The organism is Janthinobacterium sp. FT14W (assembly GCF_009208755.1).
GTDB classification, from domain to species: Bacteria; Pseudomonadota; Gammaproteobacteria; order Burkholderiales; family Burkholderiaceae_D; genus Janthinobacterium; species Janthinobacterium violaceinigrum.
The window spans coordinates 55,483-112,028 of record NZ_WFLL01000007.1; the positions used below are offsets into that span (position 1 = coordinate 55,483).

The window sequence follows — 56,546 nt, forward strand, 5'->3', positions numbered from 1 at the left end:
CGAAAAACAGCATGTGCACGAGCACGCGCAGCAGCGGCACCGAACGGGGCGCGGCGCGCGGCAGGGCCAGCAGCAAGGCGGCGCAGACGAGGAAGGCGGGCGTGATCGCCAGCAGATACTGCGCCAGGGAAGTGAGCTCGGCCATCGTTCCGATCGTCCGGTAAAAGGTGCCAACGGGCACGGGCGGCAGCAATTGTATGCGGCGGCCGGCAAAATGGGCAAAAAATCGCCGATTTTCCCGCTCAGTGCGCCACCGGCTTGCGCCAGCCATGCATCAGCCCATGCGCCGCCAGGCCGGCCGCCAGCCCCCACAGCGCGCCGCCCACGCCCAGCAGGGTCACGTTCGCGGCCGTCGCCAGGAAAGTGATCAGCGCCGTTTCGCGCATGCGCACGTCCGCCATGGCCTGCGCCAGGCTGTTGCCGATGGCGCCCAGCAGGGCCAGGCCAGCCAGCGCCGTGATGAAGCTGCGCGGCAAGACCATGAACAGGCTGGCCAGGGTGACGCCGAAGATGCCCACCACGATGTACAGCACGCCGCAGGCCAGCCCCGCGACATAGCGTTTCGACGGGTCCGCATGCGCATCCTTGCCCGTGCAGATGGCCGCCGTGATGGCGGCCACGTTGAACGCATGCGCGCCGAACGGCGCCATGAGGAGCGAACCGAGCCCCGTCACCGTCAGGATGGGATTGGCGCTGACCTGATAGCCGTCGTTGCGCAGCACCAGCATGCCGGGCATGTATTGCCCCGTCAGGGTGATCAGGAACAGGGGCAGCGCCACGCCCAGCAGGGATGCCGCGGAAAAGCGCGGCATCTCGAACACGGGCGCGGCCAGGGCCAGTGCTATGCCTTGGCCATCGATGCGCCCTTGCGCCAGCAGCAGGGCCAGGCCGATCAGCATGATGCCCACCACGGCAAAGCGTGCCGTGAAGCGGCGCAGCAGGGCGTACGACAGCAGCAGCACCGCCACCAGCAGCGGATCGGCGCTGGCGCCGCCAAACGCGTTCACGCCAAACTGCAGCAGGATACCGGCCAGCAAGCCGGCGGCAATGCCGCCCGGTATCAGCCGCACCAGGCGCTCGAAGGCGCCGGACATGCCCAGCAAGATGAAGGCGATGGCGGACACGATATAGGCGCCGATCACCTCCGCATACGGCGTGTGCGGCATCACGGTGGCCAGGAAGGCCACGCCGGGCGTGGACCAGGCCGTGATGACGGGCGCGCGGTAGCGGTAGCTGAGCCAGATGCCCGTCACGCCCACGCCGATGCTCAGCGACCAGACCCAGGACGCCGTCTGCGCCGCGCTGAGCTGGGCCAGCTGGGCCGCCTGGAACACCAGCACGAAAGTGCCGCCATAGTTGACGAGGACGGAAATGAAGGCCGCCGTGATGGGGGCGGCCAGGTCGCGCCAGCGCGCCTGGCGCCTGTCGCCCGTTAGCGCCGAGGATGTGGAGCTGGTCTGCATGCGTATACCCTTCCCTGAGAGTCGAAAGGGGGCATCTTAGTCTTCGGATGGACTGCCCAAGCAGGCCAATTTCCACGTAGTCAACAGACCACTTTGGCGGTCAGCCCAGCGCGCGGGCCAGGCGGACGATGCCGCTGTCGATCTCGTGCGGCGTGAGCGCGGCAAAGCCCAGCAGCCAGCCGCCCCGCTCCGGCGGCCTCGCGTACAGCCGGCTCAGGCCCGGCAGCACGATGCCTGCCTGCGCCGCCAGGCGTATCGTTTCCAGCTCGTCCCTGCCCCCGTGCAGCCGGCACGGCATCTGCAAGCCGCCCGGCGGCAGCTGCGCCGCGACCACGTGCGGCAAGTGCCGCTGCACGGCCTGCGCCATCGCATCGCGGCGCACGGCGTAGACCTTGCGCATGGCGCGCACGTGGGCCGCGAAATGGCCGTCGGCGATGAAACGGGCCAGCGTCAGCTGGTCCAGCTGCGGCGTATGGCCATCGAGGATGCTGCGCGCATGCGTCATCGGCGTGACCAGCGCGGGCGGCAGCACCATGTAGCCGATGCGCAGGCCCGGGTACAGCGACTTGGCGAAGGTGCCCAGGTAAATCGTGCGCTGCTGCGTGTCGAGCCCCTGCACGCAAGCCGTCGGCAAGCCCGCATAGTGGAACTGGCTGTCGTAATCGTCCTCGATGATCCAGCCCCGGCGCTCGGCAGCCCAGGCGGTCAGGGCCAGGCGGCGCTCGAGCGCCAGGGTGGCGCCCGTCGGGTATTGATGCGACGGCGTGACGTACACCGTATTGGCCCCGCTGCGGTCCGCGCGCAGGTGCTCGATGGACAGGCCCTGCGCATCGACGGGCACGGGCACCACGCGCAGCTGCGCCATCTCGAACGCCTTGCGCGCGCCGAAATAGCCGGGGTCCTCCATCAGGATGGGGCCGTGCGCGTCGGCCAGCACCTGAGCGCACAGGTACAGGGCCTGGCGCGTGCTGCTCAGCACCAGCACCTGGCCGGCCGTGGCGCGCGCGCCCCGCTCCAGGTTCACATAGTCGGCGATGGCCTGGCGCAAAGGTTCGGCGCCTTGCGGGTCGCCGTGCAGCAGCACGCCGGCACGGTGCTCGCCGGCCGCCTGGCGCCGCAGGCGCTCCCACACGTCGACGGGAAACGCGCGCGTTTCCGGCAAGCCCGTGGCGAATGCCTTCACGCTCTGCTGGTCGGCCACGCCGCCGCCAGCGAGGATGTGCGCACCGCGCGCGCTGAGCGCCACCGGCTGCGCGGACCCTGGCAGCGATGCCGGCGGCGGCTTGCCCAGCAAGCTGGCGCCTATCGTCTGCGACACGAAACTGCCCGATCCCGCCTGCCGCCGGAGATACCCGTCCAGGCGCAGCTGCGCATACGCCTGCTCCACCGTATCGCGCGACACGCCCAGCGACTGCGCCAGCGCGCGCGTGGCCGGCAGGCGCAGGCCGGGCGCCAGCACGCCATCGAGTATCAGCTGGCGCAGCGCGCGCTGCACCCGCACGCGCAAGTCGAGCGCCGCCAGTGCGGGGGCGGCGAGGCGGATCTTCAGGATCTCGAGTTCGAACTGCGGCGTCATGTCGCCTTCGGCGCGGCACGGGCCGCAGCCACGGCAGCCATGCTGCTGGCCGGGGAAAAGCCATGCTGCTGCAGCACCGCCAGCAGCTGTTCGTCCGCACAGCCCAGGCGCAGGTTTTCCGCCACCCAGTCCTGCCATGCCGCGCCGATCTCCGGCATCGGCTCGGGCGCCAGCGTGAGACCGAGTATGCATGCGGCCAGCAAGCCGTTGATGCGCTTCGTGTCGATCAGGTGCTGCACCACCGCGTGGCCGGAATGGGGAAACGGGTGCAGGGTGCAGCGGTCGTAGGCGGCCAGGCGCTGCGCATGCATGGCGTCGAGGTTCACCGATTCGCTGGCGCTGGCGCCCGCATTGGCCACATCGGGTCGCGTGCCGAACACCAGGTGCAGCTGCGTATCGTCCGTCGCCCTGGCGCGGCACAGGGCCGCCAGGTCGTAATAGCCGGAAGGCGGCGGGTCCTGCGCCAGCGACTCCATCACGGGCAGCCAGCGCAGCTCGTGGTACAGGCGCGCCTGCTGCACGTCGAGGAAGGAGAGCGGCCCGAAGGCGACGATCTGCCGCGCCTCGAGCAGCAAGCCGAACATGACGGCCGCATACGCGCCCATGGACTGGCCGACGGTGCTGACCTGGCTGGGCGCGATGCGGCGTACCAGCTCGCGCAGGGTCTGCGCCGTTTCATCCACGTGATTGCCCAGGCCGGCGATGCGGCGGTGGTACCAGGCATTGCCCGAATCGCGCACGAGGATCTTGTTCAGGTGCTGGCCGCTGGCCTGTTCCAGCTTTCTCAGGCGCCCGTAAAAATCGAAGGCGGGACGCGTCGTCCACGAGACGAAGCCAAAGGCGATCACCAGCGGCGCGCCCGGCACGATGCGGTCGACCAGCACGTCGTCGGCACTGGTGGCGACCAGTCGATTATCCAGCGCTTGCGCTTGCAGCATCGGCCCGGCTCCCGGTCAAGGTTGAAACAGCAGAAAGCATGAGTGTAATGCCAGTACTGGCAAAATGGAAACATTCGCCGCTGCCGTACGCCGGCCGGCGCGAAAAATCTGCTAGTGTGCAGGCATTTCCCCTCACAGGAGCGCCCCATGCTGCATCGCCTGAAATACCTGTCCCTCGCCGCCGCCATCGCCATGGCCGGCGGCTGCGCCACCACGCCCGACAGCGCCGGGCCGGATACCGGCCTGGCGCCGAGCTACAGCCTGACGAATACCTACTGGAAGCTGACGGAACTCGACGGCGCCCCGGTCGTCATGGCGCCGGAGCAGGAACGCGAAGTGCGCATCACGCTCACCGACGATGGCAAGGTCCACGGCTTCACGGGCTGCAACCAGGTCATGGGCGGCTACACGCTGGCCGGCACGGCCCTGCGCTTCACGCAGCTGGCAGGCACGCGCATGGCTTGCCCGCCGCCGTTGATGCAGCTGGAAAGCGCCGTGCTGGCCAATCTGAACAGCGTGACGGGCTACCGTTTCGATGGCGAATACCTGATCCTGCTCAAGGATGGCGCGCCCGTGGCCAAGTACGAATCGGTCTACCTGTGAAATAAAAATCGACTGCCGTTACAATGGCTTCCAGCCCATCTTTTGGAAGGAAGCCATGCCCGCCCTGCCCTCGCCGTCCGCAGTCCCCCCGCCATCGGCCGCCGGCCGCTACCGGGCTTTTCTTTTCGATATGGACGGCACCGTCATCAATTCCATCGCCGCCGCCGAACGCATCTGGGGCACGTGGGCGCAGCGCCAGGGCCTCGACGTGGCGGCCTTTTTACCCACCATCCACGGCGCGCGCTCCGTCGACACCATCGCCAGGCTGCGCCTGCCCGGCGTCGACGCGCAGCGCGAGTCGCAGGGCATCACGGATGCCGAGATCATCGATGTGGAAGGGATCATTGAAATCGCGGGCGCGCTGCGTTTCCTGCAGTCGCTGCCGCCCGCGCAATGGGCCATCGTCACGTCGGCGCCGCGCGCGCTGGCCACGGCCCGCCTGAAGGCGGCCGGCATGCCGATACCTGCCGTCATGGTGACGGCGGAAGACGTCAAGGCGGGCAAGCCCCGGCCCGATTGCTATTTGCTGGCGGCGGAAAAACTGGGCGTGGCGCCCGCCGATTGCCTGGTGTTCGAAGATGCCTCCGTCGGCATCGAGGCGGGCGAAGCGGCCGGCGCGAAAGTCATCGTCGTCACAGCCACCCATGCGCATCCGCTGGCCACGCGCCACCCCGTCATCGACAGCTACGACAGCATCGTCGCAACGGCCGATGGCGACGGCTTCATCGTGCTGTCGGAGCCGGTTGCAGCACCCGCGACAAGATAGCCTGTTCCAGCGCGGCGAAAGCCGCACTGCCGCGCTGGCGGGGGCGCGGCAAGTCCACCTGCAGGTCCAGCGTGATCTGCCCCTCCTCGATCAGCAGCACCCGGTCGGCCAGGGCCACGGCCTCGGCCACATCGTGCGTCACCAGCACGGCCGTAAAACCGCGCGCCAGCCACAGCGACTCGATCAGCTGCTGCATCTCGATGCGCGTGAGGGCGTCGAGCGCGCCAAGCGGTTCGTCGAGCAGCAGCAGTTGCGGCTCGTGCACGAGGGCGCGCGCCAGCGCCACGCGCTGTTTCTGCCCGCCCGACAAGGCTGCCGGCCAGTCGTCGGCCCGTTCGGCCAGCCCCACCGTCCACAGCGAGGCGGCCGCCGCGCCCACGGAACGGGGCAAGCCCAGGGCCACGTTGTCGAGCACCGTCTTCCACGGCAGCAGCCGCGATTCCTGGAACATGATGCGGATATCGGGCGCGCCCACGCCGCTGCCGATGGCGATCTTGCCGCCGTCGATGCTTTCCAGGCCCGCGATCGAGCGCAGCAAGGTGCTCTTGCCGCAGCCGCTGCGCCCCACGATGGCGACGAACTCGCCCGCCTCCAGCTGCAGGTCGACGTCTTTCAGCACGGGGCGGCTGGTGTAGGACTTGCTCAGCTTCGTCAAGGCCAGGGGCACGCCGCGGCGCTGCAGGGGAGCGGCGGGCGCCGTCTTCGCGTGCGGCGGCGCGCCGGCGGGATCGTACTGCACGAAATGGGACAAGAAGTCCGTTTCGATCTGGATGGGGGCGAGCAGCATGGTGTCCTCTTCAATCATTATCGGTAGGCGGGATTCCAGCGCAGGCAGTGGCGCTCCAGCCCCCGCGAGAACAGATCGGCCAGCTTGCCCAGCAAGGCGTACAGCAAAATCCCCACCAGCACCACGTCCGTTTGCAGGAATTCGCGCGCATTCATCGTCATGTAGCCGATGCCGGCCTGCGCGGAGATGGTTTCGGCGACGATCAGCAGCACCCACACAAGGCCCAGCGAAAAGCGCACGCCCACCAGAATGGACGGCATGGCGGCCGGCAGGATCACGTCGCGGTACAAGGGCCAGCCGGACAGGCCGTAGCTTTTCGCCATTTCGATCAAGCCCTGGTCGGCCGAGCGGATGCCGTGGAAGGTGTTCAGGTAGACGGGGAAGAACACGCCGACGGCCAGCAGGAACAATTTGGCCGTCTCGTCGATGCCGAACCACAGGATCACCAGCGGGATCAGGGCCAGCGCGGGGATGTTGCGCACCATTTGCAGGGTCGTGTCGAGCAGGGTTTCCGCATGGCGGAAGCTGCCCGTCAGCAGGCCCAGCAGCAAGCCCAGCCCCGCGCCGACGACGAAACCGACGGTGGCGCGCCACAAGCTCGTTTTCAGGTGCAGCCACAATTCGCCCGACGCGGCCAGGTGCCAGAAGGCCTTCGCCACGGCCCAAGGCTCGGGCAGGATGCGGCTCGACAGCCAGCCCCACTGCGTCGCCAGCTGCCAGGCCAGCAGCAGCGCCACGGGCAAGGCCCACGGCGCCAGCCCATTGCGCCAGGGCGCGGCGCCGGCCCGTTGTATGGAGCTGGCCGCCATCTCAGGCCGCCTTTTTCTGCGGCGCGGCCGGCACGATATTGCTGGCCATGACTTCGCCGAAAGGGCCGCTCAAGGATTGCTCGCCCACGGCCTTGCCCTTGCCCAGCAGCGGGAACACCAGTTCGGCGAAGCGGTACGACTCTTCCAGGTGCGGATAGCCGGAGAAAATGAAGGTATCGATGCCCAGGTCCGCGTATTCCTGCATGCGCGCCACCACCGTCGGGCCGTCGCCCACCAGGGCCGTGCCCGCACCGCCGCGCACCAGGCCCACGCCGGCCCACAGGTTGGGCGACACTTCGAGCTTGTCGCGCCGTCCGCCGTGCAGGGCCGCCATGCGCTGCTGGCCCACGGAATCCATTTTGCCGAAGGCCGCCTGCGCCTTGGCGATGATGTCGTCGTCCAGGTGGCTGATCAGTTCATCGGCCGCGCGCCAGGCCGCCTCGTTGGTTTCGCGCACGATCACGTGCAGGCGGATGCCGAAGCGCACCGTGCGGCCCCGCTTGGCGGCGCGCGCGCGGATGTCGGCGATCTTTTCCGCCACGGCGGCCGGCGGCTCGCCCCACGTCAGGTACACGTCCATCTGCTCGGCCGCCAGTTCATGCGCGGGCTCGGACGAACCGCCGAAATACAGGGGCGGGTACGGTTTCTGCACGGGCGGATACAGGGTTTTCGCGCCCTTCACCTGGATATGCTTGCCCTCGAAATCGTAGCCGGCCGCGCCGCCCTCGCCCGCCAGGGTGGCGCGCCACACCTTGATGAATTCATCGGAGATTTCATAGCGCTTGGCGTGGTCGGCAAACAGGCCGTCCGCTTCCAGTTCGCCCTGGTCGCCGCCCGTGACGACGTTGATCAGCAGGCGCCCGTTCGACAGGCGGTCGAAGGTGGAGGCCATGCGCACGGCCAGGCCCGGCGTGGACAGGCCGGGGCGGATGGCCACGAGGAATTTCAGCTTTTGCGTCACGCTGATCAGGGACGAAGCCACCACCCACGCATCTTCGCAGGAGCGGCCCGTCGGCAGCAGCACGCCGTCGTAGCCCAGGGTATCGGCGGCCACGGCCACCTGGCGCAGGTAATCGGCATCGACGGGGCGCGCGCCCTGCGACGTGCCCAGGTAGCGGCTGTCGCCGTGGGTAGGGATGAACCAGAAGACATTCAATGACATGGTGCGCTTTCCTTTGCTTGTTTATTTTGTGCTGGTGGCCAGCTGGCGCGCCGGCAGCAGCGCGTCCTTGACGACGATCGGTTTCGGTATCAGCTTCAGGCTGGAAAACGCGTCGGCCACCCTTTGCTGCGAGGCGATCACGTCGACCGACACGGGTTTGACGCCATACGCATAGCGCGAGGCGGCCAGCGCCACGACATCCTTGCCCAAGCCCGTCTGCGCGGCGAGAATCGTCGCCACTTCGTCCGGGTTGTTGCGGCCCCAGTCATCGACCTTGGCCACCTCGTCGAGCACGATGCGCAGGATCTCGGGATTTTTTTCCGCATACGTGCGCGAGGCGAGATAAAACTGGTAGTTCGCCACCAGGCCCTTGCCGTCGGCCAGCACGCGGGCGCCCAGCTGCTTTTCCGCGGCCGCCAGGAACGGGTCCCAGATGGCCCAGGCATCCACGCTGCCCCGCTCGAAGGCGGCGCGCGCGTCGGCCGGCGGCAGGAACACGGGCTGGATGTCGGCATACGCGACGCCCGCCTTTTCCAGCGCCTTCAACAGCAGGTAGTGCACGTTCGAGCCCTTGTTCAGGGCGATTTTCCTGCCCTTCAGGTCGGCCAGGGTGCGCAGGCCGGAACCCTTGGGCACGACGATGGCTTCGCTGGCCGGCGACGCCGGCTCATTGCCGACATACACCAGGTTGGCGCCGGCCGCCTGCGCAAAGATGGGGGGCGCCTCGCCCACGGTGCCGAAATCGATGCTGCCCACGTTGAGGCCTTCCAGCAGCACGGGGCCGGCCGGGAACTCCGTCCATTTCACGCCCACGCCCTGCTCGGCCAGGCGTTTTTCCAGGGTGCCGCGCCCCTTGAGCAGGGTCAGGGTGCCGTACTTCTGGTAGCCAATACGCACCTGCGCTTCCCCCTTGGCCTGCGCCTGCGCCGCGGCGGGCATGCCGGCCGTCATCACGCCAGCGGCGGCGGCAAACAGCAAGCCCAAGGTGGTACGGCGCGAGAGTCGTTGTGCGTGGCGGTGTGTCATGGCAGTTCCTTGGTCGGTGAATAATCAGGCGGCTTGAAATCGGGGCGCGTACGGCTGGTCCTGCAGCGAACGGCCGGGCACGGAAGCATCCGCGGCCGCAGCATGCGCTGGCGCCGGAACGGGCGGGCGCTGTCCCTGCAGCACGAACAGGCCGGCGGACAGTTCCTCGATGCCGGCCTGCACGCGCGCGGCGATCGGCGCATCCAGGCTCAGGCCATGCTCTGCGTGCCACTCCAGCTGCTGCGCATTGGCATAAATGCTGGTGAATACCTGCTTGGCGCCCAGCGCGTGCAGCACGGGGCGCAGCGCGTAGTCGAGCGCCAGGGTGTGGGCATGGCCGCCGCCCGTGGCCAGCGGCAGCACCAGCTTGCCCGCCAGGCCATCCTGCGGCAACAGGTCGAGGAAGGCCTTCAGCAAGCCCGTATACGACGCCTTGTAGATGGGCGTGGCGATCACGATGGCGTCGGCGTCGGCCACGGCGCGCACGGCGCGGGCAATCGCCGCGTCGTCGTAGTCGGCCAGCAGCAGGGCGCGCGCCGGCAGGTCGCGCACGTGCAGCCTGGCGTAGTGATGGCCTTGCAGCGCCAGCTGTTCGCCGATATGCGCGAGCAAACGGCTGGAACTCGATGGGAGTTGCGGGCTGCCGCCCAATAACAAGATGCTCATGTGATGTCCGTCCCTGTGCGTGATCGATTGATTTGACTACTCAAGATGCTTGCAGCCTATCGCCATCGGCGGCCCGGCAAAACGAATGCTTTCGCGCTTCGATATGCGTTTTCCGACTATCCGGCACTGACGCCCCGCACGCCATGGCGCAGGCGGCGGCCTGGCTTTTTTCGCATATCCATGTGCGGTTTTCTTCGTGTACGGCGCGCGCCCGGCGGTGCAATATCGACTGCATCGTCTTTCTGGAACTGTCCCCATGTCTAGCGCTTTTCTCCATGCCACCCGCCCCGCCGCACCCGCACCGGAACCCCTGCAGGACGCCATCCGCATTGCCACCACGCTGGCCGCGCGCCTGGCCGAAACGGCCAACGCCCGCGACCAGGCCGGCGGCCATGCGGCCCAGGAGCGCGAGTGGCTGCGCGAGTCAGGCCTGCTGACCTTGTCGATTCCCGTGGAGTTCGGCGGCCAGGGCGCATCGTGGCCCCTCGTGTACCAGGTGATCCGCATCCTGGCGCGGGCCGACAGCGCGCTCGCGCACGTCTTCGGCTTCCACCATTTGCAGCTGGCCGGCCTGCAGCTGTACGGCAGCGCGCAGCAGCAGCGCCGCCTGCTGACACTCACCGTCGACGAGCGCCTGTTCTGGGGCAATGCCTTGAATCCCCTCGACAAGCGGGTCATCGCGGCCGACAGCGACGACGGTTTCACCCTCGACGGCATCAAGAGCTTTTCTTCCGGCTCCGTGGGGTCGGACTGGCTGACCGTCTCGGCCTGGCATGCGCCCACGCAGACGGCGCTGATCGCCGCCCTGCCCACGCGCCAGGCCGGCGTGACCGTGCAGGCGGACTGGGACGCCTTCGGCCAGCGCCAGACGGACAGCGGCAATGTGCATTTCCAGGCCGTCGCCCTGCCGCGCGAACTGGTGCTGCAGCAGCCCGCGCAAGCCGCCACGCCGCAAGCCACCGTGCGCTCGCAGATCGCGCAGCTGATCATGGCGAACCTGTACCTTGGCATCGCCGAAGGCGCGTTCGAGGCGGCGCGCCGTTACACGGACGAGCAGGCGAAGGCCTGGTTTGCCTCGGGCGTGGCCACGGCAACGGACGACCCCTTGCTGCAGCACCGCTACGGCCAGCTCTGGCTGCTGCTGCGTCCCGCGCAAGTGCTGGCCGACGGCGCGGCGCAGGAACTGGAAAAGGTATTCCGCAAAGGCGCGCTGGTGACGGCACGCGAACGGGGTTTGCTGGCCGTTTCCGTGGCCGAAGCCAAATGCCTGGCGCACAAGGCGGGCCTGGAAATCGGCAGCCAGATGTTCGAACTGACGGGCGCCCGCTCCACCTCGGCCCAGTATGGCTTCGACCGCTACTGGCGCAACGTGCGCGTGCACACCCTGCACGACCCCATCGACTACAAGCTGCGCGACCTGGGACGCTTTGCCCTGAACGGCACCGTGCCCGAGCCGACGGCATATTCCTGATTCACCCACCAAGGAGCCACCATGACCATCGCCCGCCGCACCGTACTGCTCACCGCCCTGACCCTCGCCCTGTCCAGCGGTTTTGCCCTCGCCAAGGACCCCAGGGACATCACCATCGGCACCAGCGCCGGGCCGTACGCGGACCAGATCAAGCTGGGCATCAAGCCTATCCTTGAAAAACAGGGCTACAAGGTCAAGCTGGTGGAATTCAACGACTACATCCAGCCCAACTTCGCGCTGGCCGAAGGCTCGCTGGACGCCAACGTCTTCCAGCACATCGTCTACCTGAAGAAGTTCGCGCAGGAGCACAAGCTGGCGCTGACGGACCTGATCACGATACCCACGGCGCCGATCGCCATCTACAGCAAGAAGCACAAGACGCTGGACGACGTGAAGGAAGGCACGACGGTGGGCTTGCCGAACGATCCGACCAACCAGGCGCGCGCGCTGGTGCTGCTCGACCAATTGAAATGGATCAAGCTGCGCGACAATTTCGACCCCGTGCGCGCGTCGGAAAAGGATATCGCCGTCAACACCAAGAAAATCAAGCTGCTGCCGCTGGAAGCGGCGCAGCTGCCACGCTCGCTGGGCGACACCGATTACTCCTTCATCAACGGCAATTACGCGCTGGCGTCCGGGCTGAAGCTGACGGATGCGCTGGTGGCCGAGAAGATCTCGCCCAACTACATCAACCTGGTGGCCGTGCGCACGGCCGACAAGGACAAGCAGTTCGCCAAGGACCTGGCGGCCGCCTACCGCTCGCGCGAATTCCTCGACATCACGAACAGGCACTTTGCCGGCTACTCGAAACCCGACTACCAGCTGGCCTTGCAGACGGCGGCCAAATAAGCCATGGCCAAGACGATACGCTTCAACGCCTTCCAGATGAATACCGTCGGCCATCAGTCGCCGGGCCTGTGGACGCATGCGCGCGACCGCAGCCACCGCTATACCGATCCCGAACACTGGACGGAACTGGCGCGGCTGCTGGAAGCGGGCCTGTTCGACGCGGTTTTTCTCGCCGACGTACTGGGCGTGTATGACGTCTACCGGGGCAGCCTCGATGCGGCCCTGGAACACGGCGTGCAGGTACCGCTGAACGACCCGCTGGCCCTCGTGCCCATCATGGCGCAGGCCACCACGCACCTGGGTTTCGGCGTCACCTGCGCCCTCACCTATGAGCACCCGTACACGTTCGCGCGGCGCATCTCCACGCTCGATCACCTGACGGGCGGGCGCATCGGCTGGAATATCGTCACCGGCTACCTCGATAGCGCGGCGCGCAACCTGGGCTTGAACCAGCAGCTGGGCCACGACGAACGCTACGACCTGGCCGACGAATACCTGGACGTCGTCTACAAGCTGTGGGAAAAGAGCTGGGACGACGACGCCGTCGTCAACGACAAGGCGCGCGGCATCTACGCCGATCCGGCCCGCGTCCATCCGATCAACCATGCCGGGCGCCACTACCAGGTGCCCGGCATCCATTTGTGCGAGCCGTCGCCGCAGCGCACGCCCGTGCTGTACCAGGCGGGCACCTCGCCGCGCGGCACGCGCTTTGCGGCGCGCCATGCGGAAGCCACCTTTGTCAGCGGCCCCAGCAAGACGGTGGTGAAACGCTACGCCGACGACTTGCGCGCCGCCGTGCGGCAAGGCGGGCGCGATGGCGATGCGCTGCTGATCTACGCGCAGGCGCTGGTCATCACGGGCGCCACGGAAGAGGAAGCGCGCGCCAAGCACGCCGGCTACCTGCGCCACGTGAATATCGAGGCGGCGCTGGTACTGCTGTCCGGCTGGACGGGCGTCGATTTCAGCCGCTACCCGCTCGACGCCACCATCGAATACATCGATTCCCCGGCCGGCCGCTCGGCGCTGGCCTCGTTCAGCCAGGCCGACCCGGACCGCAAGTGGACGGTGCGCGAGGCAGCCGAATACATCGGCCTGGGCGGGCGCGGCCCCGTCATCGTCGGCGACGCGCGCCAGGTGGCCGACCAGCTGGAAAGCTGGCTCGATGAAACGGGCATCGACGGTTTCAATCTGGCCTTCGCCGTGGCCCACGACAGCATGGCCGACGTCGTGCACTACATCGTGCCGGAACTGCAGCGGCGCGGCCGCTACCGCACCCGCTACGAGGAAGGCAGCCTGCGCCACAAGGTCTTCGGCCAGGGCCCGCGCCTGCCCGCCAGCCATGCGGGCCGCCAGGTCAGCATCGAATCCGGCAGCGCCACCCTGGCCGCGGCGTGAGTGCCTGACAGCGGGCCAGTGACAAGCCTTGCCATTCATGTTAGCTTGCCATGTTGAAAACACATGGGCAAGCGCGTGCATTCCTTTTTCTCTCCATGCAAACCGGCATTCTTGTTCTCCTGCGCAGCCCTGGCCGCCGGCCTGCTGTGCGGCAGCCAGGCCGCGGCGCACGCCGCCACGCAGGCTGACGCGCCGGCCGAAGCGCCGGCGGAAACCGGCCAGTCCATCCACGTCAACAGCATCCGCAATCCGGAACTGAAGTCGTACCGCGTGATGGCGGCCGGCCTGGACGCCTTCGATGAATACCATGCGCTGGCGCCCGGGGCGCGCGAAGTGCGCTTCAAGCTGGTCGCGAGCAGCCGCGCGCCGGCGGACGCCATGCAGGACCTGGCCTTGCGCATCGCCGGCAACGAAACCTCGATTGCGCTGCCCCTGGCCGCCGACGGCAGTTTCACGCTGCCGCGCAGCGCGCAAGCGGACAGCGAGGACGCAGACCTGGTCACCAACAAGAAAAAGGGCAATTACCGCTGGCAGCCGTCCATACACAGCGACGGCGTGCCGGCCGGCATGCGCCGCCTGGGCGACCTGCGCCTGCAATGCCAGGTGACGATTGCCATCGCCAAGAAAGAGATACCGTTCTGGATACGCACCCTGGTCGGCACCCTGCTGCGCACCACCGACTGGTGCGCTTCCGAGCAGCTCAAGATGCACACCCGCAGCGACCAGGCCATCGCCAGCGCCACCTTGCTCGATGGCGAGCGCCGCATCGCCCTGAAGGTGGAAAAGGAAGGCCGCGCCTTCCTGTCGCCCATCGGCGACACCCGCTACGGGGACGATACCCTGATCGAACTGCTCTACCAGCCGGATGCCGCCGGCGCGCCGCCCGCCGCTCCGTAGGCGTTTGCGTCCGGCCCCGTTCCATGTCAGCATACGCCACCTTGGCAACACGGATAAGGATCGCAATGCCCCCCACTCTTACACGCGCGCTGGCACTGGCGCTGCTGGCAGGCCACGGCGCCCTGGCATTGGCGCAGGCGCCGGCCACGCCGCCGACGCCGGGCTGCGACGTCTGCGCCGCCTGGAATGCGGACCAGCCGCCGTTCCGCATCTTCGGCAATACCTATTATGTGGGCGTGAAGGGCCTCAGTTCCGTGCTCGTCACCTCGCCGCAGGGCCATGTGCTGATCGACGGCGGCTTGCCCGAATCGGCGCCGAAGATCATCGCCAATATCGCCGCGCTGGGCTTGCGCATCGAGGACGTCAAGCTGATACTCAATTCGCACGGCCATATCGACCATGCGGGCGGACTGGCCGAACTGCAGCGGCGCAGCAATGCGCTGGTCGCCGCCAGCCCGTCGGCCGCGCTGGACCTGGCATCGGGCGAAGTGGGGCCGGACGACCCGCAATACCACGCGCTGCCCGCGTACCCGCCCGTGAAGGACATGCGCCTGGCGCGCGACGGCAGCCATTTCAATGTGGGCCCCATTGCGCTGACGGCGCACGCCACGCCGGGCCACACGCCCGGAGGCCTGAGCTGGACCTGGCAATCGTGCGACGGCCCCCGCTGCCTGAACATGGTGTACGCGGACAGCATCAACGCCGTCTCGCGCCCCGGCTTCAGGTTCAGCGCCAGCAGCGAATATCCGAACGCGCTGGCGGATCTGCGCCACAGCTTCGAGACGCTGGAAAAGCTGCCCTGCGACGTGCTCATTTCCGCGCATCCGGAGGCGTCGCAATTATGGGAGCGGCTGGAAGCGAGCGCCACGGCAGGCAGCGACGCCTTTGTCGACCCGCAAGCCTGCCGCGCCTATGTGGCGGCGGCGCGCACCCTGCTCGACTCCCGGCTGGAACAGGAAAAACAGCAGTGAGCTTGTCAATGCGCTTGTCAACCGTGCACGCTGGCGTGGCGCCGATCTGCTACGCTGGCGCCATTCATTTGAAGAAGGAAATGCCATGTTCACACTTGCCAGACTGATCCCCCTCGCCGCCATCGTCGCCATCACCGCCGGCTGCGCGCAAACGCCCGTGCGCAGCGATGCCGCCGCCGCCGCGCCCGGCGCCGCCTCGCCCGCCAAGCCGGCGCCGAAACTGACGGACACGCAGTGGAAACTGAAGGAATTGAAGGGCAAGCCAGTGCTGCGCAAGGCGCCCGAGCAGCGCGAAGTGACCCTGCTGCTGGCCGAAGGCCGCGCCAGTGGCCACAGCGGCTGTAACCAGATGATGGGCGGCTACACCAGCGATGGCGTCAGCACCCTCGCCTTCGGGCAGATGGCCGGCACCATGATGATGTGCCAGCCGCAGGACATGGACCTGGAACGCCTGCTGCTGACCACCCTGGGCGAAGTCAACGGCTACCGCTACGCCGACCAGGAATTGCTGCTGCTGAAGGATGGCGTGCCCGTGGCGCGCTATGAAGCGCTGACGGTGAAGTAAAACCCCCACTCCCGCATGTGAAGAGTGCCAGAAAAACGTTCAGGGCAAGGCGCAGCGCCGCAGGCAGTACGCTAGTACGCCAAGGCGCTGCAACGCCGTCATGGACGTTTTCTCGGCCACTCTTCAGTCATTGCGCATCTGCGCCTGCGATACATTGCTTTCTGGCGGCACGCTCTGCGTCAGCCACACATTCCCCCCGATGGTCGATCCCGCGCCGATGGTGATGCGCCCCAGCACGGTTGCGCCCGCGTATATGACCACGTCGTCCTCGACGATGGGGTGGCGCGGCGTGCCCTTGATCAGGGCGCCGCTGGCATCGGCAGGAAAGCGCTTGGCCCCCAGGGTGACGGCCTGGTACAGGCGCACGCGCTGGCCGATGATGGCCGTCTCGCCGATCACCACGCCCGTGCCATGGTCGATGAAGAAGGACGCGCCGATGTGCGCGCCCGGGTGGATGTCGATGCCCGTCAAGGTGTGCGCGATGTCGGCGATCAGGCGCGCCAGGAACGGCGCGCCCAGCGCGTGCAGCTGGTGCGCCAGGCGGTGGTACAGGATGGCGATGGTGCCCGGATAGCACAGCATGATCTCGGCCACCGAGGTGGCGGCCGGGTCGCCCGCGTAGGCGGCCTGCACGTCCGACACCAGCAGGGCGCGGATATCGGGCAGGCTGGCGGCGAACGCGCGCGTGATGTCGCGCGCCTTTGCCGCCAGCGCCGCATCGTCGCTGGCGGCAGCGTGTTCCTCGCCGGCCGGAACGGAAAACAGCAGGCCCCGCCGCACCTGCTCGCTGAGGCGGTTCAAGGTAGTGTTGAGCGTGTCGCCGACAAAATAATCGATGCTTTCATCCGTCAGATTGGGCCGCCCGTAATGCGTGGGGAACAGGGCGGCCGACAAGCCGTTGACGATGGTGGTGAGCGCCTCGCGCGACGGCAGTTCGCGCACCCTGCCGTTATGGCGGATCTTGTGCTTGTCTTCGCGCGAGCTGCGCAAGGCCTGGATCACGGGCCCCAGGTTCCACTGGGCCGTGTCGTCGGCGGGCGCTGCGGGATAAATGCTGTGCATGGCGTATCACTTCCAGAAAACGGCAAACAGGCCGGGTCGCCCCAGCTTAACGGCGGCGGCAGGCAAAGCAAACGAAGGATTCCAAGGTTTGATATGCGAAAAACGCATATGAACGGCAAACCGCGCCCCGCCAAACCCGATTCCGGGCACTAGCGTAAAATGACGGGCTAACAAAAACACTGTTCAACATGACTAAATTATTAACATGGATTTTGGCGGGCCTAGCGATGGTCGGACCGCTTGCAATTGACACCTATCTGCCGTCTTTCCCCGCCATCGCGCACGACTTCAATGCCAGCCCCCTGCTGGTGCAGCAAACCCTGAGCTTTTTCCTGTTCACGTTCGCTTTCATGATGCTGTTCTACGGCACCCTGTCCGACTCGTTCGGACGCCGTCCCGTGATTCTCGTCTCGCTGGTGCTGTATGTGATCGCCTCCGTGGGCGCCGCGCTGGCGCCGTCGCTGGGCTGGCTGCTGGCCTGGCGCGTCCTGCAGGGGCTGTCGGCGGGCGCCGGCTCCGTGATCGGCCGCGCCATCGTGCAAGACCGCTATTCGGGCGCCGCCGCGCAAAAGATCCTCTCGCACATCATGATGGTGTTCGCGCTGGCGCCCGCCATCGCCCCCGTGCTGGGCGGCTGGCTGCAGGTGAGCCTGGGCTGGCGCTGGATCTTCTGGTTCCTGACGGCCTTCGGCGTGCTGATGTTCGTCGTCGTCTGGCGCGCGCTGCCGGAAAGCTTGCCGAAGGAGCAGCGCCACGCCTTCCACCTGGGCGACATCGCCGTCAATTACTGGAAAGTACTGTGCCACCGCCAGTTCCTGCTGCTGTCGACGGCCATCGGCGCCGCCTTTGGCGGTTTCGCCCTGTACATCGGCTCGGCCGCCTATTTCATCATCAACATCCTGCACCTGCCGGAAACGGCATTCGCCTGGCTGTTCATTCCCCTGATTAGCGGCATGGTGTTCGGCTCGGCCCTGTCGGCGAAGATCGCCCACCGCTACGGCCAGCGCCAGATGATCTGGGCCGGTTTCATCCTGATGCTGGTGGCCGCGCTGGCCAACATCGGCTACAACTACTTCTTTGCCGCCGAAGTGCCATGGGCCGTGCTGCCATTGTTCTTCTACTCGTTCGCCCTGTCGATCGCCATGCCGCCGATGACCCTGATGGCGCTTAACCACTTCCCCAACAACAGCGGCCTGGCGTCGTCGATGCAGTCGTTCATCCAGATGCTGCTGTTCGCGCTGGTGTCGGGCCTGGTGGCGCCGCTGCTGTTCGACAGCGCCTTGAATCTGGCGTATGGGGTGATGGCGGGACTGCTGGTGAGCTTGTTGTGCTGGGTGTTTGCGCAGGGCGGGAAAGCGGAAGCGGTCAAGCAGTAGCTTTTACAGTGGATTTTTCAGGTCGGGAGCACCTGAAAAACGTTCAGGACAAGGCGCCGTGCCGCAGGCAGTACGCTAGTACGGCAAGGCACGGCAACGCAGTCATGGACGTTTTCTCAGGCGCTCCTCAAGGCCACAGCGCAGGCGTCACATCGACATATTGCGCCCCGCCCTGCTCCGGTTCCGCGCCGTCGCGCGTGGCCGGCTGGTTCAGGGAACCGGCCGGCGAACGCAAACTCAATATTTCCTTGCGCGCTTCGACGAAGTCGGCGGAACTGAGGGGATGCTGCTGGTCGGGCCAATGGCTGACGGCCCATTCCTGCAAGGTTTCAAAGCGCCGCCACAGTTCCGCGATGAATGCGCGGCGCGCCTCTTCCCGTGCCGCTTCCAGCTGCTGCGGCGTCTTGTCGACACCTGCTCCCACATTCGCTTGCATGATGCGTCCCTCGCTGATGGATCATGACGCCAAGGTAGGCGACGCAGCGACAATCGTCTGTTCGCCAGCGAACATAGAACTTATTCCGGCATCTTGCGGAAACCCACGGCCAGGCGGTTCCACGTATTGATGGAGCCGATGGCCAGCGTGACGTTGACCATCTCGGCCGGCGTCAATTGTTCCGCCAGCGCCGCGTAGTCTGCGTCGGACGCATGGTTCTGCGGCAGCAGGGTCAGCGCTTCCGTCCAGGCCAGCACGGCCCGCTCGCGCGGCGTGAAGAACGGCGTTTCGCGCCAGACCGACACGGCGTACAAACGGCGCTCCGTTTCGCCCGCCTTGCGCGCATCGCTCGTGTGCATGTCCACGCAGAAAGCGCAGCCATTGATCTGCGAGGCGCGCAGGCGGATCAGCTCGAGCAGCGAGTGTTCCACGCCCAGTTTGGCGATGGCCGCTTCCAGCGCGTACATGGCCTTGACGGCGTCCGGCGAAGCTTGTGTGAAATCGAGTCGTTGCTGTGTCATGATGCATTCCTTGATCAAGTAAAGATGCACTATTGTAGAAGCGCGGGCAGCGCGCGCGGCAGGCCAATCCTGCCGAAAAACGGCAGACCACCAACAGATACCCCATGGAATTACATATCCTGATCGACGGCACGCGCGACCTGGGCGGCCAGCTGTATCGCCAGCTCAGCGAAGCCATCCGCTCGGGCCGCCTGGCCGACGGCCAGCAATTGCCCCCCTCGCGCCTGCTGGCCAGCCAGCTGGGCCTGTCGCGCAAGACCGTGTCCGACGTGTATGACAAGCTCGGCTATGAAAAACTGCTGGTAGGAAAGGTCGGCGTGGGCAGCTTCGTACAGACGCCGCACGCCTCGCCGCAGCGGCGCCACGCCAGCACGCCGCTGGCCAGCGCCCAGCGCATCGCCCGCTGGGAAGCGACGCCCACGCCCTTGCGCCGGGCCAGCCAGGAAACGCCCGCGCGCTACGCCTTCATCGGCGGGCGCGCCACGCCATCGCACTTTCCCCAGGATGAATGGCGTGCCTGCATGCTGCACGCGCTGCGCCAGGGCGGCCAGGCGCGCGGCCGCTACGGCCCCGCGGAAGGCTTGCCCGCCCTGCGCGCGGCGATTGCCCGCCATGCCGCCTTCAGCCGCGGCATCCATTGCACCGACGAACAGGTACTCGTTACCAGCGGCGCGCAGCAGGCTTTGCACCTGCTGGCGCAAACCCTGCTGGAGCCGGGCGACACGGTTGCCGTGGAAGAACCCGGCTACCCCGTGGCGCGCGCCGTGTTCGCCAGCCAGGGCGCGCGCGTGGTGGGTGTCGAGGTGGACGAGGATGGCCTGATGGTGGAGCAGATCCCCGACGGCACGCGTTTGATCTATGTCACGCCCGCGCATCAGTTCCCGCTCGGCATGCCGATGAGCATGGCGCGCCGCCATGCCTTGCTGGAGCGGGCGCACCAGCTGGGCGCCATCGTCATCGAGGACGATTACGACAGCGCCTTCCGCTACGAGGGCCGGCCCGAGGATTCCCTGCAAAGCATGGACCGCTACGGCGTCGTGGCCCACGTGGGCAGCTTTTCCAAGATCATGCTGCCGGAACTGCGGCTGGGCTACGTGGTGCTGCCGCTGGCCATCGTGGCCGCCGTGCAGACGGTGAAATACCTGAGCGATTGCCACACGGCCAGCCTGGGCCAGCATGCGCTGGCCAAGTTCATCCACGATGGCCACCTGCTGCGCCACATACGCCGCTGCCACGATATCTATGCGGGACGGCGCGAGCGGCTGCAGCACTGGTTCAACGGTCCGCTGGCGCCGTGGTTCCGCCTGGTGCCGGCCAGCGCCGGCTTCCACGTGGCGGCCCTGGCGCAGGCACCGCTCGATATCGCCGAATTGCTGCGCCGCGCCCGCCTGGCCGACATCAGCCTGTATGCGCTGTCCAGCTTTTACCATGGCCCCGCCCGCCATGAAGGCCTGTTCCTCGGCTATGGCGCCATCGACAAGCTCGATATCGACACGGCGCTGGCCAAGGTGCTGGCGATCCTGCAAGACATGGCACCCCTGCCCGTCAGCGTGGCTGCCAGCGATAGTGTCCCGTAATCGGATAGCTGAATAAAATATTTTCCTCGCGCGCGCCCGCGCCGATGTTGTGGATGATGAGCGGCACGCCGCCCCACGACTGCTTGTCGCTGACGATGCCGATATGCGTGAGGTTGCGCGGCAAACGCCAGGTGACGATATCGCCCGCGCGGTAAGCGTGCGCTTCCTTACTTGGCGGCAAGCTGGTGCCATGGCGGGCAAAGTAGGTGCCCAGGTTCGGCACGCGGCGGTGGTCGATATTGCGGTCCGGCGCCTTCATCTGCCAGCGTCCCTGCTGCTGGTACACCTGCCACGCCTTGCGCATATCCTCGTGTACCAGCACCTGCAAGTCCTGCCCCAGCTGGCGGTAGGCGCGCACGACCACGTCCGTGCACACGCCCCGCTCGAGCGGCACGTCGCCGCCCGGATACGCGAGGCGTTCATAGCGGGGATCGTACTGCAGGGTCACGCCCACCTGGCTGCGGGCCGCGGCGACGAGGGCTTGCGGGGTGGCAGGGATGGCCGACGCCAGCATGGGCGCCAGGGCAAGCATCAGGATGGAGAACAGTTTGATTGGCATCAACGTCAATGGTCGGATGGAAATGCCAACTTTACCGCAGCGGCAAGGAAAACGGCGGACGCTTAGACCCCGGCCAGCTGGCCCAGGTGGGTGGGGAAATCCACGGCCTGTCCCGCCGCATTGACGGTGTCGAAGTAATCGTGCCAGCCCGTGGCGGCGATGCCGACCAGCAAGGCGTCCAGTGCCGCCTCGTCCGGCAGGCGCCAGACGGCATAGAATTGCTGTGGCGCGCCATGCAGCTTGCCGCCATCGAGCGCACCCATGGCCAGCGCTTCGGCCCCCATGCCGGACAAGGCCGCCATGCCCGCGCCCACCGTGTCGAAATACGCCTGGCGCGCAGCGGCGTCGAGGGCCAGCCAGGCGGGTTTCGGGCTGTACAGTTCCAACAGATAATGCATGGTTTCCTCCAAAAATTTAAGAAAGCGAGCGCTGGGCCCGCTTGCAAATGCGCTGCGTGGCCGCACTGGCACTGTCCTGCAGCCATTGCGCGCACAGGGCACGCACCCAGTCCGGCTGGCTCTTGGCAGCATCGTTGAGCCAGTTGGCCACGGAATCCTGCACGTAGACGGCCGGGTCCGCCCGCAACGCTTGCAACAGGGGCAAGGCCAGCTGCGGCTGCGCTTTTAGCTGGGCAATATGCGCGCACCACACGCCGCGCGGGCGCAGCGCTTCGCAGGCAAAACGGCGCACTCTTTCCGACGGGTCCGCCGTCCATGGGGCCAGCAGCGCGATGGCATCCGCGAGCTCGGCAGCGAGCCGGGGCCGCAGCGCCAGCCAAGCCCACTCGCGCACGCCGAAGTGCCCGTCGTCGGCCAGCGGCCGCATGGCCGCCAGCAGTTGCGGCAAGGTCAAACCGGCTTGAAAGGCGATGGTAAAGCAGACCCAGCCTCGCACCGTGTCGGACGGGTGCGTTTGCAGCGGCGCCAGCTCGGCGTTGGCCTCCAGCAGCAATTGCGCCGCCAGCGCCATGCGCTTCGTGATGCCGGCCGCCGCTTGCGCATGCATCCGATCCAGCCGGGCGGCGCCGATACCGGGCACTGCGGCGGCCAGCAGCACGGCAAAATCGATGGCCAGCCCTTCCGTCAGGGTGGCGCTGGCCACGCTCCCCCCGTTCAGCAGGGCCAGGCGCGCGGGAGCGATGCCGGCGATGCCGCCGCTCATGGCCCGCCCTGCATGTCGCCGCTGTCCGTCTTGCGCCAGGCTTTTTCCAGCAGCGAACTCATTAACTGCATTTCTTGCTGCGTGAAATCGGCAAACAGGCTGGCGATCCATTGCGCATGCTCATCGACCAGGGTCGCGGCCGCCGCTTCGCCCTTGGCGCTCAGGCGCACCAGCAGCTTGCGCCGGTCGAGCTGGTCCGCGTGGCGGGCCAGGAAACCGTCGCGCTCCAGGCCGTCGAGCAAGCCCGTGATGGTGCCGCGCGTCACGCCGGCCCGCTCGGCCAGTTCGTGCGGCGAGAGTCCCTCGGGAATGTCGCGCAGCAGGAACAGCAAGACAAACTTGCCCTCCGACAGGCCGTGCCGGCCCAGTCGCGTGGCGCAATCGCCATCGATGGCGGACGCCAGGCCCAGCACTTCAAAGCACAGGCGCAACTGTCCCATGGCGGCGGGCACGCCCCCGCCGATGGCGCGGCGCTGCACGTCGCCCAGCAGGGCCGTGTATTTCTGTTCGAGTTTTATCATATGGCGCAATATAATATGGCGCCATATTAAATGTCAAATGGAAAACCTCAACGGCTTTCCCATGCGCCTACAAACGTGCCTTGTCCCTCGCCCACGCGACGATGGCTTGCGCATCGATGGCGCCCGGCTGGCGCGCCACTTCCACGCCCTTGCGAAACAGGGCCAGGGTGGGAATGCTGCGGATATTGAAACGGCTGCCCAGGTCCGGCGACGCCTCCGTATTCACCTTGACGACGCGAAACGCCGGTTCCAGGATCTTGGCGGCCTGCACATAGAATGGCGCCATGCTGCGGCAGGGACCGCACCATGGCGCCCAGAAATCCACCAGCACGGGAATGTCGCTGCGTTCGATATGCTTGAGGAAACGGGCGCTGGCCAGGTCCACGGGCTGGCCCATGAATAGCTCCTTCTGGCACTTGCCGCAGGTGGGCTGCTCGCCCAGCCGGGCATGGGGCAGGCGGTTGACGGCGTCGCAATGGGGGCAAACGATGTGCAGGGAATCGGGCGTGGTCGAAGTCATGGCATTCCTGAATGCAAGCAGGTTGAGTCGGCAAACAGGCATTCTACGGCGATTCGCGCACACCCAGGGCAACCGCGCACGATTGACAGTGGATAATTGTTGCCTGGCCATAAATACTGCGTAATATGCATCATTATCGGATTGCCGCCCCCTGCCCGGGACGATGCCGCCAGCCCACGCAAGGAAACCCATGCACATGACCGCTCCCCCGGCGCACGCCGCGCTCGACGCCACCTTGGCCCGCCAGCGCGCCGCCTACCTGGCCCACCCCGTGCCCACGCTTGCCGAACGCAGGCGCGACCTGCAAACCTTGCAGCGTTTCATCCGCGACCACAAGGAAGCGCTGTGCGAGGCGATCAGCGCCGACTACGGCAACCGTTCCCGGCACGAAACCTTGCTGGCGGAGATCTTTCCCGCCATCGACGGCATCGACCACGTCCTGAAACATGTAAAAAAATGGATGCGGCCGCAGCGCCGTGGCGTGGACTGGCGCAATTTCCTCGGCGCCCGCAACCGCGTGATTCCGCAGCCGCTGGGCGTGGTGGGCGTCATCGTGCCGTGGAATTTCCCCGTCAACCTGAGCCTGGTGCCCCTGACCTACATCTTCGCCGCCGGCAACCGCGCCATGGTCAAGATGAGCGAAAACTCGCGCCACCTGGCCCGGCTGCTGATCGACAGGATGCCCGCCTATTTTCCGCCGGAAAAATTGCAGTTTTTTGATGAGACAGGCGGCGTGGGCATCGCTTTTTCGCAACTGCCGTTCGACCACCTGCTGTTTACGGGGTCCGGTCAGACGGGCCGGGCCGTCATGGCGGCGGCCGCGCGCAATCTGTGCCCCGTCACCCTGGAACTGGGCGGCAAGGCGCCGGCCATCGTCTGCGCCGATTTCGACTTGCGCACGGCCGCCGAGCGCATCCTGTTCGTCAAGTTCCTGAACGCGGGGCAAATCTGCACCAGCGTCGACCATGCCTGGCTGCCCGAAGCGGGCATCGCCGCCTTCGTCGAGCATGCGCGCCGGATCGTGCCCACGCGCTACCCGCGGCTGGACACGCCCGACTACACTTCCATCATCGACGAGGCAGCCTTTGAGCGCCTGCTGCAGGCGCTCGACGAAGCGCGCGCACGGGGCGCGCACGTGATTTCGCTGTTGCCGGGCCCTGCGTACGACCGGACCACGCGCAAGATCGCGCCGCACATCGTGCTCGATGCCCCTGAAGACTGTCTGCTGCTGACGCGCGAAATCTTCGGCCCCATCCTGCCGCTGCGCGGCTATGCGAACCTGGATACCGTGATCGACAACATCAATGCGGGACCGCGCCCGCTGGCCATTTATCCGTTCAGCAAGCAGGCAAGCACCGTGCAGTTGCTGATCGACCGCGTGATGTCGGGCGGCGTGTCCGTCAACGACGCCCTGTTCCACGTGGGCCAGCACGATTTGCCGTTCGGCGGCGTGGGCGAATCCGGCATGGGCCACTACCACGGCGTCGAAGGTTTTCACACCTTCAGCAAGCTGCGGCCCGTGTTCTACCAGGCCCGCTTCAGCACGCTAAAACTGCTGTGGCCGCCGTACGGCAAGCTGGCCAGCCGCGTGCTGGCCTTCCTCACGCGTTGAGGGTTTACAGCTGATGCTTTACAGGAACAGCGAGGCGGCGATGGCCCACATCACGAGGGCGATGATGCCGTCGAGCACGCGCCAGGCCATGGGCTTGGCAAACACGGGCGCCAGGTAGCGGGCGCCAAAGCCCAGCAGGAAGAACCACAGGGCCGAAGCCATGATGGCGCCGCCGGCGAAGTAGAAGCGTCCCACGCCTTCATGCTGGCCGCCGATCGAACCGAGCAGGATGACCGTATCGAGGAAGGCGTGCGGGTTCAGCAGGCTGAACGCCAGCGCCGCGCCGATCACGGCCCAGTAGCCTTCGGGCGACTTGGCGGCCGACACCGTCATGGCCGAAGGACGCCAGGCCGACTTGGCTGCGCGCAAGCCATAGGCGATCAGGAAGGTGGCGCCGCCCGCCTTGGCCCACAGCAGGAAATTAGGGTTGTCGGCAATGAAGGTGCCCATGCCGGCCACGCCGGCCGTGATCAGCATGGCGTCGCACACGAGACAGACCAGGATGCAGGTGAGCACGTAGTGGCGCTTCAAGCCCTGTTTGAGCAAGAATGCGTTTTGCGTGCCGATGGCCACGATCAGGCTGGCCCCGAGTCCCATGCCTTTCAAGAAAATTGCGCTATCCATATCGATTCCTTTCTATTGCTTTCCATCACGCGCACGGCCGCCCACGCTCTGCCGCTAGCGGCAAAGGCATCAAAGGTAGGTGGAGGGTGAGGCGGTACCAGCAGGACCGCGCGGCGGAGTGGAGTTGTTACCCTATTTCAACAGTGTAAAGAAAAAGTAAATATAAGTATAATGAATGATTCTAACCATATATAAGAGTTTCTTATGCGCGTCGTCGATTACCGTGGATTGGCCGCCCTCGACGCCGTGATCGGCCTGGGCAGCTTTGAAAAGGCCGCGCAGGCGCTGGCGATCAGCCAGCCGGCCGTGTCGCAGCGCATCCGCACCCTGGAAAACCTGGAAGGCACCCTGCTGATCATCCGCAGCCATCCGCCCCTGCCCACGGAAGCGGGCCAGCGCCTGATCGCCCATTACCGGCAAGTCAAGCTGCTCGAAGCGGCGCTCGACGCCCAGCCCGGCCCCACCACGCAATTGCCGGAGCTGGCCATTGCCGTCAATGCCGACAGCGCCGCCACCTGGATCCCGGAAGCGCTGGGACCGCTGCTGACGCCGCCGTCATGCCTGCTCGATATCCGCCTCGACGACCAGGACCACACCCTGAGCCAGCTGCGCGAAGGACGCGTATTTGCCTGCGTCACCAGCGCCAACGACCTGGTGGCCGGCACCACGGCCACGCCGCTGGGCGGCATGCGCTACCTGTGCGTGGCGTCGCCCGCGTTCGCGCAGCAATGGTTTCCCCAGGGTTTTACTGTAGAGGCCGTCAGCCAGGCGCCCGCCATCACGTTTGGCAGCAAGGATGCGCTGCACGAGCGCTACCTGCAGCACCGCCTCGGCTACACGGGCCGCTATCCGCACCATGTGCTCGGTTCGGCGCGCGACTTCGTGCGCTTCATCGAAGCGGGCTATGCCTATGGCATGGTACCCCTGCTGCAGGCGGAAACGGCGCTGGCGGCCGGCAGGCTGGTCGACGTGGCGGCCGGACAGGCACTCGACGTGCCCCTGACCTGGCATGCCTGGGATATCCAGACGCCCCTCACGCGCACCTTGTCGGATGCCGTCATCGCCACGGCACGCAAGTGGCTGTTACAGGATTAATTGACGCATGCAACCGTTATCTATGCCAAATTGCAACTTCCCCGTGCGCGCCCTGCCCTGCCTGGCCTACACTGCAAACATCATTCATCAGAATCAGGAGCTGGCATGACGATCCTGCGCACTACCTTGCTCGGCTTGCTGGCGGCCATCCCGCTGGCTGCCGGCCTGGCCGCCTGCTCGCCCTTGACGGCCATCAATGCCTTGTCGTCAGGCAGCGCCTCGCAAGTGACGCGGGACCTGGCCTACGGTCCCCTGCCACGGCAAAAACTCGATGTCTACGCCCCCAAAATCCGTACCGGCCCCGTGCCCGTGGTGGTGTTCTTTTATGGCGGCAACTGGACGACGGGCGAACGCGCCGACTACGCCTTCGTGGGCCATGCGCTCGCCGCGCGCGGCTACCTGGCCGTGATCGCCGACTACCGGCTGTATCCGGACGTGCACTACCCCGAAATCTTGCAGGATGCGGCCCGCGCCGTGGCCTGGGCCGCGATGGAGTCCAGCCGCCATGGCGGCGATCCCGCGCGCCTGTTCGTGATGGGCCATAGTGCCGGCGCCTACAATGCGGCGATGGTGGCGCTCGACGCCGGCCTGCTGGCGCGCCACGGCATGCACCCGCACGACTTGCGCGGCTGGATAGGTCTGGCCGGTCCCTATGATTTCTTGCCCATCGAAAACACCACCACCCGGCCCGTCTTCTTTTACCCGGATACGCCCGCCTCTTCGCAGCCCATCCATCATGTGACGGCCGAGGCCCCGCCCGCCCTGCTGATCGCGCCCCTGCCTGGCCGGGACAAGCTGGTCAATCCACAACGCAACACGGGTGGCCTGGCCCAGGCCTTGCGCGCGCAGCAACGGCCCGTGACGGAAACCTATTTCGACAAGGTCAGCCACACCACCCTGGTCGCCTCGCTGGCCAGCCCCTTGCGCATGCTGGCCCCCACGCTCGACGCCGTGAGCGCCTTTATCGATGCCAACAGCAAGGTGGAGACCGCGCTAGTGCCGCAAGGCATGGCCATGCCGGAAGGCCCCGTCGCGCCGCAAAGCGCCGTCCCGGAGCAAAGTCCTGCAACGGTGCAAAATTCTGCAACGGAGCGAAGCTCTGCCACGGCACGAGGTCCTGCAACGGCGCAAGGCACCGCCACCCAGGCTGCGGCGGCGTACAAGGCGCCCCACGACAAAACGCCCGTCCCCTGAAGGACGGGCGCTCTGCCCGGACCAATAGCGCAATGAATGGCAGCACGGAGGCAGCACAAATAGCGCCACCAATAACACCATGCTGCATGACGGCCAGCCGCAGCTCAGGGCTCTCACCCGGGGCTCTATCCCCGGGGCTCTCCTCCCAAGATGAGGATCAGCCGCCAGCAACGGCCCGCTTACTCTTTACGGCTGGCGCTGCTGCTTTTGCTTTGTGCGGAGCCCGCTTGCGATACGCTGCCGCTGACCGAGCTTTCGCTGCCGACCGACTGCTGGCTGCCCTGCTGGCCGGCGCTTTGCAGGCTTTGGCCGTCACGGCTCGCGCCACGCTGCTGGTCGCGGTTGGCACCATTTTGATGATAGGCCTGGAACGGTTCGGCAATGCGCTGCATGGCTTCCTGTTGCTTACGCACGTTTTTCTCCGTTTCTTCCGAAGCCGTGCGGGCCACTTCCTCGGCCAGGGCCTTGGCAGTACGGCTCGTTTCATTCACATGCCGCTCTGCCACGTTGGCCAGTTCGACCTGCGTATCGGCGGCCAGGCGCGATACCTGCTGCTGGTACTTGCGCAGTTGCTCGGCGGCTGGCTGGCCTGCTGCGGCAGCCACCTGGAACACGTCTTCGGCGCGCTCGACCGTCAGCAGGTTCTGGCTGGTGACCGTGCTTTCTTCCAGCAAGCCTTGCGCCAGTTGCATGTTCAGGTCGTTAAAGTGCTGCACCGACTGGAACAGGGACTTCGACAGGCCATTGAAAAAAGCCAGTTGCGCTTCCAGGTGGTTTTTGGCGGCGGGGGTAACACTACGGGAATATGGATACATGGAGTTCCTCATTAGATAGCGGTTGGGTGGACAGAAACAGGTGGCGACGCTATCGGCTGTCGAACCGCTAGGCAGACGGCCGGGCTACGCCACGAAGCGCGAAAAAACATATCCGATTGGTGGAGAGATGCTTTGCAACGCGAGTCCCAAGGCTACGTGAGCTCCGCAGGTGAGGGATGATCTGGATCAAAGGTACGCTAGCCTGCGTAGAAAGTTTTGGCTGGACGGCTTGCCCTTGGCAAACGTCAGTGACGGAAAAGCAAATTTGTGCCAGGCACGCTCAGCGAGTGGCGCCCGTGCCCGGCACGACGGGCTTGTAGCCATGGCTGCGCAGCGAGGCTTCCAGCCAGCGGTTGCCATACCAGCCGCGCGCCAGCAGGTAGCTGAGTTCCGCGCCGGCCATCAGCAGCATCATCGGGCCGATGCGCAGTTCGCTGGCCAGATGGCTGCCAAACCACAGGCAGGCGTCCATGGCCAGCATCAGCAGCAACAGCCACCAGCGGCGCTTGGCCACGGCCCAGAAAGAGCCCAGCAACAGGGCCGGCCAGGAAAATCCCGTTTTCACGTAGGCATAGCGGCCCGCATCGTCGGCAAACAGGGTGGCGCTGTGCTTCATGCTGCTCTCGTCAAGAAATAAATGATGTCAGGACTCGGGGTGGTGGCAGACGGCTTCGACGTTGTGACCATCGGGCCCCAGCACGAAGGCGCCATAGTAATTCGGGTGATAGATGGCGCGGATACCGGGGGCGCCGTTATCCTTGCCGCCCGCTTCCAGCGCGGCCCGGTAAAAAGCGTCCACCTGGGCACGGTTGTCTGCCGTGAAGGCGAGATGCATGCCGGCATGCGGCGCGCCGCCCACGCCGAACCAGAAATCAGGCTTGCCATCCTTGCCCAGGCCGACCCAGCCCTGCACTTCCATCACCACCGACACCCCCAGGGGCGCCAGGGCGGCCGAAAAAAAGGCCTTGCTGGCCTGTGCATCGCTGACATTCAAACCGATGTGATCAAGAATCATGCTGGCGCTCCTTTGGAAGTGATAACAGGCCGCACAGTATGCGCCAATATTGCCTTTTCAGCAAGCAAAACTACAGGTCCGGCGCATAGCGGGCAAGCATCTGTTCCTGCGTTTCCTGCGGCCCGCTGCCGCCCGTCTGGTCCTGAATCATCTGGCCCATCGTCGGCAGGACGCTGCGTTCCACTTGGGCCGCGCTGTCCCACAGGCGCGAACGCATGAGGGCCTTGGCGCAATGCAGATACGCCTCGGCCACGCGCAGGCGCATGACCAGGCGCGGCGGGTTGCGTTCGCCGGCGAAGTGCGCCAGCAGCGCAGGATCGTCGCAGAGGCTGGCTTCTCCATTCACGCGCAAGGTTTCATCGACGCCGGGGATCATGAACAGCAGCCCCGCCCTGCCCGTCTCGGCAATATTGCTGAAGCTGTCGAGGCGGTTATTGCCCTTGGCATCGGGCAGCAGCAAGGTATGGGGATCGGGCACCTGCACGAAACCGGGCGCGCCGCCGCGCGGCGAGGCGTCGAGCTGGCCGCCAGCGCCGCCCGTGGCCAGCACGGCGAACGGCGACAGTCCGATGAAGGCGATGCAATGCGGGTCCAGACGGTCGAGCTGCTTGCTCAGCGCCCGTCCCTGCGCGGGCGGATAATGCGCGCGCAGTTGCTCCAGGGTGATGGCCACGCGCCTGCCTCGCCTAGCGCAGGTTGCCCGTATGCCCCAGCGAATAGCGGCCCGGCTGCGGCCACACGGTCAGGCCGTGCGGTTCCTGGCCGACTTTCACTTTGGACACGTCGCCACTGTTCGTATCGATGCGGTACACCACATCGTCGAAACGGCCGGACAGCCACAGATACTTGCCATCGGCACTCACATTACCCATGTCGGGACTGCCGCCGCCGGGGATCGGCCAGTTCGACACGACTTTTTCGGTGGCGAAATCGATCACGCTGACGCTGCCCTTGCCCTTCGGCTTGCCATGGATGCGGTGCGTGCCGCGGTTGGCCACGTACAATTTCTTGCCGTCACGGCTGGGGTACAAGCCATGCGCGCCCACGCCCGTCTGGATGAAGCCGATTTCCTTCAGGGTGGCGCCATCGACGATGTGCACGCCGTCGGCGTCCATGTCGGCGATAAAGAATTTCTTGCCATCCGGCGAGATGCGTATGTCTTGCGGCATGCCCTTCTTGACGCTGCAGATCTCATTCGCGGGACCGCCCACGGGACCGGACTCGGCAAAACGCTTGGCCGGCATCTGCAATTTCAGGTAGCCGTCGACCTTGCGCCCCACCAGGTCGATCTTGGCAATGGTGCCGTCGAATTCGCAGGTGAACATGGCGTAGCGGCCGTCATTGGAGAAATCGGCATGGTTGATGCCGCCGCACTGGGGCGTGTCGATCGAATACTGCACGGCCATGGTCTTCGGATCGCGGAAATCGAGGCGGTGGCGCGCTTCAGCCACGACGATGGCCGACTTGCCGTCAGGCGTGTAATACATATTGTAGGGATCGTCCACGGGCACTTCCTTGCCCGGCTTGCCGCTCAAGGGGTCGATCGGCGTCAGACTGCCCTTGTCCGTGCGTTCCGCATTGTTCGCCACCCACAGGGTGCGCAAGTCCCACGACGGCACCACGTGCTGCGGGCCGCTGCCGACCTTGAACCTGTCCACCACTTTCAGGCTGTCCTGGTCGATCACGTAGACATCGTTCGAGCGCAGGTTGGGCACGTAGACCCTGCGCAAGTGATCCTTGACGACGGGACTCATATTGCTGCTGGCAATGCTGCCGTACACGTTTTTCGGATCGACCAGCGGCGGCATGCCCGGCAGCGGAGAATACGCGGCCGCCGGAGCAGCGGCGGCAGGTGCCGGCGTGCTGGCGCCGATGACCTGGCTGGCGACGCCCAGGCCGGCCAGTGCGGCAGCCAGGGCGGACAAGGTGACAATGGTGCGTCGTTGAGATTTTTTCATGTGATTTCGCGTCTTTTCGTTGCAAAAGCCGGAAGTTCAGCACTTCCAGCGGAATATCAAATCGGTCGTACTAATTCAGTCGTACGAATTTTCGTCTTACAAATTACTTGCGTTGCAACAGTTGCTTAATGGCAGCCACCGAGGTATCCACCTGCAGCTTGATGCCGATCTGGCCCAGCTCGGCCGTGGCGCGCGTGGCATCGCCGCGCACGCCGTCCGCCACGCCGGGCTTGGGTCCGTGGGCCATGGCCTCGCTGCGCACCAGCGACGGGTCCGTTGCCAGCATCAGCGCCGCGTCCGCCAAGCCCGCGTGCAGGCCGATCTCGGCGCTGCTGTAGCCGCGCTTCTGTAGTTCGGCAATATATTGCGATTGCGTGATGTCATAGTAATCGAGCAAGGCATAGGCGCGCGCTTCCTTGCCGGCGGAAGCCTTGCCCCAGGCGCGGTTCAGTTTGTTGGCCACATTCTGCTCGTTTTTTTGATAGCCGCCATGGTCGCCAAGAAAAATGATGTCGCGGAAACCATGCTGGCGCAAGCTGGCAGCTGTCCCTTCCAGCACGGCTTCGAAGGCGGCTGGCGGAATCGAAATCGTGCCGGCAAAGCGCATGTGGCCGGCCGGCGGGGTAATACTGCCTTCCGGCACGTAGGAAACGACGGGCGCCACGATGGTATTGCCCAGCTTTTGCGCGATCTGGCGCGCCAGCAGGCCGGCGCGCACATTGTGCTTGCCCAGCGCAATATACGGCCCACTCTGCTCCACGCCGCCGATCGGCACCAGCACGGTGGTCGCGCCGTGGTCTATGCGGCTGCGCAACTCGGTGCTGGTCAGTTCTTCCAGCATGACGCTGCCGCCGGCAGGCGCGGCCGCCGTGACGGGTGCTGCAGGAATCAGTAACAACAGGGTCAGGGCAAACAGCGAGCCGGATGGCTTGGACAGACGGGAGGGCGCGCGGGGCACCTGTGGCAGGGGGAACTGCAGAGTCATAAGCAAACATCTTTCCAAGGTCAAAGCGTGACGCCGTGCCCGGCCTTGCCAGGCAAGCTGGCTGCCACGCAGGAATTGTATTCCATCATGACGGGAACGGCACGTTAATTTGCTACGGTGCTTTGCAAGGAATTGACGAGGGGAAACTAAGTACAAAGTGTTGCCCAAAGAAGCAGCAGACATGGGCCTTGCCCGGCATCAGCAACGAGAACGGCGGCAGAAACGCCGCCGCGAGTCGCCCATGCATCGAGCAGGCGATGGTGCTGTAGCTCCTGCACCAAGAAGACTTGTCAGGCAGCATTATTCACGGCTTCGTAGCGTTTCTCCGCATATGCCTTGAGCGACAACATCGTTCTGGGCAACCCTTCCCTGACTTGCCTGGCAACGCCCGGCCCGAACAGAAAGGCCAGCGCGCCCGTAAACCACACGCGATGCACGACTTCCGACCCGCCCTCGACGGCAGCGACCGTGTGCTCGAAGTGGATGCGGAAGAAGGGGATGTAACCCTCGACGGTGAACGAGCGGCCTGCGGTGCGCTCGGTGACCAGCAGCGGAATCCCCATCCCCTTGCTGGGAACGATCCGGCCATGTGTTCCCACGGCGAATGGCCCGTTGAGCCGGGCTTGCTTCGTATCCGGATCCCACAAATGCCATCGGTCAACCTCGCTCCAGATCTGGTCGATGACCGCGGGCGGGACGGCAATGTGGATGTTTTCTTCGATATGCATCAATTGGGGATCTCCATATCATTTTAATGAAAGTAACGGGGACCTTCCATCCGGCGCCGCGCGGTGCCAGGAAATTGGCCAAGGAATAGCATTCATCATGCCGTATCGCCATGATAATTACGCCAATCAAAAGATCTTCTTCCAGCAAAAAACAAACACGCTTGCCATTCTTTTTTCTCGATAGAAAAAATACTTGCTGGGGATGCAGGATACACTGTAATTTGTCTGCCATATCAACATCTGCGGATTGCGCTTGCAATTGCCACCGGCAGAATCAGGGCATGATGACAGCCTGGCTCGAGAGACATAGCCGTGATCCTATTGAATTTTGAGAGATTATGAACGCAGCACATTGGAGGGTTCAGGAGCTAAGCCATTACTTAGCGGATATCGCCTGGTTTAACGCCGAGGGTGCCCGCCGCGCATATGATTTGGCGGGCCTTCATGATTCGAAGACACATCTCGGCCTGGACGCCAATACCGTCAGCGCAATCGAACGGCTCGCATTCGGGAATGACTCGGCCAGCGCCACCAGCTGGCTGCGTGCCCGTGTGCCTGGAAATCAGCAGGTCGTCGTGGTGTTTGGAGAGGATGAATGCTTCCTGTGCAGCAGCGTATTCCTGCTCGAGAATTGGCGCGATATTTTTACCCCCTCACGTGACGACGCAATGATCTATTCGAACGACACGCCGCTTATCCTGTTTTATTGCCATGAGAATGAATTCGAACTGGGGCAGCGGATTGTCTTTGATTAAAAGGCGCGTTCGGCCAGGAGCGGACATGAGTAAGCACCGATAGCAATGACCAGGAAAATTAAAGCAAGATAACAAACGGATCTGGCAAAAAGCCATAGCTCAAGCCGATTAGAAATAAATACTGGCTGCGAGCCCTGCTCTGCCCTGGAGTTTTTTCAACACAATCGGCCAAAAGCGGACGGATCAAATACTTAACGGAGATGAGCATGAAACGACTATTGGCGCTTACTTTTTTTACTTGCATTTCAGCATATGCTCAGGAAGCGCCTTTGCCCGAGACCGAACAATCAGCCATTGAGTATAAATCTGTGTCCGAAGCTTTGGCTGCGCTACGAGCGAAGCCTGGTACTGAAGTAAGCAAGCAAGGTAACTGGATAATTGCAATTGAGCAGGACATGAATGTGATTTGGTCCTTTGCTCCAGAAGGCCATCCAGCTTATCCGGCTCTGGTCAGGCGAGCGATCATTTCTCATGACGGAAGGATATCCGTCAAAATGAATGTGAAGTGTCAAGCTAGCAAGTCCGCTTGCGATAGCTTAGTACGTGAATTTATACAGCTGAACGAAGAAATGCGGGCATCATTTCAATCGAAAGAAAATAAGTGAAATTGGCCGCATCCAAGAGCAGCCGTTCGGCCCCAAAGTTATTTCCAAAACAACTGCCGTTTTAATTATCTGGCGACCATTACGTCTATAAATGCCAATACAAAACGAAGACGTGCAAAATCCATCGGAGCGTCGTGCCTACTGCGTGCGGCCACGGCCAGACCTCGCTCAGCGATTGAAAGCTATCGGCATGGCCGATGCTCTTGACGTTCTTGGCCAACACACAGTGGTAATGACCGAGTCGCTACCATTTGAGGGCAAGCTGGAGGGATATCGAATGCTAATCCTCAAGAAGTCTAAAGAAGCTCTCCTTGAAGACGATCCTTTGTCGGAAATTTCGCAGCGCGAGGCCTTACTTGGCAAAGGCCTCTCTCTCTAACCGAGTCCTTCGACCTCTGGTGGATGGCTGAGGAAGTAGAGACCATGGAGATTATTACAAGCTGGCAGTCTTCGCCGCGCAATGGCCGCCACTGGGCGGTCTGCCAGACGCGCTGAAGTACCGTGATTGAATACTGGATCGTGCCCAACCATGACGTCCGCTACGGGGTGCGGACTCACACGCGTGAAAGGCAGGCAGACTCCCTGACTGCCACGGAACCAGGCGCCGCCGTCCCCTCCAGCCATCCCGGACAACTTGACTGACACCCGCAACAACTACAAAACCTCAACGCTCCCCCATGCGACAGCGCCACCGCCAAAGAAAAACCCCGGCGCACCGGGGCAATTTCCAAGCTTAACCGCGGGCGCCGCGGCCGGGCAGCGCCAGGCGCCGGCTGGCTGAGGCGGAAGCGGGGGCTGGCAAGCCGCCCGCCACTTTCAACGGTTTTGCCTGGGCGTCGCCGCGCAGGCGGAACACGGCCACCACGTCGACCAGCTCGACGGCGCGGTCCTGCAGCGAGGAGGCGGCGGCCGCCGCTTCTTCCACCAGGGCCGCGTTTTGCTGGGTGACCTGGTCCATTTGCGAAATGGCCTGGTTCACCTGTTCGATGCCGGCGCTTTGCTCGTGGCTGGCGTTGGCGATGTCGCCCATGATGTCCGTCACGCGGCGGATGCTGGCAACGATTTCTTCCATCGTGGCGCCCGCCTGGTCGACCAGCGCGCTGCCCGTGTTGACTTTATCCACGGAATCTTCGATCAAGCCCTTGATTTCCTTGGCCGCTGCCGCCGAACGCTGCGCCAGGTTGCGCACTTCGGTGGCCACCACGGCAAAGCCGCGGCCCTGCTCGCCCGCGCGCGCCGCTTCCACGGCCGCATTCAGCGCCAGGATATTGGTTTGGAAGGCAATGCCGTCGATCACGCCGATGATGTCGGCGATCTTCTTCGCCGATTCGTTGATGGAACCCATCGTGCCCACCACTTGCGCCACCACGGCGCCGCCCTTGCGGGCCACGTCCGAGGCGGACACGGCCAGCGAATTCGCCTGGCGCGCATTGTCCGTATTCTGGCGCACGGCCGAGGTCAGCTCTTCCAGGCTGGACGCCGTTTCTTCCAGCGACGATGCCTGCTGCTCCGTGCGCACGGACAGGTCCGCGTTACCGGCGGAAATCTGCGCGGCCGCCACGCTGACCGTATCGGCCGAGGTGCGCACGGTGGCGATCACGCCGACGACACGCTCGAGGAATTTATTGAAGGCGGTGGCCGTGCGGCCCACTTCATCCATGCGCTCGACGGGCATGGCGGCGGACAGGTCCAGCGAGGCGCTGACGCGCTCCAGTGTGTGTTCGATATTGCCCAGGCCGCCGCTGATGGTGCGGTAGATATGCCAGGCCAGCGCGCCCGTCAGGAGCACGGCCACGCCCAGCACGGCCAGCATGGTGTTGAACGCCGTGTCGTAGGCGGCCAGGCTTTCCGCCTTCACGTCATCGACCAGCTTGTTGTTGTAGGCGATATGGTCATCCATGCTCTTTTTCGCGGCCGCGGCCGTGATGGCCAGCGGCGTGCCGGCCAGCAAGGTGGCGCGCACGCCGTCCATGTCGCCCGCGTAGGCGGCGGCAAAGAATGGCGCCAGCGCGCGGCGGTACGCTTCCATGGCGGCCTGGTCGGCGTCCAGCATCTTGCTGTCCGTGGCGTCGTACAGGCGCTCGGCGCGGTAGGTGGCGATGACCTTGTCGAAATTCGCGTTGGCGTCGGCCACGGCCTTGTCCAGCGCCGTCTTGTCGGCCAGGTTCGAGAACACGGACAGGCGGTAGCCGGCCAGGCGCGAATCGGCCAGGAAACCCTTGGCCGCATTCAAGCCCTGAATGCTGGGAATGATGCGGTTTTGCACGGTGTCAAAACGCTCCTGGGCCCGCTGCAGCTGGATGGCGCCACCCGCGCCCAGCAATAGCAGGGCCAGCAAGGCGATGGTGAGGGTCAGAATTAATTGCTTGGTGATATTCATGGTGTTTCACAGTAAAAAGGGTGGCCTGGCGGGGCCAGGCAGGTTGAGTAGCTGCCGATCAGGTGGCCGGGATCGGTTGCTAGGCCGCCAGCGGGGAGGCATCGGGCGTGCGGCGCAGCAAGTCGCCATGCTGGCGGCAAAACGCCAGGCCCGCCTTGTGGCCCACGTCGAACAGCAGCTGCATGTTCGAGCTGGACCAGTCCAGGGTATCGGGCCAGTGCTGCTCCGGGATGCCATCCATCAAGTCAAGCTTGAGCAGGCGCCGCTTGGGCTGGCCCGTGCGCGCGTCCGTGTTGTGCTCGAGTTCAAACAGGCGCAGCTCGCTCTTGGAAATCTTTACCAGCGGCGTGATGATGGAGCGCACCCAGGCGTCGTACAGGTTGCGCGGCTTGCGCAGCAGGCGCTCGTCGCCCAGGATGTCGAGGATGACCAGGGTATCGGCGTCATGGTGCTCGCCCTTGCCTTCGATAAATGGCTCGAAATTGAGCGTATCGAGGGCCGCGCCTTCGATGTAGTCGTCGCCGGCGATGGTCGTGGGTGCATACAGGAAGGGAAACGACAGGGCTGCGCGCACGTGGATAGGTTCGATCTCGTGCTTGCCCCAGATTTGCATGCGATGCTCGCTGAGGTTGTAGGCATTGATGTAGAAATCGGGACGCATGCGGGCCACGCCCGAAAAATCCACGGCTTTTTCCAGGAAGGGCAAGTGCGCGCACAGGCCCAGGCTTTTCGCCGACAGGTCAGACGGCGACAGCGACGACACCATCAGCTTGCCCCAGTCCGACCAGGCCGCGGGCACGCCCGCAAACGTTTGCTTGAACGCCTGGAAAAAAGGATTGTTGGCCGGCGGCTGGAAGGCGTCGCGGAAGGTGCTCGCGTGCATGCCCGGCTTCTGGAACACCTTGTAGTTGATCGGAATCATCTTATAGATGCTGTCGGCCACGCCCGTGTCGGCCCAGCTTTGCAAGGCCTGGCGCGGCGTGGCCTCGTGCGGCGTCGTGTAAAGCAAGCCCATCAACACACCCGCGCCGGAGGCGGAAATGACGTCGAACTCGATGCCCTCGTCGAGGAAAGCGGCCAGGGCGCCAGCGATCAAGGTGGAATTTGGTGCGCCGCCACCAAGCAGCAAACCCGTTTTGCGGGCCCGTTTCGCTGTCGCAGCTGGCGCCGGATTCGGCGGCGTCGTCATCACTGTCTTCATGCACACTCCCTGAACGGAACGGGGTTACCATCCCTTAATTGTTGGTTACTACACGCTTAGTGCGCCTAATCCTGCGCATGTCCCCGCAAGCGCCGAAGCGATGCAATGTTGCAGAAACAGATATGAAATTAACATAAATAAATTCCATATGGCAATTTCGATAATGCATAACCGGTATTCAGGAAGGGCATAAGCTGATGCCGTGCGGCGTAGCGTGATGCGGCGCAGCAAATATAAATCCGGCGGCGTTAGGAATAGTCTCTTTGGGGTAGGAATATTCCGCAACCAGCCGCCAGCGCGGCGGCCAGGCGGTTCAGCGCAATGATGCGGGGTCGGGATGGGGCGGGGAAAAATGCAGGTGGGTACACAAATGGTCAACAAAGACGCGAATCTTGGGCGACAGGTGGCGGCTCGATGGCCACAGCACCCAGAACTTGCTTGAGTACAGCAAGTGCTCGGCCAGCACGGCCTGCAGCTCTCCCCGTCCGATGGCGTCGCGCACGATAAAGTCGGGCAGGTAAGCGAGGCCCACGCCCTGCGTGGCGGCGCCGATCAAGGCTTCGATATTGTTGCAGGTCAAGGCGGTCGGCAAGCGCAGTTCGCTGCCGCTGTCGCCCTCGGTCCGCTGCAGCGCCCACTCCTGCAGTTTCCCCGTGGTGGGAAATTTATAGCGCACGCAGGCGTGCCCTTCCAGCGCGCGCGGCGTGGCGGGCACGCCGTGGCGGGCGAAGTACGCGGGAGAACCCACGATGGCAAAGGCAAACGGCCCCAGTTCGCGCGCCATCAGCCGCGAATCGGTAAGCGTGCCGCTGCGCACGGCCACGTCGACGCCTTCGGCCACCACGTCGACCAGGCGGTCGTTGAAATCGAGGTCGAGTTCGATCTCCGGATACAGGCGCGTAAAGTCCGCCAGCAGGGGCAGGATGATGCGGTAGCCGATCACGGGCAGGCTGACCTTGAGCTTGCCGCGCGGCGCCACGGCCAGGTGCGACAGTTCCGCCTCGGCATCACCGAGGTCGGCCAGGATGCGCTGGCAGCGCTCGTAAAACAGCGCGCCCTCGTTGCTCAGGCTGATGCGCCGCGTGCTGCGGTTGAGCAAGCGCACGCCCAGCTTTTCTTCCAGCCTTGCCACGCTCTTGCCCACGGCCGACGCCGACACGCCGAGCAGGCGTCCGGCCGCCACGTAGCTGCGCGTTTCCGCCGCGCGCACGAAGGCGGCAATGCCGTTCAGATTATCCATGCCATATCGATTAGGGAATATTTGTCCGTTATGAGTGGATTTTCAGCCACTTTTTCATCCATTCCGTCCATATTATCATCGAAATCCCTCTTTCTGGAATCATTCCCATGGATACGAATCACCGTATGAAGCCTGCCTCCCCGGCCCGGCGCGCCTTCGTGCTGGCCGCCGTCTGCCTGGCCGCGCTGTGCATGCCGCTCAGTTTTACGGGGCCGGCCATCGCCATCCCCGCCATCGCCGCCGACCTGCACGGCACGCCGCTGGCGCTGGCATGGATCACGAATGCCTTCATGCTCAGCTTTGGCGGCTGCCTGATGGCGGCCGGCGCCCTGGCCGACCGCTATGGCCGCAAGCGCGTGTTCTTGCTGGGCATGGGCGTGTTTTCCGCCGCCGCGCTGGCCCTGGCGGCCGCGCCCGGCATACTGTGGCTCGACATGCTGCGCGCCGTCCAGGGCCTGGGCTGCGCCATGGCCCTGTCCAGCGGACTGGCGGCCCTGGCGCAGGAATTCGACGGCCCCGCCCGCGCGCGCGCCTTCAGCCTGATCGGCGCCGCCTTCGGCGTGGGCCTCGCGTTCGGCCCCTTCATGGCCGGCATCTTGATTACGCATACGGGCTGGCGCGCCATTTTTGCCGCCACGGCCGCGGCCGGCCTGGCGGCCCTGCTGGGCGCCGCGCGCGCCATGCGCGAATCGCGCGACCCGCAGGCGCAAGGCGTGGACTGGCCAGGCGCCCTGACGTTTACGGGCGCCCTGTCCCTGTTGACGTATGGCTTGCTGCAGGCGCCGCACAGCGGCTGGGACAGCGCCGCCAGCCTGGGTTTATTGGGTGGCGCGGCATTGCTGCTGGCCGTCTTCATCCGCGTGGAGCGGCGCGCCGCGCGGCCCATGCTGGACTTGACCCTGTTCCGCCTGCCCATCTTTGCCGGCGTGCAGCTGCTGGCCGCCGCGCCCGCGTTTTCCTTCGTCGTGCTGCTGGTGCTGCTGCCGGCCCGCTTCATCGGCGTCGAGGGCTATGGCGCTTTCGATGCGGGCCGCATGATGATCGCCCTGTCGGCGCCCATGCTGGTATTGCCCATCCTGGCAGGCATGGCGGCGCAGCGCTTTGCCGCCGCGCACATCTGCGCCAGCGGCCTGCTGCTGGCGGCGGGCGGCTTGCTGTGGCTATCCACGTGCGCGCCGGGCCAGGCGCCCGCTGCTTTCATAGGGCCGCTGCTACTGATCGGCTGCGGCATCAGCCTGCCCTGGGGCTTGATGGATGGCCTGGCCGTCAGCGTCGTGCCCGTCGAGCGGGCCGGCATGGCGGCCGGCATCTTCAATACGACACGCGTGGCGGGCGAAGGCCTGGCGCTGGCCATCGTCAGCGTCCTGCTCAGTTCGCTTACCGTCGCGGCGCTGGGCGGCGCCGGCCTTGCCGGCATCGGCGCGCAACAGGCGGCGCTGGCCGGCCCCTTCCTGGCGCTGGGCGAACTGCAGCAGGCGGGCGCCCTGCTGCCGCACGCCTCAGGCGCCGAACTGGCGCAGGCGTATGGCACGGCATTTCGCCACTTGCTGTACGTGCTGGCCAGCATCACCACCGTCTCGGCCCTGCTGATCCTGACCTTCCTGCGTCATCCGGCCCATGCGGCAACGGACACGGCCGCCCTGCCCGCCTGCAAAGCGCAAAACTGAACCGCACGATTTTCCCGCCGCCCCATCTCCGTCCCCGCCACACCGGGCGGCGCCCACGCGCCGCCGCCCGCCTTTGATGCTTCTCTGCAACACCTCAACAGCTCGGAAAAATTCAGGGAACAAAACGAGTTTACTTATCAAAGCGCTTTGAACTATACTCAAAGCGCTTTGAAACATAGTTAAAGCGCTTTGGTTGTGCAGAGTGATGCGCGCCGATCCCACACCTATAAAAACACTGGAGACACAATGAACAAATTTTTCTTGAAAGCTTTGCCAGCGGCAGTGCTGATGGCCTTAAGCGCGTCGGCCCAGGCCGCCCTGCCGATCGACTTCGGCGGCTACATCCGCTCGGGCTTCGGCACCAGCGGCGAAGGCGGCAAGGAAGCCTGTTTCGGCCTGGCCGGCGCCTCGTCCAAGTATCGTCTGGGCAATGAGTGCGAAACCTACGGCGAGCTGAAGTTCGGCGGCGAAGCATTCAAGGCAGCCAACGGCACCACCTTCCGCATCAATACCCTGGTGGCGTTCTCCGTCAACCAGAACCAGGACTGGGAACAATCGGACCCGTCGTGGCGCGAAATGAACGTGGTGGCCGACAAGATCGGTTCCGGCGCCTTCGCCGAAGCGCGCGCCTGGGTGGGCAAGCGCTACTACGACCGCCAGGACGTGCACATCACCGATTACTACTTCTGGAATAACAGCGGCCCCGGCGCCGGCCTGGAAAACATCGACCTGGGCGCCGCCAAGCTGGCCTACGCCATCGTGCGCACGGCCGACGACGGCGACAGCAAGCGCATGGGCCTGTCCCACGACCTGCGCTTCTCCGGCATCAAGGTCAACCCGGACGGCGAACTGACCCTGGGCCTGCAATTCAACCAGAAACGCAACGCGCAAGGCGCGGCCCCCGTCGCCAGCGGCCACTTGCTGACCATCATGCATACGCAAGGCAACCTGTTGGGCGGCTTCAACAAGGTGGCATTGCAGTTCGGCAAAGGCAGCGCCGCCAACACGGGCGGCTTCAGCCTGGGCGCCGACAAGGACGACAAGGTCACGCGCCTGACGGAACAGATCATGATCCAGCCCAAAGGCGCCTGGTCGGGCATGGGCACCTTCGTCTACGAAGACAAGCAGACGGCAGGCGTGAGCAGCAAGTGGACCTCGATCGGCGCGCGTCCCGTCTACCACTTCACGGACAACTACAGCCTGGCCGTGGAACTGGGCCACGACATCGTCAAGCCGGAAGGCGGCGAGAGCCGCAACCTGACCAAGCTGACGTTTGCCCCGCAATTGTCCGCCGGCAACAGCTTCTGGTCGCGTCCCGTGCTGCGCGCCTTCTACACCTACGCCAAATGGAACAAGGCAGCCCAGTCGGCCGCCGCGGCGGAAACGGCGCTGTCGTCGACGGGCGTGTTCGGCGGCAAGACCAATGGCAGCTCGATGGGCTTCCAGGTGGAAAGCTGGTGGTAATCGCCGGCACCTAAGTAACCCTCGGGAAATTAGCGTGAACTATGACGAACAGAACCGGATGCCATGCAAGGCGCTCACTGCGACGCAGTGCGAGCACTGCCAGCAGCGAGCAACACCGCAGAGCGCCGGTTATGGAAGTCAGAAATCACAATAATTTATTGGGGCTTACTTAAAACGTTGGCAAGCGTCCCCGGACGCTTGCCGGTGGCAGCAACACCGCCCGCTTTTTCAGGGGCAAGTAATATCCGGACCCACCATTTCGCCGCTGCACGCGATGGCCGGCAGCTACACTGTAGTGCTTCAGCAGTATCCTCTTTTAGCGCGGGCGCCCCTGGGTTTGCCCGCGTATTTTTTTGGGCGCCGCCGCCGCTGGCCACTACCCTGATCAATCCGGCATTTATCAGATAAACTACCCTTAATCGCATTGCACTGCACCGCACCGCTCCCGCCCACCGGCAGGACGCCGGCAGCGGCAAGATCCACCCAGGACAGACCCCGACTGCAGCATCCATGAACCTCAAAAATCTCGCCAAAACGCTAGGAATATCCGAAACCACCGTCAGCCGCGCCTTGAATGGCTATCCGGAAGTGAGCGAACGCACACGCGAACGGGTGCTGGCCGCCGCGCAGGCGGCCGGCTACCGCCCCAATCCCATGGCGCGCAGCCTGGCCGTGGGACGCACGAATATCGTCGGCATCATCTACCCGCTGATGCCGAACGACCTGGCCGACCCCATGTTCATCGAGATCGTGGGCGGCATGTCCGAAGCGCTGGAAGCGCAGCAGATGGACATGATGATCGCGCCCGCGTCGGCCGGCAACGAATTCCACACCTATGAACGCATGGTCAAGGGCCGCCGCATCGACGGCCTCGTTGTCGGGCGCACCAAGCCCTTCGACGAGCGCATCGCCTACCTGGCGCAGCAGGGCATGCCGTTTGTCGCCCATGGCCGCACGCAGCTGAACCAGCCGCACGCCTGGTTCGACTACGACAACGAGGCGGGCATGCGCCTGGCCGTCGAGCGCCTGGCGCAGCTGGGCCACCAGCGCATCGGCCTGATCAGCGCCACGCCGGACCTGAATTTCGTGCGCCAGCGCGTCGACAGCTTCCAGCATGCCATGCAGGCGGGCGGCCTGGCCGTCGATCCGGACAACCTGGTCGACAATGCGCACGACCGCCGCGCCGGCTACCAGGCCATGCAGCGCCTGCTGGCCCGCTCGCCCCGCCCCACGGCCGTCATCGTCGACAACCACATGTCGGGCGTGGGCGCCGTGCGCGCCCTGCTCGACGCTGGCATCGCCATCGGCAGCGAGATGTCGCTGATCGTCTGGGGCGTAATGGAAGATTCGCTGGCCGGCCACAACGTCACCACCGTCGTCCAGCCCGACCCGCGCGGCGCCGGCGCAAAGATGATCCGCATGCTGCTGGCCCTGATGGACGGCACGCCCGTCACGGAGCTGCAGGAATTGTGGCCGTGCGAACTGCTGCCGGGCGAATCGGCCGGGCCCGTAATGCACGCATGATTCAGCCTCTCACCGCGCGACCGGCGAAATACCGGGGTCAGTCACCGCGTGAGCGGAATGCGCTCCATTGGGACGCATTCCCCCGGAGGGTCTGACCCCAGCCCTTGCATAGGGCTTCGTCTTCGGCCAGGGGATGCACATCCCCTCCCTGAATCACCCCCATAAAAAAATCGCATGTCTGGCGCGTGTATCGCTTTACTTTTCAAAGCGCTTTGAACTATACTCATTTCATACCCAAAGCGCTTTGAATTTTAAAATAAGACGTTAGCCTACCAACCAGCAACGCTGCCCTGATAGCCACGGCTACAGGCAACTTTTAAGAAATCATTCATGCCGACCATCCAGAACAATCTCGCCCACCTGCCCGCCGACTGGTGGCGCAGCGCCGTCATCTACCAGGTCTATCCACGCAGCTTCCTCGACAGCAATGGCGACGGCATCGGCGACTTGCCTGGCATTACCTCCAAGCTCGATTACATCGCCGCCCTGGGCGCCGACATCGTCTGGATCTCGCCCTTCTTTACGTCGCCGATGAAAGACTTCGGCTACGACGTGGCCGACTTCTGCGACGTCGACCCCATGTTTGGTACTTTGGCCGATTTCGACCGCCTGGTGGCGCGCGCCCATGAACTGGGCTTGAAAGTGATGATCGACCAGGTGCTGTCGCACTCGTCCGACAACCACCCATGGTTCGTGGAAAGCCGCTCCAGCCGCGACAACCCAAAAGCAGACTGGTATGTGTGGGCCGACCAGAAACCCGATGGCACGGCGCCCAACAACTGGCTGTCCGTGTTTGGCGGTTCCGCCTGGCAATGGGAACCGCGCCGCAGCCAGTACTATCTGCACGATTTCCTCGCCAGCCAGCCCGACCTGAATTTCCACAACCCCGCCGTGCAGCAGGCGCAGCTGGACAACCTGCGTTTCTGGCTGGAACGGGGCGTCGATGGCTTCCGCTTCGATTCCTGCAACTTCCCCTACCACGACCAGTTGCTGCGCGACAATCCGCCAGCCGCGCAGCGCGACGCCAGCAGCGTATCGGCCATCAATCCCTACGGCATGCAAGCGCACGTGTACGACAAGACACAACCGGAAAACATCGCCTACCTGCAACGCGTGCGCGCCGTACTTGACGAATATCAAGCCATTTCCATCGGTGAAGTGGGCGACGACAATGCGCTGGCCACCATGGCCGCCTACACGACGGGCGGCGACAAGCTGCACATGGCTTACAGCTTCAACTTGCTGACGGCGGAGTTTTCGGCCGCCCACATCCGCACGCAGGTGGAAGAATTCGAAGCCAAAGTGACGGACGGCTGGGCTTCCTGGTCCGTGGGCAACCACGACAGCGTGCGCGTCATGACGCGCTGGGGCGGCGACCATCCGTCGCCGTCGCTGGCCAAGGTGGTGCTGGCCGTGCAGGCGGCGCTGAAAGGCACGCCGTGCCTGTACCAGGGCGACGAGCTGGCCCTGACGGAAGCGGACATTCCTTTCGAGGCATTGCAAGACCCGTACGGCATCCCGTTCTGGCCCCAGTTCAAGGGCCGCGACGGCTGCCGCACGCCGATGCCATGGGTGGCCGATGCGCCGCACGGCGGCTTCAGCACTGCCAAACCCTGGTTGCCCGTGCCGCCCGAGCACCTGGCGCGCGCCGTCGACGTGGAAGAGCGCGATAGCGCCTCGCCGCTGCAGTTTGCGCAGAACATCCTCGCCTGGCGCCGCACCCTGCCGCAACTGCTGCGCGGCGAGATCGTCTTCTTCGACGCGCCGGAACCCGTGCTGGCCCTGCGCCGCGACTTGCCCGGACAGCCATCCGTGCTGGCCGCCTTCAACCTGGGCACGCAAGCCCTCACGTTCGCCTGGCCTGAGGCGGCACCAGCGGCCGACCTGGCCGGTCACGGTTTGCCGGGCAGCAAGGATGGCCAGCAGATCAGCCTGCCCCCGCATGGCGGCTGGTTCGGCACCCTGGCGTAAATCGCCGGCTTTGGCGGCCATGCCGCCAATTACAATAACGAGCCCCGCGCATCAGCGGGGCCGAACAACAGAGTATCAGTGCTCGGCAAAATCGTGGCGAGCGGATGAAAGTTGTGGCTGAGAAGCGCAGCTGTGTGTAGGCACAGTGAGCATCACCAGCCGCAAATTCGACGCGCAGTAGATTGGGCCAGGCACATTCAGCGAGAATGAGGACGACAGACATGGCTGGACTGAAGTTAACAGGCCTGAAAAAGGCGTATGGCGACGTGCAAACCCTGCACGGCATCGACCTGGAGATCGCCGACGGCGAATTCATGGTGTTCGTGGGACCATCGGGTTGCGGCAAATCGACCTTGCTGCGCAGCATCTGCGGCCTGGAAGAGATCAGCGGCGGCGATTTATTCATCGGCAAGACGCGCATGAACGACGTGCCGCCCGCCAAGCGCGGCATCGCCATGGTATTCCAGAGCTACGCGCTGTATCCGCACATGAGCGTGGCGCAAAACATGGCCTTCGGCCTGAAACTGGCCGGCATGAGCAAGGTGCAGATCGCCGACGCCGTGCAGCGCGCCGCACAGATCCTGCGCATTGAACCCTTGCTCGAACGCAAACCCAAGGACTTGTCGGGCGGCCAGCGCCAGCGCGTGGCCATCGGCCGCGCCATCGTGCGCAAACCCGACGTCTTCCTGTTCGACGAACCGCTGTCCAACCTGGACGCCTCGCTGCGCGTGCAGATGCGCATCGAACTGGCGAATCTGCACCGCGAATTGCGCTCGACCATGATTTACGTCACGCATGACCAGGTCGAAGCGATGACCCTGGCCGACCGCATCGTCGTGCTCAACGCGGGCCGCATCGAGCAGGTGGGCGCGCCTTTGGCCCTGTACCACCATCCCGCCAACCTGTTTGTGGCCGGCTTCCTCGGTTCGCCCCGCATGAACTTCCTCAAAGGCAAGATCCACGGCTACACGGATGGCGTGGCCACCATCGCCACCAATGCGGGCGGCCTGCTGCAGGCAGCGCTGACGCAGCCGCTGGCCAACGGCACCCCCGTCACCATCGGCGCGCGCCCCGAGCACGTGCAAGCGTGCGCGCCCGGTGCCGCGGCCGCCATCACGGCCACCGTGCAAGCGGTGGAAAAACTGGGCGACATCAGCTATCTGTATGTGCAGGTGCCAGGCGGCGACGAGCCGCTGGTCGTGCGCGCCGATGCCGATACGGACTGGGCCATTGGCCAATCCGTGGCACTGCAGGTGGCGCCCGCCCGCGTCCACGTGTTCGACGAGCACGGCCAGACGCGTACATGATTTCAACTTTAAGGGGCCAGGCGCTACAGGCGCCGCCTGGCCTGGTTGCATCGTTTCAGCCTTGATATTCAACATAAACTTAGCATAAAAAAAGATACTGGAGATCGACATGTCCTACACGAACCCAAAACGCAGCTTCATCAAAACCACCCTGCTCGCCGCCGCCCTGGCCGGCATCGGCAACCTGGCCGCCGTCAGCATGGCGAACGCGGCCGAAGCAGGCACCCTGCTGATCTGGATCAATGGCGACAAGGGCTACAAGGGCCTGGCCAAGGTCGGCGAGGAATTCACCAGGAAGACGGGCATCAAGGTCGTCGTCGAGCATCCGGAAGATGCGCCGAACAAATTCCAGCAAGCGGCCGCCGCCGGCAAGGGTCCGGACATCTGGATCTGGCCGCATGACCGCATCGGCACCTGGATCGACGCCGGCTTGCTGCAACCATTGACACCAAGCAAGGAAGCACGCGCCGCCATCCTGCCGCTGGCGTGGAATGCCTTCACCGTGGGCGGCAAGACCTGGGGCTACCCGATCTCCATCGAAGCCGTGGCCCTCGTCTACAACAAGGACCTGGTGCCGAATCCGCCCAAGACCTTCGAGGAAATCGCCGCGCTGGACAAGAAACTGTCTGGCCAGGGCAAGAAAGCCATCCTGTGGGATTACACGAATACCTATTTCACGTGGCCTTTGCTGGGCGCGGGCGGCGGCTTCCCGTTTGAAGTCAAGGCCGACGGCCGCTACGATGCAGCGAAAACGGGCGTGAACAATGCCGGTTCGCAAGCGGGCGTGAATGCGCTGATGACCCTGATCAACAGCGGCGCCATGCCGAAGGGCGCCGGCTACGCCGAGATGGAAGCGGGCTTCAACCAGGGCAAGATCGCCATGATGATCAACGGCCCATGGTCGTGGGACAATGCGCGCAAATCGAAGATCAATTTCGGCGTGGCAACGATCCCTACCGTGGCAGGCAAGACGGCCACGCCATTCGTGGGCGTGCTGGGCGCCATGATTTCGAAAGCCAGCCCGAACAAGGACCTGGCGACGGAATTCCTGGAAAACCAGATGCTGCAGATCAACGGCCTGAAAACCATCAACGCCGACGTCCCGCTGGGCACGCCGGCAAACAAGGTGCTGTTCGCGGAACTGAAAGCCAACCCGAACATCCAGGCCACGATGGAAAGCGCGCAGGCGGGCCGCCCGATGCCGAACAATCCGGAAATGGGCCGCTTCTGGTCGTCGATGCAATCGGCGCTGGAAAACATCACGCAAGGCCGCCAGACGACCAAGGATGGCCTCGATGCGGCGGCGAAGCGGATTACGACAGCGAATTAAGCAGGTCAAGGCGTAGGTCGGATTAGGCCCGAAGGGCCGTAATCCGACACCAGCAGCCAACAATACTGTCGGATTACGCGCAAGCGCTAATCCGACCTACGTGTCACATCCGGCATTTCGTTGTATCCATCTTCACAGGTATCCCATCGTGCGCAAGTTTATCGGCCCTACGGTATTGACCATCAGCATGGCGCTGGGTCTGTATCTGCTCTTCATGTTGTACATTTCCGGCCAGACCATGCTGGCTGCCGTCTTCCTCGGCTTGCTGACCCTGACGACGTTTGTCTTCACGTCGCCGCGCGCCTATGCCTACCGTTATCTGTTTCCCGGCATCACGGCGGTGATCGTCTTCGTGCTGCTGCCGATGGTGTACACGGTGTCGATCGGCTTTACCAATTTCAGTTCGCGCAACCTGCTCACCTACGAGCGGGCCACGCAATACCTGCTGGATGAAACGCAGCGCGTGGAAAGCGCCGGCTATGCGATGACCGTGCATGCCGACAACAAGGAATACCGCCTGCGCCTGGAAAGCCCGGACACGGGCGAAGTGCTGCTGACGCAGCCGCTGGCCCTCAAGCGCGCCGTGCCCCTGACCGTGGAGGTGGCGCCCATCGATCCCGTGCAGGCGCCCGTGCTGGCCCCGCCGCTGCCCATCAAGGACATCATCGGCCTGCAAAAGGATTTGAAGCTGCTCACCCTGGTCATGCCGAACAGGATCGAGCTGCGCATGGTGGGCTTGCGCGAATTCGGCCCCGTCGCGCATGTCTACAAGCAGTTGCCGGACAAAACCCTGAAGAAGATCGCCACGGGCGAACTCGTGACACCGAATTTCAAGACGGGTTTTTATGAAATGCCGGACGGCACGAAACTGGAGCCGGGCTTCAAGGTCAACGTGGGTTTCGCCAACTTCGTGAAGATTTTCTCCGATGAAGCGTTCCGCGGCCCGTTCCTGCGCATTTTCGTCTGGACCATCGTTTTCGCCCTGATCAGCGTGGCCACCACGACGGGCCTGGGCATGGTGCTGGCCGTGCTGCTGAACTGGGATGCGCTGCGCTTCCGCGGCCTGTACCGCACCCTGCTGTTCCTGCCGTACGCCGTGCCGGGTTTTATCTCCATCCTGGTCTTCAAGGGCTTGTTCAACAATAACTTTGGCGAAATCAACCTCGTGCTCGACGCCCTGTTCGGCATCAAGCCTGCCTGGTTCTCGGACACCACCCTGGCCAAGGCCATGATTTTGATCGTCAACACCTGGCTGGGCTATCCCTACATGATGGTGGTGTGCATGGGCTTGATCAAGGCGATTCCGTCCGACCTGTACGAAGCGTCGGCCCTGGCCGGTGCGGGACCGCTGACGAATTTCTTCAAGATCACCCTGCCCCTGATCATCAAGCCGCTCACGCCGCTGATGGTGGCCAGCCTGGGCTTTAATTTCAATAATTTCGTGCTGATCAGCTTGCTGACGGGCGGGCGTCCCGATTTCCTCGACACGACCTTACCGGCCGGCACGACGGACTTGCTCGTGTCCTACACCTACCGCATCGCGTTCGAGGATTCCGGCCAGAACTTTGGCCTGGCTGCCGCCATCTCGACCCTGATCTTCTTCCTCGTGGCCGCGATTTCGCTGGTCAACATGCGCCTGACGCGCATGAACAAAGCATAAAGGACCGACCATGGCTATCGTTGTCGACCGTTCCAACCGCTGGCGCATCCTGGCGGCCCACGTCGCCGTGATCGCGCTGATCGCGCTGGTGATGTTTCCCTTCCTGATGATCTTGTCGATCTCTTTACGGCCCGGCAACTTCGCCTCGGGCAGCCTGATTCCGCCCGAGATCAGCTTCGAACACTGGCGTCTGGCGCTGGGCATGTCCTACCAGGCGCCCAACGGCACCCTCGTCGAGCCGGACTTCCCCGTGCTGCTGTGGCTGTGGAATTCCATCAAGGTGGCCAGCATGAGCGCCACCGTCACCGTGCTGCTGTCGACCACCTGCGCGTATGCGTTCGCGCGCATGCAGTTCCGCTTCAAGTCGCAGACCCTGTCCGCGCTGATGCTGCTGCAGATGTTTCCCGCCGTGCTGGCCCTGGTGGCCATCTACGCCATCTTCGATGTGCTGGGCAGCTACGTGCCGTGGCTGGGCATCGACCACCACGGCAGCCTGGTGCTGGCCTACACGGGCGGTATCGCCCTGCATATCTGGACCATCAAGGGCTACTATCAGACCATTCCCGTCGAAATCGAGGAAGCGGCCAAGGTCGATGGCGCCACGCAGTGGCAGGCGTTCGTCTACGTGCTGCTGCCGATGACGGTGCCCATCCTGATGGTGGTGTTCCTGCTGTCGTTCATCGGCGCCATCATCGAATACCCGATCGCTTCCGTGCTGCTGCATGAGCAGAACAACCTGACCCTGGCCGTCGGCTCGAAACTGTTCCTGTACGAGCAAAAATACCTGTGGGGCGACTTCGCCGCGGCAGCCATTTTGTCCGGCCTGCCCATCACGGCCGTGTTCCTGCTGGCGCAGAAGTGGATGATCTCCGGCCTGACGGCCGGCGGCGTGAAAGGCTGACCATGCGCAGCGCCCTGACTGCGCTGGCCGCCCTGTTACTCAGCGCTTCGGCGCAGGCAGGGAGCTTCGCAGAGAACCCCATCGTCTATTTTGCCGTGACGGACCGTTTCGCCAACGGCAATCCCGGCAACGATCACAGTTACGGCCGCGCCGCCGACCCGCAAGGCGGCGATGTCGGCAGCTTCCACGGCGGCGACATCGCCGGCATCACGCAGCAGCTCAAGGCCGGCTATTTCCGCGACCTGGGCGTCAACGCCCTGTGGATTACGGCGCCGTACGAACAGATCCACGGCTGGGTGGTGGGCGGCAAGCAGCAATTCCAGCACTACGCCTACCACGGCTACTGGGCGCTCGACTACACCACCATGGATGCCAACATGGGCACGCGCGAAGAGCTGGGCGAGATGATCGATATCGCCCACGCGCAAGGCATCCGCGTGCTGTTCGACGTGGTGCTGAACCACCCGGGCTACGCGGACCTGCGCACCCTGGCGCAGTACAAGGTGCCCGTGCTGTGGCCAGGCCACGAAACAGCCACCTTGCGCGACTATCATAGCTACATCGACTACAACAACTTCGAATTCAAGCAATGGTGGGGCCCGGACTGGGTGCGCGCGGGCTTGCCCGGCTACCTCGACGGCGGCAAGGACGATTTCACCATGCAGCTGGCCTATCTGCCCGACTTCCGCACCGAGAGCGGCAAGGCCGTGGGCTTGCCGCCCATCCTGCAGCGGAAAAGCGACACGCGGGCCGTGGCCCTGCCCGGCACCAGCGTGCGCGGCTACCTGGTGCACTGGCTGGCCGACTGGGTGCGCGAATTCGGTGTCGACGGTTTTCGCGCCGACACCGTCAAGCACGTGGAGCCGGCCAGCTGGCTGGCCCTGCGCGCGGCCGCCACCGACGCCCTCAAGGATTGGAAAACCCGCCACCCGCAGCAGAAAATCGACGACTCTGCGTTCTGGATGACGGGCGAAGCGTGGGGCCATGGCCCTGAGCGCAGCAGCTGGCACGACGCGGGCTTCGACTCGATGATCAATTTCGACTTTCAAAGCCGCGCCGGCGCGGACTGGAAAAGCATCGATGGCGTGTACCGCCAGTACGCGACTTTGCTGGGCAAGCGCATGGGCAATGAACCCCGCCACGACATCCTCTCGTACATCTCGTCGCACGACACGAGCCTGTTCCCGCGCGGGCAATTGCGGCATGGCTTGTCCGCCCTGCTGCTGGCGCCGGGCGGCGTGCAGCTGTTCTACGGCGATGAAAGCGCGCGCCAGCCTGGCACGGCGCCCGTCGGCGACGAGCAGCAGGCCACCCGTTCCGACATGAACTGGAACTCGATCGATGGGGCCACCCTCGCGCATGCGCGCAAGCTGGGCCAGTTCCGCTTGCGCCACCCCGCCCTGGCGCGCGGCGAACACCGCTTCATCGACGACAAGCCGTACGCGTTCGCCCGCGTGATGGAGGGCGACGCCGTCATCGCGGTGCCCGAAGCGCAAGGCGCGCTCGAGCTGAAAATGCACGGCGTGTTCGCCGATGGCACCCGGCTGCGCGACGGCTACACGAACCAAACTTACATCGTCAAAGACGGCGCCGTCGCGGTGAACGCGGCCGGCACCGTCCTGTTAGAAAAGGCAGCACCATGAGCAGCTATGACATTTTAGTGGTCGGCGGCGCCGGCATCGACACCATCGTGCGCGTCCCCGGCCTGCAATTGCCCGTGGCCGATTCGCTGCACGTTCCGCCCATCCACGACTACGTGGCGCACACGGGCAACGGCGTGGCGCTGGGCTGCCATGCGCTGGGCCTGCGCTGCAAGTTCATCGATTTCATCGGCGACGACGCGCAGGGCGCGGCCATCCTGCAGCGCTACAAGGATGCCAAACTCGATTTTTCCCATCTCGTCGAACCGTCGGGCACGCGGCGCAGCGTCAACCTGGTCGACCCGCAAGGGCGCCGGCTGTCGCTGTACGACGGCCGCCACCCGGAAGACGTGCGCATGCCCGCCGCTTTTTATCTTCCCTACCTGGGACCGGCCCGCCATGCGCACTTTTCCATCATGGGCTGGGTGGCCGAGCTGTTTGACGACGCGCGCGTATGCGGCACCAGCGTATCGACCGATTTGCACGACTGGGATGGCGTCAACCCGCACCACAAGGTCTTTGCCCTGCGCGCCGACCTGGTCTTCCTCAGCACGGCCGCGCTGGGCGAGCGCACGCAGTCCGTCATGCGGGCCATCGTGGCTGAAGGGCGCGCGCAGGCCGTGATCGCCATGGCGGGCGCGGATGGCGCATACGTGCTGGAACGGGGCAGCGCATCCGTGCGCCACACTCCGGCGGCAGGCTTGAACTTGCCCGTGGTGGACACGAATGGCGCGGGCGACTCGTTCGTCGCCGCCTTCCTGCAGGCCTGGCTGGCTGGCGCGGGCATCGACGCGGCCATGCGCCGCGGCGCCATCGGCGGCGCGTTTGCCTGCGCCCAGCATGGCACGCATGAACGCTTCATCGGCCGGGAGGAGCTGGATGACTTATATCAAGACAGCACTAGCTTATGACTTAAAATTCTATCAAGCGTGATAACTTGGTAAGGGCTGCATGGCACAATGGCTGCGGATTTCACCACCGCATACCATCGATACCGGAGACCACATGAGAATCGAAACCCTGGCCGTGCACGCCGGCTACACCCCCGACCCGACCACCAAGGCCGCCGCCGTCCCCATCTACCAGACGGTGGCCTACGCCTTCGACAATGCCCAGCATGGCGCCGACCTGTTCGACCTCAAGGTGGCCGGCAATATCTACACGCGCATCATGAATCCCACGCAGGACGTGCTGGAAAAGCGGGTCGCGGCGCTGGAAGGCGGCGTGGCCGCGCTGGCCGTCGCGTCGGGCATGGCGGCGATCACCTACGCGATCCAGACCATCGCCGAAGCGGGCGACAATTTCATCTCCGCCAGCCAGCTGTATGGCGGCACCTACAACCTGTTTGCCCACACCCTGTCGCAGATCGGCATCGAAGTGCGCTTCGCCGATGCGCGCCAGCCGGAGACCTTCGCCGCGCTGATCGACGCGCGCACCAAGGCCATCTTCTGCGAATCGATCGGCAACCCGCTGGGCAATGTCACGGACGTGGCGAAGCTGGCCGAGATCGCGCATGCGCACGGCATCCCGCTGATCGTCGATAACACGGTACCGAGCCCCTATCTGTTCCGCCCCATCGAGCACGGCGCCGACATCGTCGTCCATTCGCTGACCAAATACCTGGGCGGCCACGGCACCACCGTGGGCGGCGCCATCGTCGACAGCGGCAAGTTCCCGTGGTTTGATCACAAGGAGCGCTTCAAGCGCCTGAACGAACCGGACGTGTCGTATCACGGCGTCGTCTACACGGAAGCGTTCGGCCCCGCCGCCTTCATCGGCCGCGCGCGCGTCGTCCCGCTGCGCAACATGGGCGCGGCCATCTCGCCCTTGAGCGCCTTCCAGCTGATCCAGGGCATCGAGACCCTGGCCCTGCGCATGGACCGCATCTGCGACAACACGCTGGCCCTGGCCAAACACCTGAAAAACCACCCGAAAGTCGCGTGGGTCAATTACGCGGGCCTGGAAGACCATCCGGACCACGCGCTGGTGAAAAAATACATGCGCGGCCGCGCCTCGGGCATCTTGTCCTTCGGCCTGAAGCTGGCCAGCGGCGAAGATCCCCGCGCGGCCGGCGCCCGCGTGCTCGACGCCCTGCAGCTGTTTACGCGCCTGGTCAACATCGGCGACGCCAAGTCGCTGGCCACGCACCCGGCATCGACCACGCACCGCCAGCTCAATGCCGAGGAGCTGGCCAAGGCGGGCGTGTCCGAAGACATGCTGCGCCTGTCCGTGGGCATCGAGCATATCGACGACTTGCGCGAAGACCTGGAGCAGGCCTTGAACGCGGCATAAGCTTCTTTTCCACGCCGCCCGGAGGGGACTTCATGGCATAATCGGCAACATGAACTCCCCGCTCCCATCGCCGGAACAGACTGCGTCCGGCCAGTTCCGCGCCGAATACGCGCGGCGCATGAATGCCGTGCTCGATCATATCGACCGCCACCTGGACACGCCGCTGGACCTGGCCCAGCTGGCCGACGTCGCGCATTTCTCGCGCTTCCACTTTCACCGCGTATTCGCCGCCTGGATGGGCGAAACGCTGGGCGACTATGCGCGCCGTCGGCGCCTGGAAACGGCCGCCTTGCGGCTGGCCTGCCGCCCCGGCGAAACGATACTGGACATCGCGCTGGCGACGGGCTTCGGCTCCGGCGAAGCGTTTGCGCGCGCCTTCAAGCTGAAATTCGGCTGCACGCCGACGGCCTGGCGCGCCGGCGTGGCCGCGAAAAACGCTGCCATGCTCGCGGCCATGCGCCTGCGCCTGCGCCGGCAGGATAGCAATCCGGATCAGGCCATGCGCAATCCCGGTCAGGAAAACGGGCCGAACTTCCAGCACCATGACGACTCCAATCCACTTCATAGAGAGAGTCCCATGCAAGTCACCATCCTCGACCTGCCACCGGCCAGCGTGGCATGCCAGCGCCATATCGGCCCTTACGGTCCCGCCATCGGCGCCTTCTGGCGCGACACCGTCGCGCCGTGGATGCAGTCGCACGGCCTGGCCGATGCAGTCTGCTACGGCATCGGCCATGACGATCCCAGCATCACGCCGCCGGACAAATGCCGCTACGACGCCTGCGTCGCCGTGCCCGATACTTTCCAGTCGGGTGGCCGCGCCAGCATCACCACCCTGCCGGGCGGGCGCTATGCGGTGGCGCAGTTCAAGGGACAGGCCAGCGCCATCGCCGACGCGTGGACGCG

The 56,546-nt window shown here is 64.7% G+C and carries 55 protein-coding genes (2 of these 55 only partly in view); 27 read left to right on the forward strand and 28 right to left on the reverse strand.

Annotated features, from left to right (window positions below; genetic code table 11):
- The 4 genes from GCN74_RS07210 to GCN74_RS07225 all read right to left on the reverse strand — a co-directional run.
- A protein-coding gene (locus GCN74_RS07210; RefSeq protein ID WP_193316997.1) for a CPBP family intramembrane glutamic endopeptidase crosses the window boundary here: on the reverse strand, positions 1-145 show its 5' end (the start). The gene continues 599 nt to the left of window position 1, outside the view; 145 of the gene's 744 nt are visible here — the first part of the coding sequence; its start codon is at positions 143-145; its stop codon lies off the left edge, out of view.
- Between the two features lie 97 nt (positions 146-242).
- Positions 243-1,463 carry a benzoate/H(+) symporter BenE family transporter gene (locus GCN74_RS07215; RefSeq protein WP_152256029.1) on the reverse strand — a complete coding sequence of 407 codons (1,221 nt, stop codon included), beginning with the start codon at positions 1,461-1,463 and terminating at the stop codon, positions 243-245.
- Positions 1,464-1,563: 100 nt separating this feature from the next.
- Positions 1,564-3,039, reverse strand: coding sequence for a PLP-dependent aminotransferase family protein (locus GCN74_RS07220; protein ID WP_152256030.1), 1,476 nt, complete (start codon positions 3,037-3,039; stop codon positions 1,564-1,566).
- Positions 3,036-3,977, reverse strand: coding sequence for a hypothetical protein (locus tag GCN74_RS07225; protein WP_152256031.1), 942 nt, complete (start codon positions 3,975-3,977; stop codon positions 3,036-3,038). Before GCN74_RS07225 ends, GCN74_RS07220 begins: the two co-directional genes overlap by 4 nt.
- A 147-nt stretch (positions 3,978-4,124) precedes the next feature.
- On the opposite strand from GCN74_RS07225, the gene GCN74_RS07230 reads away from it, so the two are divergent.
- Both GCN74_RS07230 and GCN74_RS07235 read left to right on the forward strand, forming a co-directional pair.
- Positions 4,125-4,580: an META domain-containing protein gene (locus tag GCN74_RS07230; RefSeq protein ID WP_152256032.1), complete on the forward strand. Its 456-nt coding sequence runs from the start codon at positions 4,125-4,127 to the stop codon at positions 4,578-4,580.
- Between the two features lie 55 nt (positions 4,581-4,635).
- Positions 4,636-5,346 (forward strand): HAD-IA family hydrolase, encoded by a 711-nt coding sequence (locus GCN74_RS07235; RefSeq protein ID WP_152256033.1) that lies wholly within the window; start codon positions 4,636-4,638, stop codon positions 5,344-5,346.
- Here GCN74_RS07235 and GCN74_RS07240 read toward each other — a convergent pair.
- From GCN74_RS07240 to ssuE, 5 genes are read right to left on the reverse strand one after another with little or no spacing between them, the layout of a single operon-like run.
- The gene (locus GCN74_RS07240; protein WP_152256034.1) at positions 5,303-6,133 is read right to left on the reverse strand and encodes an ATP-binding cassette domain-containing protein; all 831 of its coding nucleotides are present in this window, start codon (positions 6,131-6,133) and stop codon (positions 5,303-5,305) included. The genes GCN74_RS07235 and GCN74_RS07240 overlap by 44 nt on opposite strands.
- A gap of 17 nt (positions 6,134-6,150) precedes the next feature.
- The gene (gene ssuC, locus GCN74_RS07245) at positions 6,151-6,942 is read right to left on the reverse strand and encodes an aliphatic sulfonate ABC transporter permease SsuC (protein ID WP_152256035.1); all 792 of its coding nucleotides are present in this window, start codon (positions 6,940-6,942) and stop codon (positions 6,151-6,153) included.
- A gap of 1 nt (position 6,943) precedes the next feature.
- A complete protein-coding gene (gene ssuD / locus GCN74_RS07250; RefSeq protein WP_152256036.1) occupies positions 6,944-8,104 on the reverse strand; it encodes an FMNH2-dependent alkanesulfonate monooxygenase in 1,161 nt (386 codons plus the stop codon).
- 21 nt (positions 8,105-8,125) lie between these two features.
- Entirely contained in the window at positions 8,126-9,130 is a 1,005-nt protein-coding gene (locus tag GCN74_RS07255; RefSeq protein ID WP_193316998.1) for a sulfonate ABC transporter substrate-binding protein, read from the reverse strand.
- A 24-nt stretch (positions 9,131-9,154) separates the two neighbouring features.
- Positions 9,155-9,796: an NADPH-dependent FMN reductase gene (gene ssuE, locus GCN74_RS07260; protein ID WP_152256037.1), complete on the reverse strand. Its 642-nt coding sequence runs from the start codon at positions 9,794-9,796 to the stop codon at positions 9,155-9,157.
- Between the two features lie 256 nt (positions 9,797-10,052).
- On the opposite strand from ssuE, the gene GCN74_RS07265 reads away from it, so the two are divergent.
- From GCN74_RS07265 to GCN74_RS07290, 6 genes are all read left to right on the forward strand, one after another.
- Positions 10,053-11,267 carry an acyl-CoA dehydrogenase family protein gene (locus GCN74_RS07265; RefSeq protein ID WP_152256038.1) on the forward strand — a complete coding sequence of 405 codons (1,215 nt, stop codon included), beginning with the start codon at positions 10,053-10,055 and terminating at the stop codon, positions 11,265-11,267.
- Positions 11,268-11,288: 21 nt separating this feature from the next.
- Positions 11,289-12,116, forward strand: coding sequence for a MetQ/NlpA family ABC transporter substrate-binding protein (locus GCN74_RS07270; RefSeq protein ID WP_152256039.1), 828 nt, complete (start codon positions 11,289-11,291; stop codon positions 12,114-12,116).
- 3 nt (positions 12,117-12,119) lie between these two features.
- Complete coding sequence (locus GCN74_RS07275) at positions 12,120-13,511, forward strand: LLM class flavin-dependent oxidoreductase (RefSeq protein ID WP_152256040.1); 1,392 nt, start codon at positions 12,120-12,122, stop codon at positions 13,509-13,511.
- 111 nt (positions 13,512-13,622) lie between these two features.
- Positions 13,623-14,408 carry a hypothetical protein gene (locus GCN74_RS07280; RefSeq protein ID WP_152256041.1) on the forward strand — a complete coding sequence of 262 codons (786 nt, stop codon included), beginning with the start codon at positions 13,623-13,625 and terminating at the stop codon, positions 14,406-14,408.
- Positions 14,409-14,473: 65 nt separating this feature from the next.
- On the forward strand, positions 14,474-15,379 hold the full coding sequence (bla, locus tag GCN74_RS07285) for a subclass B3 metallo-beta-lactamase (protein WP_152256042.1): 906 nt from the start codon (positions 14,474-14,476) through the stop codon (positions 15,377-15,379).
- 85 nt (positions 15,380-15,464) lie between these two features.
- A complete protein-coding gene (locus GCN74_RS07290; protein WP_193316999.1) occupies positions 15,465-15,944 on the forward strand; it encodes an META domain-containing protein in 480 nt (159 codons plus the stop codon).
- A 123-nt stretch (positions 15,945-16,067) separates the two neighbouring features.
- Here GCN74_RS07290 and epsC read toward each other — a convergent pair whose 3' ends face one another.
- Complete coding sequence (epsC, locus tag GCN74_RS07295; protein WP_152256043.1) at positions 16,068-17,006, reverse strand: serine O-acetyltransferase EpsC; 939 nt, start codon at positions 17,004-17,006, stop codon at positions 16,068-16,070.
- Positions 17,007-17,194: 188 nt separating this feature from the next.
- On the opposite strand from epsC, the gene GCN74_RS07300 reads away from it, so the two are divergent.
- Positions 17,195-18,382: a multidrug effflux MFS transporter gene (locus GCN74_RS07300; protein ID WP_152256044.1), complete on the forward strand. Its 1,188-nt coding sequence runs from the start codon at positions 17,195-17,197 to the stop codon at positions 18,380-18,382.
- A 127-nt stretch (positions 18,383-18,509) separates the two neighbouring features.
- Here GCN74_RS07300 and GCN74_RS07305 read toward each other — a convergent pair whose 3' ends face one another.
- Positions 18,510-18,818 (reverse strand): hypothetical protein, encoded by a 309-nt coding sequence (locus tag GCN74_RS07305; RefSeq protein ID WP_152256045.1) that lies wholly within the window; start codon positions 18,816-18,818, stop codon positions 18,510-18,512.
- A gap of 80 nt (positions 18,819-18,898) precedes the next feature.
- Positions 18,899-19,339, reverse strand: coding sequence for a carboxymuconolactone decarboxylase family protein (locus GCN74_RS07310; protein WP_086138404.1), 441 nt, complete (start codon positions 19,337-19,339; stop codon positions 18,899-18,901).
- 104 nt (positions 19,340-19,443) lie between these two features.
- On the opposite strand from GCN74_RS07310, the gene GCN74_RS07315 reads away from it, so the two are divergent.
- Positions 19,444-20,916 carry a PLP-dependent aminotransferase family protein gene (locus GCN74_RS07315; RefSeq protein WP_152256046.1) on the forward strand — a complete coding sequence of 491 codons (1,473 nt, stop codon included), beginning with the start codon at positions 19,444-19,446 and terminating at the stop codon, positions 20,914-20,916.
- On the opposite strand, the gene GCN74_RS07320 is transcribed toward GCN74_RS07315, so the two are convergent.
- From GCN74_RS07320 to trxC, 5 genes are all read right to left on the reverse strand, one after another.
- Entirely contained in the window at positions 20,885-21,475 is a 591-nt protein-coding gene (locus GCN74_RS07320; protein WP_152256047.1) for a DUF1287 domain-containing protein, read from the reverse strand. The two genes, GCN74_RS07315 and GCN74_RS07320, sit on opposite strands and share 32 nt — an antisense overlap.
- A gap of 62 nt (positions 21,476-21,537) precedes the next feature.
- The gene (locus GCN74_RS07325; RefSeq protein ID WP_152256048.1) at positions 21,538-21,873 is read right to left on the reverse strand and encodes a DUF6616 family protein; all 336 of its coding nucleotides are present in this window, start codon (positions 21,871-21,873) and stop codon (positions 21,538-21,540) included.
- A 16-nt stretch (positions 21,874-21,889) separates the two neighbouring features.
- A complete protein-coding gene (locus GCN74_RS07330) occupies positions 21,890-22,636 on the reverse strand; it encodes a HEAT repeat domain-containing protein (RefSeq protein WP_152256049.1) in 747 nt (248 codons plus the stop codon).
- Positions 22,633-23,154, reverse strand: a complete 522-nt coding sequence (locus GCN74_RS07335; protein ID WP_413541531.1) for a MarR family winged helix-turn-helix transcriptional regulator — start codon at positions 23,152-23,154, stop codon at positions 22,633-22,635. The genes GCN74_RS07330 and GCN74_RS07335 overlap by 4 nt, the downstream gene beginning before the upstream one ends.
- Positions 23,155-23,224: 70 nt before the next feature.
- Positions 23,225-23,677, reverse strand: coding sequence for a thioredoxin TrxC (trxC, locus tag GCN74_RS07340; protein ID WP_152256051.1), 453 nt, complete (start codon positions 23,675-23,677; stop codon positions 23,225-23,227).
- Positions 23,678-23,873: 196 nt separating this feature from the next.
- Here trxC and GCN74_RS07345 point away from each other — a divergent pair, with 196 nt between their 5' ends.
- Positions 23,874-25,289 (forward strand): coniferyl aldehyde dehydrogenase, encoded by a 1,416-nt coding sequence (locus tag GCN74_RS07345; protein WP_226938921.1) that lies wholly within the window; start codon positions 23,874-23,876, stop codon positions 25,287-25,289.
- Between the two features lie 18 nt (positions 25,290-25,307).
- On the opposite strand, the gene GCN74_RS07350 is transcribed toward GCN74_RS07345, so the two are convergent.
- The gene (locus tag GCN74_RS07350) at positions 25,308-25,913 is read right to left on the reverse strand and encodes a LysE/ArgO family amino acid transporter (RefSeq protein WP_152256053.1); all 606 of its coding nucleotides are present in this window, start codon (positions 25,911-25,913) and stop codon (positions 25,308-25,310) included.
- 204 nt (positions 25,914-26,117) lie between these two features.
- Here GCN74_RS07350 and GCN74_RS07355 point away from each other — a divergent pair, with 204 nt between their 5' ends.
- Entirely contained in the window at positions 26,118-27,008 is an 891-nt protein-coding gene (locus GCN74_RS07355; protein WP_152256054.1) for a LysR family transcriptional regulator ArgP, read from the forward strand.
- Positions 27,009-27,113: 105 nt separating this feature from the next.
- Entirely contained in the window at positions 27,114-28,202 is a 1,089-nt protein-coding gene (locus GCN74_RS07360; protein ID WP_152256055.1) for an alpha/beta hydrolase, read from the forward strand.
- A 179-nt stretch (positions 28,203-28,381) separates the two neighbouring features.
- On the opposite strand, the gene GCN74_RS07365 is transcribed toward GCN74_RS07360, so the two are convergent.
- The 7 genes from GCN74_RS07365 to GCN74_RS07395 all read right to left on the reverse strand — a co-directional run bounded on the left by GCN74_RS07365 (position 28,382) and on the right by GCN74_RS07395 (position 33,703).
- Positions 28,382-29,017, reverse strand: coding sequence for a phasin family protein (locus tag GCN74_RS07365; protein WP_152256056.1), 636 nt, complete (start codon positions 29,015-29,017; stop codon positions 28,382-28,384).
- A 280-nt stretch (positions 29,018-29,297) separates the two neighbouring features.
- A complete protein-coding gene (locus tag GCN74_RS07370; protein ID WP_152256057.1) occupies positions 29,298-29,633 on the reverse strand; it encodes a hypothetical protein in 336 nt (111 codons plus the stop codon).
- A 27-nt stretch (positions 29,634-29,660) separates the two neighbouring features.
- Complete coding sequence (locus GCN74_RS07375; RefSeq protein WP_152256058.1) at positions 29,661-30,032, reverse strand: VOC family protein; 372 nt, start codon at positions 30,030-30,032, stop codon at positions 29,661-29,663.
- A 70-nt stretch (positions 30,033-30,102) separates the two neighbouring features.
- The gene (locus GCN74_RS07380; RefSeq protein WP_152256059.1) at positions 30,103-30,705 is read right to left on the reverse strand and encodes a pyridoxamine 5'-phosphate oxidase family protein; all 603 of its coding nucleotides are present in this window, start codon (positions 30,703-30,705) and stop codon (positions 30,103-30,105) included.
- A 13-nt stretch (positions 30,706-30,718) separates the two neighbouring features.
- The gene (locus GCN74_RS07385) at positions 30,719-31,990 is read right to left on the reverse strand and encodes a YncE family protein (RefSeq protein WP_152256060.1); all 1,272 of its coding nucleotides are present in this window, start codon (positions 31,988-31,990) and stop codon (positions 30,719-30,721) included.
- A gap of 103 nt (positions 31,991-32,093) precedes the next feature.
- Complete coding sequence (locus tag GCN74_RS07390; protein WP_226938930.1) at positions 32,094-32,975, reverse strand: creatininase family protein; 882 nt, start codon at positions 32,973-32,975, stop codon at positions 32,094-32,096.
- Between the two features lie 290 nt (positions 32,976-33,265).
- On the reverse strand, positions 33,266-33,703 hold the full coding sequence (locus GCN74_RS07395; RefSeq protein ID WP_152256061.1) for an SRPBCC family protein: 438 nt from the start codon (positions 33,701-33,703) through the stop codon (positions 33,266-33,268).
- A gap of 338 nt (positions 33,704-34,041) precedes the next feature.
- Between GCN74_RS07395 and GCN74_RS07400 the strand changes: the two genes are divergently transcribed.
- Together GCN74_RS07400 and GCN74_RS07405 are read left to right on the forward strand one after the other, a co-directional pair.
- Complete coding sequence (locus GCN74_RS07400; RefSeq protein WP_152256062.1) at positions 34,042-34,458, forward strand: hypothetical protein; 417 nt, start codon at positions 34,042-34,044, stop codon at positions 34,456-34,458.
- A gap of 206 nt (positions 34,459-34,664) precedes the next feature.
- On the forward strand, positions 34,665-35,063 hold the full coding sequence (locus GCN74_RS07405; protein ID WP_152256063.1) for a molecular chaperone DnaJ: 399 nt from the start codon (positions 34,665-34,667) through the stop codon (positions 35,061-35,063).
- A 733-nt stretch (positions 35,064-35,796) separates the two neighbouring features.
- On the opposite strand, the gene GCN74_RS07410 is transcribed toward GCN74_RS07405, so the two are convergent.
- The 3 genes from GCN74_RS07410 to GCN74_RS07420 form a co-directional block, all read right to left on the reverse strand.
- Positions 35,797-37,443 carry a methyl-accepting chemotaxis protein gene (locus tag GCN74_RS07410; protein ID WP_152256064.1) on the reverse strand — a complete coding sequence of 549 codons (1,647 nt, stop codon included), beginning with the start codon at positions 37,441-37,443 and terminating at the stop codon, positions 35,797-35,799.
- Between the two features lie 79 nt (positions 37,444-37,522).
- Entirely contained in the window at positions 37,523-38,644 is a 1,122-nt protein-coding gene (locus tag GCN74_RS07415) for a patatin-like phospholipase family protein (RefSeq protein ID WP_226938922.1), read from the reverse strand.
- A gap of 313 nt (positions 38,645-38,957) precedes the next feature.
- Positions 38,958-39,884: a LysR family transcriptional regulator gene (locus GCN74_RS07420; RefSeq protein WP_152256065.1), complete on the reverse strand. Its 927-nt coding sequence runs from the start codon at positions 39,882-39,884 to the stop codon at positions 38,958-38,960.
- 125 nt (positions 39,885-40,009) lie between these two features.
- On the opposite strand from GCN74_RS07420, the gene GCN74_RS07425 reads away from it, so the two are divergent.
- The 12 genes from GCN74_RS07425 to GCN74_RS07480 all read left to right on the forward strand — a co-directional run.
- Entirely contained in the window at positions 40,010-41,551 is a 1,542-nt protein-coding gene (locus GCN74_RS07425; protein WP_226938923.1) for an MFS transporter, read from the forward strand.
- A gap of 246 nt (positions 41,552-41,797) precedes the next feature.
- Positions 41,798-43,015, forward strand: a complete 1,218-nt coding sequence (locus tag GCN74_RS07430) for a maltoporin (RefSeq protein WP_152256067.1) — start codon at positions 41,798-41,800, stop codon at positions 43,013-43,015.
- A gap of 510 nt (positions 43,016-43,525) precedes the next feature.
- Positions 43,526-44,539, forward strand: coding sequence for a substrate-binding domain-containing protein (locus GCN74_RS07435; RefSeq protein WP_152256068.1), 1,014 nt, complete (start codon positions 43,526-43,528; stop codon positions 44,537-44,539).
- Between the two features lie 330 nt (positions 44,540-44,869).
- The gene (locus GCN74_RS07440; protein WP_152256069.1) at positions 44,870-46,510 is read left to right on the forward strand and encodes an alpha-amylase family glycosyl hydrolase; all 1,641 of its coding nucleotides are present in this window, start codon (positions 44,870-44,872) and stop codon (positions 46,508-46,510) included.
- A gap of 221 nt (positions 46,511-46,731) precedes the next feature.
- Positions 46,732-47,817 carry an ABC transporter ATP-binding protein gene (locus GCN74_RS07445; RefSeq protein ID WP_152256070.1) on the forward strand — a complete coding sequence of 362 codons (1,086 nt, stop codon included), beginning with the start codon at positions 46,732-46,734 and terminating at the stop codon, positions 47,815-47,817.
- Between the two features lie 109 nt (positions 47,818-47,926).
- Positions 47,927-49,147, forward strand: a complete 1,221-nt coding sequence (malE, locus tag GCN74_RS07450) for a maltose/maltodextrin ABC transporter substrate-binding protein MalE (RefSeq protein ID WP_193317000.1) — start codon at positions 47,927-47,929, stop codon at positions 49,145-49,147.
- A 148-nt stretch (positions 49,148-49,295) separates the two neighbouring features.
- Positions 49,296-50,807 carry a maltose ABC transporter permease MalF gene (gene malF, locus GCN74_RS07455; RefSeq protein ID WP_152256071.1) on the forward strand — a complete coding sequence of 504 codons (1,512 nt, stop codon included), beginning with the start codon at positions 49,296-49,298 and terminating at the stop codon, positions 50,805-50,807.
- A gap of 10 nt (positions 50,808-50,817) precedes the next feature.
- Positions 50,818-51,708, forward strand: coding sequence for a maltose ABC transporter permease MalG (malG, locus tag GCN74_RS07460; RefSeq protein ID WP_131377298.1), 891 nt, complete (start codon positions 50,818-50,820; stop codon positions 51,706-51,708).
- Positions 51,709-51,710: 2 nt separating this feature from the next.
- Positions 51,711-53,351 (forward strand): alpha-amylase family glycosyl hydrolase, encoded by a 1,641-nt coding sequence (locus GCN74_RS07465; protein WP_152256072.1) that lies wholly within the window; start codon positions 51,711-51,713, stop codon positions 53,349-53,351.
- Positions 53,348-54,259, forward strand: a complete 912-nt coding sequence (locus GCN74_RS07470) for a carbohydrate kinase family protein (protein ID WP_152256073.1) — start codon at positions 53,348-53,350, stop codon at positions 54,257-54,259. The genes GCN74_RS07465 and GCN74_RS07470 overlap by 4 nt, the downstream gene beginning before the upstream one ends.
- 94 nt (positions 54,260-54,353) lie before the next feature.
- Entirely contained in the window at positions 54,354-55,640 is a 1,287-nt protein-coding gene (locus tag GCN74_RS07475; RefSeq protein WP_152256074.1) for an O-acetylhomoserine aminocarboxypropyltransferase/cysteine synthase family protein, read from the forward strand.
- 49 nt (positions 55,641-55,689) lie between these two features.
- Positions 55,690-56,546, forward strand: partial view of an AraC family transcriptional regulator gene (locus GCN74_RS07480; protein WP_226938924.1) — the 5' portion only. 142 nt of this gene lie beyond the right edge of the window; the window shows 857 of its 999 coding nt (coding positions 1-857); the start codon lies at positions 55,690-55,692; its stop codon lies off the right edge, out of view.

Coding starts and splice junctions, on each gene's coding strand:
- GCN74_RS07215 (WP_152256029.1), bottom strand. CDS start 1,463: ATGCAGACCAGCTCCACATCCTCGGCGCTAACGGGCGACAGGCGCCAG.
- GCN74_RS07220 (WP_152256030.1), bottom strand. CDS start 3,039: ATGACGCCGCAGTTCGAACTCGAGATCCTGAAGATCCGCCTCGCCGCC.
- GCN74_RS07225 (WP_152256031.1), bottom strand. CDS start 3,977: ATGCTGCAAGCGCAAGCGCTGGATAATCGACTGGTCGCCACCAGTGCC.
- GCN74_RS07230 (WP_152256032.1), top strand. CDS start 4,125: ATGCTGCATCGCCTGAAATACCTGTCCCTCGCCGCCGCCATCGCCATG.
- GCN74_RS07235 (WP_152256033.1), top strand. CDS start 4,636: ATGCCCGCCCTGCCCTCGCCGTCCGCAGTCCCCCCGCCATCGGCCGCC.
- GCN74_RS07240 (WP_152256034.1), bottom strand. CDS start 6,133: ATGCTGCTCGCCCCCATCCAGATCGAAACGGACTTCTTGTCCCATTTC.
- ssuC (WP_152256035.1), bottom strand. CDS start 6,942: ATGGCGGCCAGCTCCATACAACGGGCCGGCGCCGCGCCCTGGCGCAAT.
- ssuD (WP_152256036.1), bottom strand. CDS start 8,104: ATGTCATTGAATGTCTTCTGGTTCATCCCTACCCACGGCGACAGCCGC.
- GCN74_RS07255 (WP_193316998.1), bottom strand. CDS start 9,130: ATGACACACCGCCACGCACAACGACTCTCGCGCCGTACCACCTTGGGC.
- ssuE (WP_152256037.1), bottom strand. CDS start 9,796: ATGAGCATCTTGTTATTGGGCGGCAGCCCGCAACTCCCATCGAGTTCC.
- GCN74_RS07265 (WP_152256038.1), top strand. CDS start 10,053: ATGTCTAGCGCTTTTCTCCATGCCACCCGCCCCGCCGCACCCGCACCG.
- GCN74_RS07270 (WP_152256039.1), top strand. CDS start 11,289: ATGACCATCGCCCGCCGCACCGTACTGCTCACCGCCCTGACCCTCGCC.
- GCN74_RS07275 (WP_152256040.1), top strand. CDS start 12,120: ATGGCCAAGACGATACGCTTCAACGCCTTCCAGATGAATACCGTCGGC.
- bla (WP_152256042.1), top strand. CDS start 14,474: ATGCCCCCCACTCTTACACGCGCGCTGGCACTGGCGCTGCTGGCAGGC.
- GCN74_RS07290 (WP_193316999.1), top strand. CDS start 15,465: ATGTTCACACTTGCCAGACTGATCCCCCTCGCCGCCATCGTCGCCATC.
- epsC (WP_152256043.1), bottom strand. CDS start 17,006: ATGCACAGCATTTATCCCGCAGCGCCCGCCGACGACACGGCCCAGTGG.
- GCN74_RS07300 (WP_152256044.1), top strand. CDS start 17,195: ATGACTAAATTATTAACATGGATTTTGGCGGGCCTAGCGATGGTCGGA.
- GCN74_RS07305 (WP_152256045.1), bottom strand. CDS start 18,818: ATGCAAGCGAATGTGGGAGCAGGTGTCGACAAGACGCCGCAGCAGCTG.
- GCN74_RS07310 (WP_086138404.1), bottom strand. CDS start 19,339: ATGACACAGCAACGACTCGATTTCACACAAGCTTCGCCGGACGCCGTC.
- GCN74_RS07315 (WP_152256046.1), top strand. CDS start 19,444: ATGGAATTACATATCCTGATCGACGGCACGCGCGACCTGGGCGGCCAG.
- GCN74_RS07320 (WP_152256047.1), bottom strand. CDS start 21,475: ATGCCAATCAAACTGTTCTCCATCCTGATGCTTGCCCTGGCGCCCATG.
- GCN74_RS07325 (WP_152256048.1), bottom strand. CDS start 21,873: ATGCATTATCTGTTGGAACTGTACAGCCCGAAACCCGCCTGGCTGGCC.
- GCN74_RS07330 (WP_152256049.1), bottom strand. CDS start 22,636: ATGAGCGGCGGCATCGCCGGCATCGCTCCCGCGCGCCTGGCCCTGCTG.
- trxC (WP_152256051.1), bottom strand. CDS start 23,677: ATGACTTCGACCACGCCCGATTCCCTGCACATCGTTTGCCCCCATTGC.
- GCN74_RS07345 (WP_226938921.1), top strand. CDS start 23,874: ATGACCGCTCCCCCGGCGCACGCCGCGCTCGACGCCACCTTGGCCCGC.
- GCN74_RS07350 (WP_152256053.1), bottom strand. CDS start 25,913: ATGGATAGCGCAATTTTCTTGAAAGGCATGGGACTCGGGGCCAGCCTG.
- GCN74_RS07355 (WP_152256054.1), top strand. CDS start 26,118: ATGCGCGTCGTCGATTACCGTGGATTGGCCGCCCTCGACGCCGTGATC.
- GCN74_RS07360 (WP_152256055.1), top strand. CDS start 27,114: ATGACGATCCTGCGCACTACCTTGCTCGGCTTGCTGGCGGCCATCCCG.
- GCN74_RS07365 (WP_152256056.1), bottom strand. CDS start 29,017: ATGTATCCATATTCCCGTAGTGTTACCCCCGCCGCCAAAAACCACCTG.
- GCN74_RS07370 (WP_152256057.1), bottom strand. CDS start 29,633: ATGAAGCACAGCGCCACCCTGTTTGCCGACGATGCGGGCCGCTATGCC.
- GCN74_RS07375 (WP_152256058.1), bottom strand. CDS start 30,032: ATGATTCTTGATCACATCGGTTTGAATGTCAGCGATGCACAGGCCAGC.
- GCN74_RS07385 (WP_152256060.1), bottom strand. CDS start 31,990: ATGAAAAAATCTCAACGACGCACCATTGTCACCTTGTCCGCCCTGGCT.
- GCN74_RS07390 (WP_226938930.1), bottom strand. CDS start 32,975: ATGACTCTGCAGTTCCCCCTGCCACAGGTGCCCCGCGCGCCCTCCCGT.
- GCN74_RS07395 (WP_152256061.1), bottom strand. CDS start 33,703: ATGCATATCGAAGAAAACATCCACATTGCCGTCCCGCCCGCGGTCATC.
- GCN74_RS07400 (WP_152256062.1), top strand. CDS start 34,042: ATGAACGCAGCACATTGGAGGGTTCAGGAGCTAAGCCATTACTTAGCG.
- GCN74_RS07405 (WP_152256063.1), top strand. CDS start 34,665: ATGAAACGACTATTGGCGCTTACTTTTTTTACTTGCATTTCAGCATAT.
- GCN74_RS07410 (WP_152256064.1), bottom strand. CDS start 37,443: ATGAATATCACCAAGCAATTAATTCTGACCCTCACCATCGCCTTGCTG.
- GCN74_RS07415 (WP_226938922.1), bottom strand. CDS start 38,644: ATGAAGACAGTGATGACGACGCCGCCGAATCCGGCGCCAGCTGCGACA.
- GCN74_RS07420 (WP_152256065.1), bottom strand. CDS start 39,884: ATGGATAATCTGAACGGCATTGCCGCCTTCGTGCGCGCGGCGGAAACG.
- GCN74_RS07425 (WP_226938923.1), top strand. CDS start 40,010: ATGAAGCCTGCCTCCCCGGCCCGGCGCGCCTTCGTGCTGGCCGCCGTC.
- GCN74_RS07430 (WP_152256067.1), top strand. CDS start 41,798: ATGAACAAATTTTTCTTGAAAGCTTTGCCAGCGGCAGTGCTGATGGCC.
- GCN74_RS07435 (WP_152256068.1), top strand. CDS start 43,526: ATGAACCTCAAAAATCTCGCCAAAACGCTAGGAATATCCGAAACCACC.
- GCN74_RS07440 (WP_152256069.1), top strand. CDS start 44,870: ATGCCGACCATCCAGAACAATCTCGCCCACCTGCCCGCCGACTGGTGG.
- GCN74_RS07445 (WP_152256070.1), top strand. CDS start 46,732: ATGGCTGGACTGAAGTTAACAGGCCTGAAAAAGGCGTATGGCGACGTG.
- malE (WP_193317000.1), top strand. CDS start 47,927: ATGTCCTACACGAACCCAAAACGCAGCTTCATCAAAACCACCCTGCTC.
- malG (WP_131377298.1), top strand. CDS start 50,818: ATGGCTATCGTTGTCGACCGTTCCAACCGCTGGCGCATCCTGGCGGCC.
- GCN74_RS07465 (WP_152256072.1), top strand. CDS start 51,711: ATGCGCAGCGCCCTGACTGCGCTGGCCGCCCTGTTACTCAGCGCTTCG.
- GCN74_RS07470 (WP_152256073.1), top strand. CDS start 53,348: ATGAGCAGCTATGACATTTTAGTGGTCGGCGGCGCCGGCATCGACACC.
- GCN74_RS07475 (WP_152256074.1), top strand. CDS start 54,354: ATGAGAATCGAAACCCTGGCCGTGCACGCCGGCTACACCCCCGACCCG.